Here is a 56,920-nt window from a genome sequence, read left to right as displayed (position 1 = left end):
AGGGCCGGCGCGCACGGATCTGGCTGGTGGGAGTGGGCGCGTTCGCCCTCCTGGCCGCGGGTGCGGGCACGGCCGTGGCGGGCAGCGACCGGCCCGCCGGCGGCAGGACCGCCGAGCCGCAACTGGTCGCCGCCGGCACCACCGCCAAGGTCGACAAGGCGTCCAGGTCTCCGCAGCCGGGACGGAAGCCACGTCCCACCCCTTCGCCGACGTCCAGCCCGACCGCGAGTCCCACGCCGACGCCGACCCCGACCGCCACGACGTCGCCGCCGAGCACCGACGTGAACGTGCAGATCCCGATCCCGGGTTACGTCACCAACTTCCGGTTCGGCGACATCGTCGTGGACGAGGCGCGCGGCCGGGTGTACATCACGGGAGGCAAGGGGACCGACGGTCTGATCGTCACCGACCTGGCCGGCACCGTCCTGCGTACCCTTCCGGGCATCGCGCCGGGGGCCGCCGGGATGACGCTGAGCCCGGACGGCAGGAAGCTCTACATCGCCGCCGGCGACCAGGACTGGCTCCGGATCGTCGACCTGGACACCTGGGAACTGGACGGGCAGTTCGCCGGGAAGACCGACGGGACCATGACGTGCCCGAAGGACATGGCCTTCGCGGCCGGCCAGCTCTGGGTCTCCTGGGGGTGCGAGAACGAGCCCACGGCGGGCATCGGCCGGGTCGACCTCGCGACCGGGAAGTTCGACGTGTACGCCGTCGACGCCATCGACCAGCGGATCAGCTCGGCGATGCTGCTGGCCACCTCGCCCGCACAGCCCGACATGGTGATCGCCGGGGCGACCGGCACCAGCCCGGCCCTGCTGGTCCGCTTCGAGGCCACCGCGACGGGGCTGGTCCAGCGGGCGATCAGCCGGACCGACGGCGGCTCGGTCGCGCAGCTGGCGGTCACCCCGGACGGCACCGAGGTGATCGTCCCCTCGGGCGCGCCGTACTACCACCCGGTCCTGCGCACCTCCGACCTCGTCGAGGTGCACCGGTACCCGACCGTGCCGTACCCGAATGCCGTGGCGGTCCGGCCCGACGGCCTCGTCGTCGCCGGCACCAACGCGTCGTACGACAAGGACGTCTGGGTCTTCGAGCCGGGCGGCACCACGCCGACCGCCACCTACGAGTTCGGGCACCTGCCGAACCAGGAGACCTGGGCGCACAACCTGGTCACCGGGGGGCTGGCCGTGGCCGGCAACAAGATCTACGCGATCACCGACCAGTTGTCCGAGCCGGAGATGGTGACCCTGCGGATCCGTACCCTGCCCTGAGTGGGTGACAGCGGAAGGGCCGGTCCCTGATGGGGCCGGCCCTTCCGTTTGTCCTGCTCAAGAGAGCGGAGGATACGAGATTCGAACTCGTGAGGGTGTTAACCCAACACGCTTTCCAAGCGTGCGCCCTAGGCCTCTAGGCGAATCCTCCGCGAGCCAGGATACAGGTCCCCGACGGGCGGGACACCCCACCACCCCCTGAAGATCCACCCCGGGTCGGGTACGCTTGGCGGCACCCCCCGTGCGGCGTGCATCTCGTGAACCTCCCCAGGGCCGGAAGGCAGCAAGGATAAGCGGGCTCTGACGGGTGCACGGGGGGCCTTTCTGTCTCCGGCTGCCGGTAACGTCCCTGCGGGTCAGGTCACGGGGTGGTGGGTGGTCACCCGGGGCCGACCGGCGCAGAATGGCTCGGTCGAGAGGAGGCGGGACGGGTGGCACTGGCCCTTTACCGCAAGTACCGGCCCCGTACGTTCGCCGAGGTCATCGGCCAGGAGCACGTCACCGAGCCGCTGTCGCAGGCGCTGCGCAGCGGGCGGCTGAACCACGCCTACCTCTTCTCCGGCCCCCGGGGCTGCGGCAAGACCTCCAGCGCCCGCATCCTGGCCCGCTCGCTCAACTGCGAGCAGGGGCCCACGCCCGAGCCGTGCGGGCAGTGTGAGTCGTGTCGCTCGCTGGCCACCGACGGCGCCGGGTCGATCGACGTCATCGAGATCGACGCGGCCAGCCACGGCGGTGTCGACGACGCCCGTGAGCTGCGCGAGAAGGCGTTCTTCGCGCCGGCCCGCAGCCGCTTCAAGATCTACGTCATCGACGAGGCGCACATGGTCTCGTCGGCCGGCTTCAACGCCCTGCTCAAGCTGGTCGAGGAGCCCCCGGAGTACGTCAAGTTCATCTTCGCCACCACCGAGCCGGAGAAGGTCCTCGGCACGATCAAGTCGCGGACCCACCACTACCCGTTCCGGCTGATCCCGCCGAAGGTGCTCCGGCCCTACCTGGAGCAGTTGACCGAGGCCGAGGGCGTGAAGGTCGAGCCGGCGGTGTTCCCGCTGGTGGTGCGCGCCGGTGGCGGCAGCGCCCGGGACAGCCTCTCCGTGCTCGACCAGCTCATGGCCGGCGCCGGCCCGGAGGGCGTCAGCTACGCCCGGGCCGCCGCGCTGCTCGGCGTCACCGACTCCGCGCTCATCGACGAGATGTGCGACGCGCTCGCCGCCGGGGACGGCGCGGCCGCGTACGCCACCGTCGACCGGGTCGCGGAGGCCGGGCACGACCCGCGCCGGTTCGCCTCTGACCTGCTGGAGCGGCTGCGTGACCTGATCGTCATGCAGCAGGTGCCGGACGCCGCCGCCAAGGGCCTGATCGACGGCCCCGACGACCAGATCGAGCGGATGGCCGCCCAGGCCCAGCGGCTCGGCCCGGCCACCCTGTCCCGCTGCGCCGACATCGTGCACAACGGCCTGGTCGAGATGCGCGGCACCACCGCGCCCCGGCTGCTGCTGGAGCTGATCTGCGCCCGGATGCTGCTGCCCGGCGTGGACGACTCGGCCGGCGGCCTGCTCCAGCGCCTGGAGCGGATGGAGCGCCGGCTCACCCTGGGTGGCGCCGAGCCGCCGCCGGCCGCCGCCGGCCCCACGCCGGTCGCCCCGGCCGCGGAGGTACGCCCGGCCACTCCCGCCCCGACCGCGGCTGCCGCCGCGCCCGACCAGGCCACCGCCGGCACGCCGGCGGCTGCCGGTGCCCCGACCGGGGCGGCCGCCGCCCGCGCCGCCGCCGCGGCGGCCGGTGCCCGTTCGGCGCCGGCCCGCCCCGCCGACCCGGCCGCGAGCGGTCCCGCCCAGCCCGGTCCGGGCACCCGTCCCGCCGACCGGGCCGGCCCGGCCCAGCCCGCCTCGGCCGGCTCCCCGGCCGACCGGACGCCCGGCGGCCCGGCGGCCGACGGTCCGGCGTCGGTCGCTCCCGCCCGGCGGCCGGTGCCGGCCTCGGCGGTGCTGCCCGATCCGGCGACCCCCGAGCCGCCGCGCCCCGGCGCGGCCCCGGCCGGCGCGCTGGACGCCGTGGCGGTCCGCCGGGTCTGGCCGGAGGTGGTCGGCAAGGTCAACCGGAGCAACAAGCGGATCGCGGCGCTGATGCGCGACGCGGTGGTCCGTGACCTGGACGGCGACACGCTGGTGCTGACCGTGAAGTCGACGGTGCTGGCGAAGATGATGGCCGACCACGCCGCCGTGCTCACCGACGCGCTCTACGAGGAGCTGGGCGGCCGCTGGCAGATCCGGTGCGAGGTGGCCGGCGAGCGGGGCGCGGCCTCGCTCGGCGGCCCGTCCCGGCCCTCCGGCTCGTCCCGTCCGGCGCCCGAGGCCGACCCCACCCGCTCGGCGGCCGGTCCGGATGCCGCACCGGCCCGTCCAGCGGCGGATCCGGTCCGCCCGGCCGGGCCGTCCGACACAGCGGGAAACCAGGCCGGGGGCCGGCCCGGGGCCACGGCGGTTCCGTCCGACCCTCAGCCGAACCAGGCCGGGGGGCGGCCCGGGGACACCGCCCGACCGTCCGGCCCTCCGGCGAACCGTGCTGGTGGCTCGGCCGGAGGCCGGGGCGGGAACGCCGGCCCGTCCGGTGGCGCCGCCCGCACGTCCGAGCCGTCCGGTGGCCCTGCCGCTCGCGGGACGGCTGCCGGCGGGGACGACGACGAGGAGGACTGGCCGGAACCGGCCCGGCCGGGAGGCGCCGGACTGCCGGCGGGCGACGGCGCTGCCCCGAGGGCTGCCGACACGGAAGACTGGCCCGTACCCGCCCGTCCGGGTGGCGCGGCACCCGTGACCGTGGCTGCTGCCTCGGCCGCCACCACGACGACTGCGCCGACGGCTGCCACCGCGTCGGGCGGGGCCGCGCCCGCCGTACCCAGGCCGGCCGGACCACCGGCCACGGCGCCGGCGGCCGGTGGCACGCCGAAGAACAGCGCGATCGCGGCGGCCCGGGCGGCCGCGGCGGCCGCCGCCGGTGGCGGGCCGAGCAAGGGCCCGCGGGCGGCGCAGGCGACCCGGAAGACCGCGGACGCCGACTGGGCCGGGGAGCCGCCCTACGACCCGGACTACGACGGGCCGGTGGGCGGCCGGTCGGCGGGCGCGGCCCCGGCGGCGCCCGCCTATGAGGGCTTCGACCCGGGCGACGAGCCGCTGGACGACGTGATCGACGAGCGGACCGCGCGGCAGTCCAGCGAGGAGCAGGCCGTGCAGCTGCTGCGCGAGGCGTTCGGAGCCGAGAAGATCGACGAGGTGGATGCGCGCTGAGCGCGCGTCGACCGCCAAGGAGCAGTGCCGTCGCCCGACTAGGCTGGGCGCGGCGGATCAGACGAGTGCGAGAAGGAGCCATCCGTGCGCCCAGGTGGACAGCCGAACATGCAGCAGATGCTGAAGCAGGCGCAGAAGATGCAGCAGCAGATCGCCAAGGCCCAGGCCGAGCTGGCCGAGACCGAGCTGACCGGCACCGCCGGTGGGGGCCTGGTCACCGCCACCGTCGCCGGCACCGGTGAGCTGAAGGCGATCAAGATCGACCCGAAGGCGGTCGACCCGGAGGACGTGGAGACGCTGGAGGACCTGGTCGTCGCCGCCGTGCACAACGCCGCCGAGGCCGCCCGGGAGCTGACCGAGAAGAAGATGGGCCCGGTCGCGGGCGGGATGGGCGGCCTCGGCCTGCCCGGGTTCTGAGCCGGCAGATGTACGAGGGTGCCATCCAGGATCTGATCGACGAGCTGGGCCGGCTGCCGGGCGTGGGCCCGAAGAGCGCCCAGCGGATCGCGTTCCACGTCCTCTCGGCGGATCCCGTCGACGTGAACCGGTTGGCCGGTGCGCTGCGCAAGGTCAAGGAGCTGGTGCGGTTCTGCACCACCTGCTACAACGTGGCCGAGTCGGAGCAGTGCCGGATCTGCCGCGATCCCCGGCGTACGGACGAGGTGCTCTGCGTGGTCGAGGAGCCGAAGGACGTCGTGGCGATCGAGCGGACCGGTGAGTTCCGCGGTCGCTACCACGTGCTCGGCGGCGCGATCAACCCGCTGGAGGGCATCGGCCCGGACAACCTGCGGATCCGGGAGCTGATGACCCGGCTGGGCGGCGGCGCGGTCCGCGAGCTGATCCTCGCCACCGACCCGAACACCGAGGGTGAGGCGACCGCGACCTACCTGGCGTTGATGGTGAAGCCGATGGGCATCGCGGTGACCCGGCTGGCCAGCGGCCTGCCGGTCGGCGGCGACCTGGAGTACGCCGACGAGATCACCCTGGGCCGCGCGTTCGAGGGCCGCCGGGCGATCTGACCCGCGGCCACGACCATGCCGGCCGGTTCCCTTCGGGGGCCGGCCGGCGTCGTCCGCCCATCCGGAATGTGGGAAGAGTGCGATTCGCCACTGGCGCGCCGCCTGGCCGGTGATTGACCTGTTTCGCCCCGATTCATCCGATCCCACTATCTGCTCGCGGCTGTGACAGTCCTGTTTGTCGGGAGATCCGCCGCTGTCAGACCCGGCCACTTGGTGTCGGCTTGGTAGCGATTGCCTAACGGGCGTTCCGCATTCTGTGTGTCGTGTCATAGCCTCCCGCACACGGACTGAGTCACAGCTCGGCGTGAACACATGCGCATGACAGAGGTGAGAGATGCAGGCGAGCAGGCTTAAAGCGGCCGTGGCCCTCGCGGCCGCTGCCGCTCTGGCGGTCGGAGCGTCCGGCTGCGCGAAGAGCGAGCGCGACGAGGACAGCGGTGGGGCGAAGACCGGCGGCACCTTCGTCTTCGCGGGCGCCGGTGACCCGAAGAACTTCGACCCGATCTTCAATGACGACGGTGAGTCCTTCCGGCCGATCCGGCAGATGTACGACACCCTCGTGCAGAACAAGCCCGGCACGGCCGACCTGCAGGGTGCCCTGGCGGAGAGCTGGGAGCACGACGCGGAGGGCAAGGTCTGGACCTTCAAGCTGCGCAAGAACGTGAAGTTCCACGACGGCACCCCCTTCAACGCCGCCGCGGTCTGCTTCAACTTCGACCGCTGGTTCAACATGAAGGGTGCCGCCGCCCAGTCGCAGATGATCTACTACTCGGACGTCTTCGGCGGCTTCGCCAAGAACGAGGCCGAGGGTGTGGGCGACCCGGTCTACAACAAGTGCGAGGCGAAGGACGACTCCACCGCCGTCGTCACGATGAACCAGTACAAGGGCGCCTTCCCGGGTGCCTTCGCGCTGACCGCGTTGTCGATCGCCAGCCCCGAGGCGCTGAAGAAGTACGACGCGGACATCGTGAAGCAGAACGGCGACTCCTTCGAGTACAGCGCGTTCGCCAACGAGCACCCGGTCGGCACCGGCCCGTTCACCTTCGGTGGCTGGGACAAGGCCAAGGGTGAGATCACCCTGAACCGGAACCCCGACTACTGGGGCGAGAAGGCCAAGGTCGACAAGCTCGTCATCAAGGTCATCAAGGACGAGAACACCCGCAAGCAGGAGCTGCGGGCGGGCACCGTCCAGGGCATCGACTTCCCGGCCCCGGCCGACCGCAAGGCGCTCTCCGGTGAGGGCTTCCAGGTCCTCGACCGCCCGGCGTTCAACATCCTCTACCTCGGCTTCAACCAGAAGAACCCGAAGCTGAAGGACCTGCGGGTGCGCCAGGCGATCGCCTACGCCCTCAACCGCCAGCAGCTCGTCCAGACCAAGGGCCCGGGTGGCACCAAGGTCGCCGACGAGTTCATGCCGGACACCGTGCTCGGCTACGCCCAGGACGTGCAGAAGTACGACTACAACGTCGAGAAGGCCAAGCAGCTGCTCAAGGAGGCGGGCGCCGAGAACCTGACGCTCAACTTCTACTACCCGACCGACGTCTCCCGGCCGTACATGCCGAACCCGCAGGAGATCTTCACCGTCCTGGCCAACGACCTGCAGGCCGTCGGCATCAAGGTCAACGGTGTGGCCCGCCCGTGGAACGGTGGCTACAAGGACGACGTGCAGCAGTTCGGCAAGCAGGACCTGCACCTGCTCGGCTGGACCGGTGACTACAACGACCCGGGCAACTTCGTCGGCACCTTCTTCGGCCGCGCCAAGGTCGAGTTCGGCGACCAGGCGATGACCGAGATGTTCGCCGCCATCACCAAGGCCGACGGCACGGTCGACGAGGCCGGCAAGAAGGCCGCCTGGGAGCAGGTCAACCGCGACATCGCTGGCAAGTGGCTGCCGGCCGTGCCGATCTGGCACGCCCCGCCGGCCATCGTGGTCACCAAGGACGTCAAGGGTCTGGTCGCCAGCCCCCTGACCGACGAGCGGTTCAACACCGTCAGCGTCGGCTGAAGCGCCACTGACCGCTGACGCCGTACGCGGAATCGGCCCGGGCCGGGCTCTCTCTCCCGGCCCGGGCCGACCCGCTGTTACCGAGAATCTGGTGTGTGAGAGATGTTGCGAGTCATAGTCCGCCGCCTGCTGCAGCTGGTGGTGACCCTGATAGGGCTGTCCGCGCTGGTCTTCATCTGGCTGCGGAACCTCCCCGGCGGCCCCATCGAGGCGCTGCTCGGTGAGCGGGCCACGCCGGAGCGGCGCGCCCTGCTGGTCAAGGCCCTCGGCTACGACCAGCCGATCCTGGTGCAGTACGCCAAGTTCATGCAGCGGCTGCTCACCGGCGACTTCGGCAACTCGATCCGGAGCGGCGACCCGGTCACCGAGGTGATCGGCCGCGCCTTCCCGGCCACCATCGAGCTGGCCGCGGCCGCCATGATCATCGCCATCGGGCTCGGCGTGCCGCTCGGCTACCTCGCCGCCCGGCACCGCGGCCGGCTGCTCGACAACCTGAGCATCGCCGGCACCCTGCTCGGCATCTCGATCCCGATCTTCTTCCTGGGCTACCTGCTCAAGGACGTCTTCACCCAGAACATGCACTGGTTCCCGCCCTCGGGCCGGATCAGCACCGGGGTGGACAACACCGACATCACCGGCTTCTTCGTCCTCGACGGGCTGCTCACCCGCGAGTTCGACGCCACCGGCGACGCGCTGTGGCACCTGATCCTGCCGGCGTTCACCCTGGCCACCATCCCGCTCGCGGTGATCGTCCGGATCACCCGGGCCAGCGTGCTCGACGTGCTCAACGAGGACTACGTCCGCACCGCCGAGGCGAAGGGCCTGCGCCACAAGACCATCCGGGGCCGGCACATCCTGCGCAACGCCCTGCTGCCGGTGGTCACCACCATCGGCCTCCAGACCGGCGCGCTGCTCTCCGGCGCGGTGCTCACCGAGCGGGTGTACAACTGGGGCGGCCTCGGCACGCTGATCTACGACTCGATCAGCGGCGGCCGCGACTACCCGGTGCTCCAGGCGCTGATCCTCCTGGCCGCGCTGGTCTTCGTGGTGGTCAACCTCCTGGTCGACCTCTCCTACGCCTTCATCGACCCGAGGGTGCGTGTGCGATGAGTGACCCGATCACCCGGCCCGTCGTGGGCACCCCGCGCGAGAGCGTGGACCCCTCCGCCGTCGAGGAGAAGCGCGAGGGCATCCTCCCGCGCGGCATCGACCGGCTGGGCGAGCGCAAGCGCGCCCGGCTGGAACAGCTCGCCCAGGCCACCGCCGACAAGGGCGGCGTGAGCCTGGTCCGGGACGCGTTCCGCCGGCTGCGGCGCAACCCGACGGCGATCATCGGCGCGTCCATCGTGGCGCTCTTCGTCCTGGTCGCGATCTTCGCGCCGCTGCTCGCGCCGCACGACCCCGCGCAGCGCTTCGACGAGCTGACGAAGAACCTCACGGTCGACAGCATCCCGGGCGCCAGCAGCGGGTTCCCGCTCGGTTCCGACCCGCTCGGCCGGGACTTCCTGTCCCGCATGATCCACGGCAGCCGGCAGACCCTCTTCGTCGGCGTGCTCGCCACGCTGATCGGGTTGGCCCTGGGCGTGCTGATCGGCGCGATCGCCGGTGCCTTCGGCGGCTGGGTGGACAACATCCTGATGCGCTTCACCGACGTGATGCTGGCCCTGCCGGCCCTGCTGCTGGCCATCAGCCTCGTGGCCATGGCCAGCCGGTCCAGCCAGTGGACGGTCATCCTGGCGGTGGCCATCGTCAACGTGCCGATCTTCGCCCGGCTGCTGCGCGGTTCGATGCTCGCCCAACGGGAGAGCGACCACGTGCTGGCCGCCCGGGCGCTCGGCGTCAAGCAGGGGTCGATCGTGCTCCGGCACATGCTGCCCAACGCGATGACCGCCGTGATCGTGCAGGCCACGCTGACCCTCTCCACCGCGATCCTGGAGGCGGCGTCGCTGTCCTTCCTCGGTCTCGGTGACCCCGACATCAACCGCGCCGAGTGGGGCCTGATGCTCGGTGTGGACGGGCAGCGCTACTTCGAGGTCCGGCCGGAGCTGGCCTACTACCCGGCCGTCGCGATCATCGTGGTCGCGCTGGGCTTCACCCTGCTGGGTGAGGGCATGCGCGAGGCGATCGACCCGAAGAGCCGGCGGTGACGGCGATGCGGACCAAGGACCTGCACGGTGAGGAAGTGACCCGATGAGCCTGCTCGACGTACGCGATCTGAGCGTGGTGTTCCAGCGTCGCGGTGAGCGGCCGTTCACCGCGGTCGACCAGGTCAGCTTCAGCGTGGAGCCGGGGCAGACCGTGGGCCTGGTCGGCGAGTCCGGCTGCGGCAAGAGCGTGACCAGCCTGGCGATCATGGGCCTGCTGCCCCGGCGGGGCAACAAGGTCACCGGCGAGGTCAACTTCGACGGCGCCGACCTGCTGAAGCTGCGCCCGGACGACATGCGGGACCGGCGCGGCCGGGACATCGGCATGATCTTCCAGGACCCGCTCTCCTCGCTGAACCCGGTCGTGCCGATCGGCACGCAGGTGGCGGAGGTGCTGGAGCGGCACCGCGGGATGGACCGCAAGGTGGCCATGAAGGAGGCCCGGGAGCTGCTCGACGCGGTCGGCATCCCGGACCCGACGCGGCGGCTCAAGGAGTATCCGCACCAGATCTCCGGCGGCATGCGGCAGCGCGCGCTGATCGCCATCGCGCTGGCCTGCAAGCCGCGGCTGCTGATCGCGGACGAGCCGACCACCGCGCTGGACGTGACCATCCAGGCGCAGATCCTCACCCTGCTCAAGCAGCTCGTCGACGAGACCGGCACCGCGCTCATCATGATCACGCACGACCTGGGCGTGGTGGCCGGCCTCTGCGACACCGTCAACGTGCTCTACGGCGGCAAGGTGGTCGAGCGGGCCGAACGGCACGAGCTGTTCGCCCGGCCGCGGCACCCGTACACGCACGGGCTGCTGAACTCGGTGCCGCGGCTGGACTCGCCGCGGGGCGAGCGGCTGCACGCCATCCGCGGCTCGGTGGCCGACAACATCCCGTGGGTCGAGGGCTGCGCGTTCGCCCCCCGCTGCGACAACGTGGTGGACGCCTGCCTGGAGGGCACGCCTCCGCTCGAACCCACCGCGACCGGCGGCGACCTGCGCTGCAACAACCCCGTAACCGAGGAGGTGGCGGTGCCGTGACCGAGTCGACCGAGCGGACCGGACCACTTGTCGAACTGCGCGACGTCAAGGTCCACTTCCCGATCAAGAGCGGTGTGCTCTTCGACCGCACCATCGGCTACGTCTACGCCGTCGACGGCGTCTCGCTCTCCATCAACAAGGGCGAGACGTACGGGCTGGTGGGCGAGTCGGGGTGTGGCAAGTCCACCCTCGGCCGGGGCCTGCTGCGGCTGGTCGAGCCGACCGACGGTGAGATCGTCTTCGACGGCACCGACATCCGCGCGCTCAAGGGCGAGTCGATGCGCCGGATGCGCCGCCGCATCCAGATGATCTTCCAGGACCCGCTGTCCAGCCTCGACCCCCGCCAGTCGGTGGAGTCGCTGCTGGTCGAGGGGCTCAAGGCGCACGGCCTGGCCAAGGACAAGGCGGCCACCGCCAAGCGGCTCCGGGAGGCGCTCGCCGCGGTCGGCCTGCCGGCCTCGGCGCTGAGCAAGTACCCGCACGAGTTCTCCGGCGGGCAGCGGCAGCGCATCGGCATCGCCCGGGCGCTGGTGCTCGACCCGGACCTGATCGTCGCCGACGAGCCGGTCTCCGCGCTCGACGTGTCGATCCAGGCGCAGGTGATCAACCTGCTGGAGGAACTCCAGAACGAGCACGGCCTGACGTACCTGATCATCGCCCACGACCTGGCGGTGGTCCGGCACATCGCCGACACGGTCGGGGTCATGTACCTCGGCGGACTGGTCGAGGAGGCGTCCAGCGACGACCTCTACCGGGAGCCGATGCACCCGTACACGAAGGCGCTCATGTCGGCGGTGCCGGTGCCGGACCCGCAGGTGGAGGACCGCCGCGAGCGGATCCTGCTCGCCGGCGACCTGCCCTCGCCGACGAACCCGCCGGCCGGCTGCCGGTTCCACACCCGCTGCCCGTGGGCCCAGCCGACCCGCTGCGCCGAGGAGCGGCCGGCGCTGCGCCAGGTGCTCGACGGGCACCGGGTGGCCTGCCACTACGCGGAGGACATCGCCGCCGGCCGGATCCGGCCGCACGAGGTGGAGCCGGAGCTGGTCCGGCCGGACGACGGGGCCGCGCCGGGCGACACCGGCGAGCTCATCCCGACCCCGTGACGTGACGACGCGAGGCCCCTTCCCCGGCCGGGGAAGGGGCCTCGTCGCGTTCGGAGCGGGTCAGCCCTCGGGGCGGTTGAGCAGGGCCACCGCGACGGTGTGCACGGCGTCCAGCGCGGCCGGGTCGGCCAGCGGCACCCGGCCGCCGGTCACCGCGTACCACTCGTCGGCGTCCTTGTACTGCACGCGCAGGGTGACCTGGCCGTCGGCGTACTCGGTGCGCAGCGTCAGGTCGCCGGTCACCACGCCTTCCTCGTCGGTCATCACCCCGCCCGGGCCGGCGGTGATGTCGCTGGTCCGCTCCTGCGGCCCGGGCGCCGCCGGGGCGCCGGCGGGTGCGGGCGGGGTGGCGTCGGCGGACATCCCGGCCCCGGAGACGTCGGCGGGGGCCGCCGGCGTGCCGTCGGCCGTCATCCCGGCCGAGGTCGGGCCGGGCGCCGCCGCACCGCGCGGGGTCGTGCCGCCGGCGGCGGTCGTGCCGCCGGTTGCCGCGGCACCGCCGGCCGCCGCCGCGGCGTCCTCACCGGTCGCGTCCGGCGTCCTCTCCGGCGCCGGCCTGTCGCCGGCCCCGGTCACCGCTTGGTCGCCCATGTGCAGCCCTCCAACATGTCGGTGAGAGCGGCCTTCTCGGCACTGGTCACCGTGAGCCGCCAGTAGTGCTTGACCGTGATCCAGTCCGCCGCGTACCGGCACCACACGGCCTTGTTCGGCGGCTTCCACTGGGACGGGTCCTGGTCACCCTTTGCCCGGTTCGAGCGCAGGGAAACCGCCACCAGCTGCGGCCGGGTCAGGTCGTTGGCGAAGTCGCCGCGCTTCGCGTCGTCCCACTCGTCGGCGCCGGAGCGCCAGGCGTTCGCCAGCGGCACGACGTGGTCGATGTCCACGTCGGCCGGATCGGTCAGGTCCAGCCCGTCGTACGGGCTCTCCCAGCGGCCGCCGACCACGTTGCAGCCGGAGAGCTTGATGCTCTCGCCGTCCCGTTGCAGCACGCTGTCCCGCACGTCGCAGTTCTTGCCGGTGTCCCGCCAGTGCGGGAAGCGGGTCCGGCTGTAGCCCTTCATCGACCCGGCGGCGGCGACCGTCAGCTCACCGAGCTGCTGGTCGACGTTGCCGGTGCTGCTGGGCGACGTGTCCGGCTCGTCGACCGGCACGCAACCGGCCACGCCGAGGGCGAGCACCGCGGTGAGCGCGGCGGCCATCCCGGCACGGGCTCCTGATCTGGTACGCACAGACGACACCTCTCCAGCTTGCGTGCTCCGGGCGATCCCGCACAGTACCGGGGCGACGGTTTCTGTGATTCGTGGCGTCGGCAGTGGAGGGCCCGGCAGAGTGGTTACCCATGACCGCACCCGCCCCCGCGCTGCGCATCGGCTCCGCCGCCGGACGCGGCACGCTGCTCGCCGCGATCCTCGCCTCCGGCATGGTCTTCCTGGACAGCACCGTGGTCAACGTGGCGCTGCCCCGGCTCGGCGCCGAGCTGCACGCCACCGTCGCGGGTCTCCAGTGGACCGTCAACGGCTACCTGCTGATGCTGGCCGCCTTCGTGCTGCTGGGCGGCGCGCTCGGCGACCGGTTCGGGCGGCGGCGGGTCTTCCTGCTCGGGGTGGTGTGGTTCGCCGTGGCGTCGGTGCTCTGCGGGCTGGCCCAGGGAACCGGCTGGCTGATCGCCGCCCGGTTCCTCCAGGGCGCCGGCGGGGCGCTGCTCACCCCCGGCTCGCTCTCCGTGCTCCAGGCCAGCTTCCACCCGGACGACCGGGCCCGGGCCATCGGCACCTGGTCCGGGCTCTCCGGGGTGTCCACGGCGCTCGGTCCGCTCCTCGGCGGCTGGCTGATCGACGCGCTCTCCTGGCGGTGGATCTTCTTCGTGAACCTGCCGCTGGCCGTCGGGGTGGTGCTCGCCGCGCTGCGCTGGGTGCCGGAGAGCCGGGACGAGGCGGCCTCGCGTACCGGGGCCGGCCGGCGGTTCGACGTGGCCGGGGCGCTGCTCGGCGCGCTGGCGCTCGGCGGCGTCACGTACGCCCTCATCGACGCCCCGGCCCGCGGCGCCGGCTCCCCGACGGTCCTGGTGGCGGCGGTGCTCGGTGTGCTCGGCGCGGTGGTGTTCGTGCTGGTCGAGCGGCGCCGCGGCGACGCCGCCATGCTGCCCACCGGGCTGTTCGGCAGCCGGCTCTTCTCGGTGCTGAACGTCTTCACCGTGGTGGTGTACGCGGCCCTCGGCGGGTTCACCTTCTTCCTGGCCGTCTACCTCCAGAACGTGGTCGGCTGGTCGGCGCTGCTCACCGGGCTGGCCACCGTGCCCATGACGCTGCTGCTGCTGGTCGGTTCGGCCCGCGCCGGGGCGCTCGCCGCCCGGATCGGCCCCCGGCTGCCGCTCACCGTCGGCCCGGTGGTCGCCGCGGCCGGCCTGCTGCTGCTGCGCCGGGTCGGCCCCGGGGCGTCGTACTGGACGGACGTGCTGCCCGGGGTGGTCCTGTTCGGTGCGGGGCTCACCCTGGTGGTCGCCCCGCTGACCGCGTCCGTGCTGGCCGCCGTGGCGGACCGGTTCGCCGGGGTGGCGAGCGGCTTCAACAACGCCGCCTCCCGGGCCGGCGGCCTGCTCGCGGTGGCGGCGCTGCCGCTGCTGGTCGGCCTCTCCGGCACCGGATACGAGCAGAAGACCGCGCTGGCCGACGCGTTCCGCGGGGCGATGCTCTGGTGCGCCGGCCTGCTGCTGGCCGGGGCGGTGCTGGCCGGGCTGCTGATCCACCGGCCGGCGCGGACCGCACCCGGCGGCCAGCCCTGCCCGTCCCTGCCCGCCTCCACGCCACCGGACCGGCGGTGACCGGCGCCGCTGTTAGCGTCGGGCCATGGGTGATCAGGAGAGTGGGACGCCGGGCCGGCTGCGGTACCGGCTGCTGACCGGGCCGGACGACGCCGACTTCTGCCGGCGGGTCAGCGACCTGCTGGCCGACGGCTACCGGCTGCACGGTTCGCCGGCGGCGACCTTCGACGGGCAGCAGGTGATCGTGGCGCAGGCCGTCGTGCTCGACGACGGCAATCCCGTCGTCGTGCCGGTCTGACCGGGTGGTCGGGCCCCGGCGTGCGGGGCCCGGCCACCCGTCGCTCAGCTCCGGGCGCGGTTGACCGCGCTGGTGACCGCCTTGATCGAGGCGGTCACGATGTTGGCGTCGACCCCCACGCCCCAGACCGTCCGGCCGTCGACCTCGCACTCCACGTACGCGGCGGCCTGCGCGTCCCCGCCGGAGGACAGCGCGTGCTCGTGGTAGTCGAGCACCCGTACGGCCACGCCCACCGACTGGAGCGCGTTGACGTATGCGTCGATCGGGCCGTTGCCGACCGCGGTGAGCGGGCGGACCTCGCCGTCGTAGCCGACCCGGGCCTCGATCTCGACCTTGCCCTCGGCGGTGCCGATGGCGTAGCCGGCCAGCGTGATCGTCGGGTCGACCTGGTGGTCGGCCAGGTAGTTGCGGGCGAAGATCTCCCACATGGTGCCCGGCTCGACCTCGCCGCCGTCGTGGTCGGTGACCTGCTGCACCACGCCGGAGAACTCGATCTGGAGGCGGCGCGGCAGGTCGAGCTGGTGCTCGGACTTCATGATGTACGCGACGCCGCCCTTGCCGGACTGCGAGTTGACCCGGATGACCGCCTCGTAGGTGCGGCCCAGGTCCTTCGGGTCGATCGGCAGGTAGGGCACCGCCCAGGTGAACTCGTCGACGGGCACCCCGGCCGCCGCCGCGTCGACGTGCAGCGCGTCGAAGCCCTTCTTGATCGCGTCCTGGTGTGAGCCGGAGAAGGCCGTGTAGACCAGGTCGCCCGCGTACGGGTGGCGCTCGTGCACCGGCAGCTGGTTGCAGTATTCGACGGCCCGCTTGATCTCGTCGATGTTCGAGAAGTCGATCATCGGGTCGATGCCCTGGGAGAACAGGTTCAGTCCCAGGGTCACCAGGTCGACGTTGCCGGTGCGCTCGCCGTTGCCGAACAGGCAGCCCTCGATGCGGTCGGCGCCGGCCAGCAGGCCCAGCTCGGCGGCGGCCACCCCGGTGCCCCGGTCGTTGTGCGGGTGCAGGCTCAGCACCAGGCTGTCCCGGCGGGGCAGGCGCCGGTGCATCCACTCGATCGAGTCGGCGTAGACGTTCGGCATGGCCATCTCGACGGTGGCCGGCAGGTTGACGATCAGCTTCCGGTCCGGGGTGGGGTCGACCACCTCGATGACCTTGGCGCAGACCTCCAGCGCGTACTCCAGCTCGGTGCCCGTGTACGACTCCGGCGAGTACTCGTAGTGGATGTCGGTGTCCGGGGTGTGGATCTCCGCGTACTTCTGGCAGAGCCGCGCGCCCGTGGTGGCGATGTCGGTGATGCCGTCCCGGTCCAGGCCGAAGACCACCCGGCGCTGGAGCGTCGAGGTCGAGTTGTAGAAGTGCACGATGGCCCGGCGGGCGCCGCGCAGCGACTCGAAGGTCCGGTCGATCAGGTGCTCCCGGCACTGGGTCAGCACCTGGATGGTGACGTCCTCCGGAATGAGGTCCTGCTCGATCAGCTGGCGGACGAAGTCGTAGTCGGTCTGGCTGGCCGAGGGGAAGCCGACCTCGATCTCCTTGTAGCCCATCTGCACCAGCAGCTGGAACATCCGGCGCTTGCGCTCGGGGGACATCGGGTCGATCAGGGCCTGGTTGCCGTCGCGGAGGTCAACGGCGCACCAGCGGGGCGCGGTCCCGACGCGGCGGGCGGGCCAGGCGCGGTCCGGCAGGTCGAACCGGAACTGCTGGTGGTAGGGCAGGTAACGCTGGAACGGCATCCGGCTGGGGCGCTGCCGGGCGATCGGATCGGTCTCAGCGTCGGTGACAGGTTGAGCCATCTCGAAGTGCTCCCTGGGAACATGTGGCGTCAGCAGATCGGAAGGTGTCGGCGGGATGCCGGGCGACGGTGCGCGGCGGTGCCGAGAGGAAGTTCGGATGTGCTGGACGGCGCGGTTCAACTCCGCGACGAGGTGCCGGCCGGTCAGGCCTCGTCGCGGCAGCCAAGGAGAAGGTACGCCCGCCACATGACAAGGTCACCCTACGTGGCGGGACGGGTGGTGGGAAGGCGGGTCCGGACTATGGGACCGGAGTCACGCTTCCGGGGGTCGCCGGAACGGCGTCGCCCAGCCGGGGCGTCCGCTCGGCCCGGGCCACTGCGGGCACGAGCGCCAGCCCGACCAGCGTGAAGATCGCCGCTGCCGGGTACCAGCCCCAGCCGCCCGTGGTCACCCCGAGCGCGGTCAGCCCGGCCGGGGCGATCAGGAACTGCACCTGCGTGCCGAGCCCGAGCGCCCCCACGTACGCGCCGCGCTGGGCGGCGGGCGGCAGGGTGGCGCTGAGCCCCCAGGTGCCCGCCGACTCGACCAGCTCCGCCACGATGAGCAGGGTCGCGGCGGCCACCAGCACCAGCACGGTGAGCGTCCCCCGGGTCGCCCCGGAGACCGGCACGACGAGACAGAAGAGGGCGATCAGCAGGGCGCCGCGCCGGGACGCCCGGGCTGCGCCCGCCGCGGTGTCGGCGCCCCGGCTGGCGCGGACCTGGAGCAGCACGATCAGGACCGTGTTGAACAGCACCAGCCCGGCGATGAGGATCTTCGGCGCGTCGGTGTGCGTGATGATCCAGAGCGGCAGCACCGTCAGGTAGAGCGTCTGGTGCGCGGTGAGCAGCCCGGAGAGCAGGGAGACCGTCATGAACGGGCGGTCCCGCAGCACGGCGAACCGACTCATCGGTTCCGCCGGCCGGGTCACCTCGGGCAGCCGCGGCAGCCGCCGGACGAAGGCCGCGGTCACCAGGAACACCGCCGCGATGAACCAGACCATCCCCCGGTACGCCGCCATGGTGTCCACCGCCAGCACGAGGCCGCTGATCACCGAACCGAGCCCGAACCCGACGTTCAGCAGGGAACGCTGGTAGGCCATCGCGGTGACGCGCTCGGCCGGGGGCAGCGCGTTGATCGAGTACACCTGCCGGGCGGTGCCGGTGGCCGTGCCGACCAGCGCCAGCGCCACCACCACGGCGAGGAAGCCGACGAAGCCACCCACGAACGGGTAGGTGGCGAAGAGCGCCGCGTCCAGCAGCAGCCCGGCCACCCAGACCCGCTGCGGCCCGTACCGGTCGGTGAGCCCGCCCAGGGGCACCGTGCCGAGCAGCGACACCCCCGCCGCCACGGACAGGCCCAGGCCCACCTGGGCGGCGCTCAGCCCGAGCGCCCGGGTGAAGAAGACCGCGCTGCCGGCCTGGAACAGGCCGTTGCCGACGGCGAAGACCATGGCCTGCACGGCCAGGGCGCGGGTCAACCCGGCGGGCGGTACGACGTGCCGGACGGCGGTGCGGATGGTGTCTCTGGCCCCCATGGCCGGTGATTGAACCGTGCCCCCACGGCCTCGGTCGAGCCTTTTAGTCTGAGGCGAATCCTGCGTCCGGGGGTGCGCGTGTCCGAGTTGCGGTTCAGCCTGGCCGACGTCGCGGGAGTGCGGTTCGCCGTCTCGCCGGCCAACGAGACGGTGATGAGCATGTGGGCGCTGGCCGATCCGGTCCGCTACGCCGTGCACCTGCCCTGGATCGACCGGGCCCGGCTGACGTTGCGCCGTCCGGAGGTGGCCGACCGGGTCCGTCCGTTGGTGGAGCTGACCCGGCCGCGCCGCTGGCTGCCCGACTTCCTCACGCCCGCGGCCCAGCCGGGCATGGAGATGACCGAGCAGCTCGACCAGATCGCCGCGACGCCGCCGAACGTGGTGGTCCAGGACCTGCTGGCGACCACCCCACGCGGGCCGCTGAGCCCGTTCGGGCAGGCGCTGCTCGCCGATCCCCGCGGGCTGCTGCCGCTCGTCGACGCGCTGCGGATCTGGTACGACGAGGCGATCGCCCCGGACTGGCCGCGGCGGCGGGTGACGTCGGCCGGAGCGGTCAGGCCAGGAGCAGGTCGGCGAGCGGGCGGCGGCGGCGCAGGTCGGTCTCCCGGTCCCGCAGGTCCTCGGGCAGCGCGAACGGGTCGCCGAGCCGGCCGATCGCGACCACCACGGCGGGCCGGACGCCGGCCGGCAGGTCCAGTTCGGTGGCGAGGCCGGCCCGGTCGAAGCGGGTGAGCTGGTGCGCGTGCAGGCCGAGCGCGGTGGCCTGCACGGTCAGGTGGGCGACGGCCTGGCCCAGGTCGTACGCGGCCCGCTCGGGGTCGCCGCCGGTGTGCGCGCCGAGCAGCAGCGCCGCGGCGTGCCGGGCCCAGCGCTGGTCGCCGTCGGGGAGGCTGACCAGCAGCCGCTTCCAGGTGTCGTCCTCCCGGTGCCCGAGCGCGAACCGCCAGGGCTGGGTGTTGCCGGCCGAGGGGGCCCAGCGGGCGGCCTCCAGCAGCGAGGTGGCCTCGTCGCCGGTGAGCCCGGTGGTCGGGTCGAAGGCGCGCGGGCTCCAGCGGAAGGCGAGCAGCGGGGTGAGGTCGAGCATGCGGAGAAGCATCCCTCATGGGTGTTTTGCACCCTCGACCGGTCCCGGTCAGATGTGGCCAAGAGCACCCGTAACGGACATCAGGGTCACGGCGTTCCCGTGCTCGGGCTGTCGGTCGGCGACGGCGCCTCCCGGCTCACCGGCTCGCCCTCGGTGACCGGCCCGGCCAACTGCACGGTGGCCGGCGCCGCGCCCGGCTCGCCGGCCAGCTTCAGGGTGCCGAAGGCGGCCCGGACCGCGGCCGGGGTGCCGTCCGGCCGGTAGCAGTAGATGCCCACGTCCAGCGGGGCGTTCAGCGAGGCCGAGGTCGACTCGACCGAGTAGCACTCGCCGCTCACCCCGGGCAGCGGGGCGGCCGGCGAGACCGCGAGCGGGGCCCGTCGGTCCGTGAGCACCTCCAGCCAGTCGGTGAACGGGTGCTGCACCCGCGGGTCCAGCCTCCGGGGCACCGCGTCGTCGGCGTCGCCCAGGCGTACGCAGCCCGCCTGCTGCGCCCAGCCGGCCGAGAGCAGGGCGCACTGGAAGAGCCCGTCCGCGTTCGCGGCGAGCGAGACGTCGACGGTGCCGCCCTGCCCCCAACCGGGCACGTCCACCCGCCAGGTGCCGTCGTTCGCGCTGGTCACCGCGACCATCCGGGCCGCGCCTCCGTCCGGCTCGAAGGTGTACGTCGCGGTGAGGTGCCGGTCCTGCGCGGCGGCCGCCAGCGCGGCCAGCTCGTCGCGGGCCGCGTCCACCTCGGCGGGGACCGGATCGGCGGTGCTGGTCGGGGCCGGGCTCGGCGGGTCGGCGGTGCAGGCGGCCAGGAGCGCCGGCAGGGTGAGCGCCAGGGCGCCGGTCAGCCGCCGGGCCGCGCGTCGGTGTGCGTGCACCGGGTCATTCTGCGGTGCCGCTCGGGTGCGCGGAGCCAGCCGTACGGGTGTACCGGTCGGCGTGTCGCGCGGGCGGGCCGGCCCCGGTGAGCCACCCCACGCCGGGCCGGATGGTGGGATCACCCGACCCGGCGCCGTGCGCCGCCCGATACCCTGGGGAGGTCTGACACGCGCCGCCGGACCGAAGAAACCGGCGGCGCCGGCACGCTCAGGGTCGTCGCTGGGAGGGAGTGCACCGTCGTGGCACTCGTGGTGCAGAAGTACGGCGGGTCCTCCGTCGCCAACGCCGAGCGGATCAAGCGCGTGGCCGAGCGCATCGTGGCCGCCCGCAAGGCCGGCGACGACGTGGTCGTGGTGGTCTCCGCCATGGGGGACACCACCGACGAGCTGCTCGACCTGGCCAACCAGGTCAGCCCGCTGCCGCCCGGCCGCGAGCTGGACATGCTGCTCACCGCCGGGGAGCGGATCTCCATGGCGCTGCTCGCCATGGCCATCCACAACCTGGGGTACGAGGCCCGCTCGTTCACCGGCTCGCAGGCCGGCGTGCTCACCACCTCGGTGCACGGCCGGGCCCGGATCATCGACGTCACCCCGGGTCGCCTCAAGGGCGCGCTCGACGAGGGCGCGGTGGTCATCGTGGCCGGCTTCCAGGGCGTCTCCCAGGACACCAAGGACGTCACCACGCTGGGCCGGGGCGGGTCGGACACGACCGCGGTGGCCCTCGCGGCCGCGCTCGACGCGGACGTCTGCGAGATCTACACCGACGTGGACGGCGTCTTCACCGCCGACCCGCGGATCGTGCCGAACGCCCGGCACATCAAGCACATCACCTACGAGGAGATGCTGGAACTGGCCGCCTGCGGCGCCAAGGTGCTGCACCTGCGCAGCGTCGAGTACGCCCGGCGCGCGGGGTTGCCGATCCACGTCCGTTCGTCATACTCGACCAACACCGGCACGATGGTCACCGGATCGATGGAGGACCTCTCTGTGGAACAGGCACTGATCACCGGGGTCGCCCACGACCGCAGCGAGGCGAAGATCACCATCGTCGGGGTTCCCGACGAGCCGGGCGCCGCCGCGCGGATCTTCGACACGGTGGCCGGCGCCGAGATCAACATCGACATGATCGTGCAGAACGTGTCCACCGAGGGCACCGGCCGCACCGACATCTCGTTCACGCTGCCCAAGACCGACGGCCCGACCGCCATGGCCGCGCTCAGCAAGATCCAGGAGCAGGTCAAGTTCAAGGGCCTGCTCTACGACGACCACGTCGGCAAGGTCTCCCTCATCGGCGCCGGCATGCGCTCGCACCCGGGCGTGGCGGCGGGCTTCTTCGCCGCCCTCGGCGCGGCCGGCGTGAACATCGAGATGATCTCCACCTCGGAGATCCGGGTCTCCGTGGTCTGCCGGGACACCGACCTCGACGAGGCGGTCCGGGCCATCCACGACGCCTTCGATCTGGGCGGTGACACCGAAGCCGTCGTCTACGCCGGCACCGGGCGGTAGCGCGGATGTCGTCGCTGCCCACCCTCGCCGTGGTCGGGGCGACCGGCGCCGTCGGCACGGTGATGTGCCAGATCCTCTCCTCCCGCCGGAACGTGTGGGGCGAGATCCGGCTGCTCGCCTCCGAGCGCTCGGCCGGCCGCCAGGTCCAGTGCCGGGGCGAGATGCTGACCGTCCAGGCGCTCACCCCCGAGGCGTTCGACGGCGTGGACGTGGCCATGTTCGACGTCCCGGACGCGGTCTCGGCCGAGTGGGCCCCGGTGGCGGTCGCCCGTGGCGCGGTCGCCGTGGACAACTCCGGCGCGTTCCGGATGGACCGCGACGTCCCGCTGGTCGTTCCCGAGATCAACCCCGAGCAGGTGCGCAACCGGCCGAAGGGGATCATCGCCAACGCCAACTGCACCACCCTCGCGATGATCGTGGCGATCGCCCCGCTGCACCGCGAGTACGGGCTGCGCGAGCTGGTGCTCGCCTCGTACCAGGCGGTCTCCGGGGCCGGGCAGGCCGGCGTGGACGCGCTGCACGCCCAGCTCGGCAAGATCGCCGGGGACCGGGTGCTCGGCTCCCGGCCGGGCGACGTCCGGCAGGCGGTCGGTGACGAGCTGGGCCCGTTCCCGGCGCCGCTCGCGCTCAACGTGGTGCCCTGGGCGGGCTCGCTGGCGGACGGCGGCTGGTCGTCCGAGGAGTTGAAGATGCGCAACGAGTCGCGCAAGATCCTCGGGCTGCCCGACCTCAAGGTCTCCGCGACCTGCGTCCGGGTGCCGGTGGTGACCGGTCACTCGGTCGCCGTGCACGCGGTCTTCGCCACCGAGGTCGACGCCGAGGGCGCCCGCGAGGTGCTGCGCAACGCGCCCGGCGTGATCCTGGTCGACGACCCGGCCGCCGGCGAGTTCCCGATGCCGATCGACGCGGTGGGCACCGACCCGTCCTGGGTGGGCCGGATCCGCCGCGCGGTGGACGACCCCCGCGCGCTGGACCTCTTCGTGACGGGCGACAACCTCCGAAAGGGCGCCGCCCTGAACACCGCCCAGATCGCCGAACTCCTGGCAAAGGAACTGACCCGCTAACCCCCCGCGTCGATCTTGCACTTTGTGCCCGGGCATACCGGGCGGAAAGCGACGCGGTAGGGGCCGAAAGTGCAAGATCGCGTGGGTGGGGGTCACGCGGCGGAGAGGTGTACTCCGTCTCGGCCGTGTTTCTTCACCGCGTAGAGGGCCTGGTCGGCGCGGCTCAGGGTTCGCTCCGGGGTTTCGCCGGGGCGGGGGAGGGCGACGCCGACGCTGATCGTCCGGCCGGCGCGGCGGGCTGCCTCGGTGAGCCGCTCGGCGATCCGCACGGCCTCCTCGGGGCGGCTCACCTCGATCACCGCGACGAACTCGTCACCGCCGGTCCGGTACAGCTCGTCGCCCTGGCGCAGCGCCCCCTCCAGCGCCCGGGCCAGCCCCACCAGCAGCCGGTCGCCGGCCTGGTGACCGTACGTGTCGTTGACGTCCTTGAAGCCGTCCACGTCGATCGCCAGCAGGGCGGTACGCCCCGGCGTGGCCCGCGCGATCCGCTGCCCGAACGGCCCCGTGTGGCGCAGTCCGGTGAGCGGGTCCGAGCTGGCCTGCTCGCGCAGCCGGGCGAGCGTACGCAGCCGGTCGAGGCAGGTCCACGCCTGCCCGGCCAGCAGTTCGATGAGGTTGACCGTGGTCGGGTCGGGGCGCAGCAGCCGCTCGTCGGCGACCAGCAGCACCCCGCCGCCGTCCGGCGGCCCGACCGGCACCGCCACCAGGGTGCGCGCCCCGGCACGGGTCAGCGGCAGGTAGTCCTCGGTGGACGGGTGCCCCGCCTCGCCCAGCGTGTACGCCGAGCCGTGCCGGTGCGCCCGGGCGATCATCCGGCCGAGCGCCGCCGGCCCGGCCTCGGCCAGCTCGGCCCGGATGCGCTCCTCCAGCGGGCCGGGCGTGCCCGTCGGGGCGCCCAGCCGCGGCTCGCGCCGGCCGTCGAGGATCAGCACGGCGGCGGAGAGGGCCGAGACGTCCCGGGCCGCGGCGATCGCCGCGGTCATCAGGTCCCAGTCGGTGGGGGCGGTGGTCATGGCGGTGGCGTGCCGGAGCAGCTTCTCGCTGCGGCTCTCGGCGGGCGGGCCACCGAGCGCCCCGATCCGGGCGCCGAGCCGGTCGGCCAGCCGCTGTGCGGTCGCCCGCCACCGGTCCGTCTCGACCGGGCCGCTCCACTGGAGGTCCAGCACGCCGAGCGGCCGGCCCGACCGGTCCCGCACCGGCACGCAGATCTCGGCCGTGACGTCGGGGCGTACGGGGAGGTAGTCGGGGTCGGCGGTCACGTCGGGGACGATGGCGGGCTCGCCGGAGTCGTACACCCGGGCGACGATCGACGGCTCCGGGTCATGACCCGTGTCGCTCCCGGTCTTCAACGGCACGGTGGAGAAGACCTGCCAGGCGCCGGTGGCCGCGACGCAGCGGAGCCGGTCGTGGACCTGGAGCAGGATCGAGATCGTCGCCGGGGTGTGCCGGGCCAGCGCCGCGACGGTCCACTGGCACGCCTCCAGCACGGTCGACGCCATGGGAAGGCGGACCGTGACGTCCCGGACGACTCGCTCGTGATCCACGTCGTTCCTGCTCGGAGGGGGCGGGGCGCGATCAAGGGTACTCAGGGGAGGGGCCGCTGGCCTTCGTACACATGTGCTATCCACAGGCTGTGGACGGGGCCTGTGGGTGCGGCCGGGACCCGTGGCCGGGCGGGCGGCGATAGCGTGGAGGTCCCGGGCTCGTCAGGAGGCGCCGATGCTCATCGCCCAGCTCAGCGACCCGCATGTGACCACCGGCCCGCTCGCCGCCGAGCAGGCGTCCGGGCTGCACCGGGCGCTCGGCCGGGTGCTCGCCCTGCGTCCCCGGCCCGACTGCGTGGTGATCACCGGTGACCTGGTGAGCAACGGCCGTCCGGACGAGTACCTCGCGCTGCGCGAGATCATCGCGCGCTTCCCGCTGCCGGTCCACCTCGCCGCCGGCAACCACGACGACCGGGAGTCCCTGCTCGACACCTTCGGCGGCACCCCGTACCTGGGTGGCGGTTTCTCGGCCCACTACCACGTGGACCAGCCGGACGGGACGCTCGTGGTGCTCGACTCGCACGCCCCCGGGGACGACGCCGGGCGGCTCGGGGACGATCAGCTCGGCTGGCTGGACGGTGTGCTCGCCGGCCGCACCGAGGTGCCCGCCGTCGTGTGCCTGCACCATCCGCCGGTCGCCGTCGGCGTCCCGGCCATGGACGCCATGGGGCTCACCGACGCGGACGCCCTCGCCGAGGTGATCGGGCGCCACCCCCATGTGGTACGCGTTGCCGCCGGCCACCTGCACCGGCCGGTGACCAGCGCCTTCGCCGGCACGGTGCTGACCACCGCGCCGAGCACCTGGATGCAGGTCAGCCTCGCCATGACGGACGAGGAGGAGATCGGGTGGGTTGCCGAGCCGACCGCGTTCCTGCTGCACCTGGTGTCGGGCGGCGGCTGCGTGACCCACACCGTCCAGGTCAGCCACGCCGCCGGGCGGACCTGCTGGTTCTGACCGAGCGTCTCCTCTGGTGCGTCGCGGTCGCTGGTCCGGCGCCTGGCCGGACAGGCGGTGGCCGGGCCGGGACGCGGCGGAGGCCACCGGGAGCGGTCCCGATGGCCTCCGCCCTCAGCTCCGTGAGGTCGGGGTGGATCAGAGCGCCCCGAGGATGCGGTTGAGCAGGGCGATCAGCCCGTTCAGGGCGCCGCCGGCACCGCCGGTGTTGTCGAGCAGGCCGGCGACGGCGCAGAGCAGGTTGCCGAGCAGGTTGCCCGGGCCCTGCTGCGCGGTGATGTCGAGCACGACCTCGTCCAGGTGCACCTGGAGGCCGAGCAGGTTGAGGTCCAGCGGGCCCAGGTCGAGATTGAGGATGTCGCAGGTGGCACTGGCCTGGACCGGCACGGTGATCTGCTGGCTGATCGTGCCGAGCGAGGTGCCGACGGAGTTGGTGAGGGTGCCGGCCAGCGTGCCGACGGCGGCGAGCTGGCCGTTCTGGTTGACGAACCGGGTGGGCGTGAAGGTGCCGGCGAAGCTGCCGGCTCCGCCCAGCGCGTCGGTGAAGCTGCCGGTGACGGGCGTGCTCACCGCGGAGGCCGAGGGTGCGGCGGCCGGTGCGGCAGCGGGGGCCTGCTGGCTGGCCGGGGCGGCCTGCGCCACACCCGTCGTGGCGAGGACCAGTCCTACGCTCGCGGCCAGGGCGACCGAGGCGGTCCGGAGACGTGCTGCATGCATGAACTCTTCCTTCCTCTGGCTCTCTACGTGCCGTCCATCCGGTACCCCTGATCCACCCGACGATTCCAATAAAATTCTTCACTTTCGATCGGTTTCGGACAGCGCGCCGCAGCTCGCGGCCCCGTTGATCTACCCGCCCGGCGCGCAGCGCCGTGCGGCGCGCGCGTTGGTCGAGATCGGACAGTCGGCCTTTTCGGGCCGGCCGCCGACGGTGATCCGCCGATCGGTCACGATCGGCTCGTCCGGCGATCTATTTCCGGCGGGGAAGGTTGTGCAGGCAAGCGTCTCGGCATGACATGGACGGTGTCCTCGCCAGGGCGGGTCGCCGGAGACCGTGCCTCCGCACCAGGTGCGGCTCCGACTTCGGCCCGTGGACAGCGGGGGCGGGCACACCGCCGGCTGGTCCGCCCGGCGCACGGCGCCGGCTCCCTGGTCCCTGGGAGTCGGCGCCGTGGGCGTGCCGCGAGTGCGGCGGAGAGGTCGCGATCAGCGGCCGAGGCCGAGCAGGGTGTCGCGCAGCGCGGGGGCCAGCACGTCCGGCGGCACCTCGTGGAACCCGCCCGCCAGGCTGAGGTGGGTGGCCCCGGGGATCGCCCCGGCGGTCGCCACGGCCGCGTCCCGCAGCCATGGCGGGCTGCCGGTGCTGTCCAGCACCACGGTGGGAACGGCGATCGACTTGAGCCGGTCGGCGGGCAGGCCGGCGTAGCCGGTGACCGTCGTGTCGTAGGCCAGGGTGTGTGCCAGCCCCACCATCCAGGCCCATTCCGGGGCGCCGCGCATCCCGCCGACCGCCTCGGGGGGCACGCCGACCGCGTCGGTCAGGAAGAGGGCGACGGCGTCGTCGCGCCGGCCGGCCGTGACCAACTCGCTCAACCGCTCGGCCAGCCCCGGCTTCGCGCCGCCGTGCGGGCCGGCCTGGAACGGCGGCTCGAAGAGCGCCAGCCCGCTGACCGGCACCCCCTCGGCCACCGCGTACGCCGCGAGGATCGCGCCGGAGGAGAGGCCGTAGAGGTGGGCGCCGGGGCCCGCCCGGTCGACCAGGGCGGCCACGTCCTCGATCTCGCGCTGCACCGCGTACGGGCCGGTGTCGCCGCTCTCGCCGCGGCCCCGGCGGTCGTAGCCGTAGACGGTGAAGTCGGCGGTGAGCGCGACGGCCAGCGGGCGGGTGGTGCTCCGGTCGTTGAAGGCCCCGCCGACCAGCAGGATCGGCGGCCCGTCGCCGGCCGTCTCGTAGGCGATCGTGGTGCCGTCGGCGGACCGCACCGAGTCCACCGTCCAGTTGGTCCCGCTCGACTCCATGGCTACATTCCTAGCCCATACCTCCGACAGCGGGGCGACGTGAAGGTATTCACCCGCCGGTCATATCGGACTAGTCAGGCGTACCGCCGCAGGTTGCCGTCGATATCCACAGTTGAGATGCACTGCCCCGGTCGACCGATCGCTTGACGGGTGGCAAGCTTGTTTCGGCAGGCGGCGTCCCCCCGACCGCCGTCATCCGCGATCGACCCCTGTCACGGCACGTCCAGGGTCACCGGTGCGAACCATCGCCCGGACAGCCACGCGCCGAGTCTCACGAGGAGTTCCATGTCCGTCCCCGGGATGCGCCGGGCCGCCGTCGGCCTGGCCGCACTCGCCGCGACCGCGTTCACCGCGGTCGCCGTCAACCCCAACCAGGCCGCGGCCGACCCGACGGCGGTCGACGTCAAGCTGCTGGCGATCAACGACTTCCACGGCAACCTCGAGCCGCCGACCGGCTCCAGCGGCACCATCGACGGGAAGACCGCCGGTGGCGCGGAGTACCTGGCCACCCAGCTCAACATGCTGCGGGGCACCACCGCCGAGGAGCGGGAGCACACCGTCACGGTCGCCGCGGGTGACCTGATCGGCGCCTCCCCGCTGCTCTCCGCGGCCTTCCACGACGAGCCGACCATCGAGGAGATGAACCTCGCCGGGCTCGAGTTCACCAGCGTCGGCAACCACGAGTTCGACGAGGGCGCCACCGAGCTGCTGCGTATGCAGAACGGCGGCTGCCACCCGGTCGACGGCTGCGCCGACGGCACCCCGTTCGAGGGCGCCAAGTTCCAGTACCTCTCGGCGAACGCCTTCAAGACCGCCACCGGCAACCCGCTGCTGCCGCCCTACGGCATCAAGAAGATCGACGGCGTCAAGATCGGCTTCATCGGGATGACCCTCGAGGGCACGCCGCAGATCGTCAGCCAGCAGGGCGTCGCCGGCCTGAGCTTCGCCGACGAGGCGGAGACCGCCAACAAGTACGCCCGCATCCTGCGTGAGCAGGAGGGCGTGCGGGCCATCGTCGTGCTGCTGCACGAGGGTGGTGTGCAGAACGGCGGCGGCATCAACGACTGCACTGGGTTCAGCGGCCCGATCGTCGACATCGCCAACCGGATGGACCCGTCCATCGACGTGATCGTCAGCGGGCACACCCACGCCGCGTACAACTGCAACATCAACGGCAAGCTGGTCACCAGCGCCAGCTCCTTCGGCCGCCTGGTCACCGACATCGACCTGAAGATCGACCGGCGGACCAAGGACATCGTCAGCGCCTCCGCGAACAACGTCGTGGTCACCCGGGACGTCCCGAAGGACCCGGCCAGCACCGAGCTGATCAGCCGCTACAAGACCGCCCTTGGCCCGGTGGCCGACAAGGTGGTCGGCGAGACCACCAGCGCGATCACCAAGACGCAGGAGAACCTGTACCAGACCGGGGTCGACGCCAACGGCAAGCCGACGTACCAGACCGGTGAGTCGCCGCTCGGCAACCTGATCGCCGACGCCCAGCTCGCCGCGACCGACAACGAGCAGAACGTGGTCGCCGCGTTCATGAACCCCGGTGGCGTCCGCGCCGACCTCGACGCCGGCCCGGTCACCTACGCCGAGGCGTTCACCGTCCAGCCGTTCGCCAACAACCTGGTGACGCTGGACCTGACCGGCGCCCAGCTCTACTGCATGCTGGAGCAGCAGTTCAGGGTCGGCCGCGTGCTCTACGCGTCCTCGACCGTGCACTACGTGGTCGACGTGAACGGCACCACGGCGCCGGCCGGCACGCCGTGCAGCGGCACCCGCGTGGTCCGGGGCAGCCTCACCATCAACGGCGCCCCGGTCACCGACACCGCGACCTACCGGGTGACGGTGAACAACTTCCTCGCCGGCGGTGGTGACGGCTTCAGCGTCCTCACCGGTGGCACGAACGCCGTCACCGGCATGATCGACCTGGACGCCTTCACCGCGTACCTGACCGAGAAGTCGCCGGTCTCCGCGCCGGCCCTGGACCGGATCCAGACCACCGCGGAGGTCCCCGCCGCCTGACGGCCGACCGCACGACGACGGGCCCCGGAGCAGCTGCTCCGGGGCCCGTCCTCGTCCGCCCCTCCTACCCTGGAAAGCCCGCATGCCGCTGTTTGTCGGAGTACGCAGCCAGCGGCGCGACCTGCATGGACGCATGTAACACCATCGCTCCGCGGACCGCCTTGCCCGGTGACAGTTGCCCCATGACAACCGTCACGGGGGACGGGGCCCAAGGAGGAAATGTGGTCAAACGCCATCTCGCCCGGCTCGTCGTAGCGCTGACCGGGGTGGTCGCCCTGGTCGTCGGCGGACCGACGGCGGCCTTCGCGCAACCGACGAACGACGACTTCACGGCCGCCGTCGCGATGGAGGGCCTGCCCTTCACCACGACTCTCGACACCAGCGACGCCACGTGGGATCCGAGCGACCCCGCCGAATGCTCCACCAACGGCTCGGTGTGGTACTCCTTCACGCCGACATCGAACATGCGCATCCAGGCCGACACCTTCGGCAGCAACTACGACACCGTGCTGTCGGCGTGGACGGGCAGCCAGGGCTCGCTGAGCCTCGTGTACTGCAACGACGACTACAACGGAACCCAGTCCCAGATCAACTTCGCCGCCACCGCCGGCACGACCTACTACTTCCTGCTCGCCCGGTGCTGCGGCAGCGGGGAGAGCGGCGGTGGCTCCCTGGTGTTCTCGGTGCAGGAGATCCAGGCGTCGGTGAACGACGACTTCGCCGATGCGCTCACCGTCGGGTCGCTGCCCTACTCGAACACCCAGGACTACACCGCCGCCACCGCAGAGCCGGGCGAGCCCTCGTCCTGCTTCAACCCGGTCAACACCGTGTGGTACTCGTACACCGCCACGGGCACCGGCCCGATCACGGCCAGCATCCCCTACTACAGCGGCATCGCCGCCTACACGGGCGCCTCGCTCGACAACCTGACCCAGGTGGGGTGCCGCGGCACCTACACCTCGTCGTCGCTGACCTTCGTCGCCCAGGCCGGCACCACGTACCACTTCCAGGTCGAGGCGAACGGGAACGGTCAGATGACGTTCCAGCTCGACGTCTCCCCGGACCCGATCGCCGAGTACAACTACTACCCGTACGAGCCCAGCTCGTACGACATGATCAACTTCAACGGTTACCCGTCCGTCGACCCGGCGGGCGCCGGGATCGCCACCCACGCCTGGGACTTCGGCGACGGGACCACGGGGACGGGCTACAACCCGAGCCACCGGTTCGCCGCCGACGGCGACTACACGGTGAGCCTGACCGTGCGGACCTTCGACGGGCGGACCGACTCGGTGTCCCACGTCGTGCAGATCCGCACCCACGACGTCTCGATCGATCGGCTGAACGTGCCGGCGAACGCGCGGGTGGGGCAGACGATCGGCGTCAACGTCTACGTCAAGAACACCCGCTACCCGGAGAACGTGCGGGTCACCCTCTACAAGAGCGTCCCGTCCGGCTACACCGAGATCGGTTCGTCCACCCAACTGGTGAAGGTGTCGACCACCGGCCAGACCACCCGCTACTCGTTCAACTACAGCGTGACCGGCGACGACCTGACCACCGGGAAGGTCACCTTCAGGGCGCTGGCCACCATCAGCCTGCACCCGGACGCCCTACCGGCGGACAACGAGCTGCTATCGACCCCGGTCAAGGTCAGCAGCTGAGTGAGGTCGCCCGAGCGCCGCGACCCGGGCGGGCTCTCGCGGCCGTGGCCCAGGTGATCGACCTGGCCCACGGCCGCGAGGCCGACCGCGGTCAGCCGGCGACGGGCTCCAGCGCCCGGGCCGGCGCGGGAGCGGCGCGGCCGTCCTGGGCCGCGGTGAGCAGCGGGCGCAGCGACAGGGCCAGCACCGAGGCGGTCAGGCAGCCGCCCACCACGACCGCCACCCAGAGCCGGCCGTGCGCCGCGCCGATCAGCGGGCCCGCGGTGACCGGCCCGATGACCCCGCTGATCCCGAAGATCATCGAGCTCATGGCGTTGTACCGGCCGCGCAGCTCGTCGGTGGCGAGCGCGTTGGTCAGCGCCGGCATCACCGGCGAGAGCATCGTCTCGCCGAACCCGAAGATCGCCGAGCAAACCACCACGCCGAGCGCCGCGAGCAGCGCGTTGCCCGTGCCGATCACGCCGGCCGCGCCGAGGACCAGCCAGGCGGTCGCGAAGACCGCGCCCACCGCGGCGAGCGCGCCCGTCCGGCTGCGCCCCTCCATGCGACGGATCACCAGCAGCTGGGACAGCACGATCATCACGGTGTTGCCGGCGAGCGCCCAGGCCACCACCCGGGGCGACACCTCCACGACCCGCACCGAGTACGCGGCGAAGCCCACCTCGATCTGCGCGTAGCCGCAGGTGGTGAGGACCAGGCCGAAGATGACCAGCCGGCGGAACGGCCGGTCCCGCAGCACGGTGAGGTAGCCCCCGGGTGCCGTTCCGGTGTCCGCCGCCCGGTCCTGGGCCAGCCGGTGCCCCACGTGCGGGAGGCTGAGCAGGATCAGCCCCGGCATCAGGTAGCTCACCGCGTCCAGCACGTAGATGGCCTGGAAGGTGACCGGCCGGGCCACGTCGACCACCGCGCCGGAGATCAGGCCGCCCATGCCGATGCCCAGGTTGAGCAGGGCGAAGTTCAACCCGAACACCCGCTGCCGCTCACCGTCCCCGGTGAGCGAGGCGAGGATGGTGTTCTGACCGGCCCAGATCGCCGAGCTGCCGATGGCGATCAGCGTCATGACGCCGAACGCCGTCGCGGTCGAGTCGACCAGCGCCAGCGAGCCGGTGCCGATCGCCTCGACGGCCAGGCACGGCAGCACCACCCGACGCGCGCCGAACCGGTCGATCAGCGTGCCGCCCAGCGGCGACAGGGCCAGCGTCACGGCGCCGAACCAGCCGATCATCAGGCCGGCCCGGGCGTCGCTCAGGCCGCGCACGTCGGTGAGGTAGATGAAGAGGAAGGGCAGGGTGAGGCCGCGCCCGACGGCCGACAGCAGGGTGCCGATCAGGATCCGACGGGCTTCGGGACGGGCGGGCAGGGCGCGGCGCAGCATGCCTGGATTCTGTTGCCGGGTACGACAGGCGGCGAACGGTTTTCGGGTGGCCCACCTCACCCCGCTGCTCACAGGGTGAGGTGGGTCTCAGCCGACCGGCGTCGGTGTCGGCATCTCCGACCCCTCGACCGTGGCGGCCGACGGGGACTCCTGGATCGTGGTGGCCGACGGTGACCCCTCGGCCGGGGTGGCCGACGGAGTCGTACCCGACGGGGTGGGCACCGGTGAGGTGGACGCGGAGTCCGCGGACGACGGGGTGTCGGCCGCCGGTGCGGTGGAGCCGGCGGGCGCCGACGGCGTGACGGACGGCGTGTCGGTGGGGCTCGGGGTCATGCCGGCGGCCGGCAGCGGGGTCGTAGCGGTCGGGGAGGGCGTGCCGCCGGCCGTCGCCGCGACCGCCGGGTCCTGCCCGATGATCTCCACGATCTGTGCCTTGAACCCCTCCAGGCGGACCTGGATCTCCTGCGGACCGAGCCCCCGGATGTGCTGGCCGAACCGCTCGATCTCCCGCCACAGCGCGGTGATGCGGTCCTTCGTGTCGTCGCTCAGCCCCTCGGGCAGGGTGAACACGAGTTGCGAGGCCACCGCGTACGTCAGGCAGTCCCGGCAGGAGTAGTTCACGGCCGCCGACACGTTCTCCGGCACGATCACGTCGGCGGGCCCGACGACGAGCACCACCTGAAATGAGACCGCCACCGTGCGGCAGTCCCGGCAGCTCGCCAGGGCGTACGCCTCGTTGCGGTTGTCGACGTCGCCCTCGTCCCCGTCGGCCCACACGAGGGCGAACGCCACGTCGTAGACGGTGGAGCCGTCCCGGGTGTTGACCGCCAGGGCCTGGTTGTCACCCGGACCCGGTGCCTCCGGCGGGTTGAACGGGAAGACCCAGGTCGATCGCGGGTGGCCGCCAGCCGCGGGCGAGGCGGGCTCCCGGGGCACCAGGACGAGCGCCAGTCGCTGCTCGCCGGGGCTGGGTGGCGTGGTGGCGCCGGACCAGACGGTGGTCACCGTGCGCCGCTCCCCGACCCGGAGCGTCGGCTTGACCGCCGGCACGGCGGAATGCCGCTGCCCCGTGGGCAGCACGTCGGCGACAGCGCCGCGTTCGTGCTCCTGCACCGGCCGGTACTTCGCCGGGTCCGGCCACCAGGCCCAGACCAGCGCCGCCACCAGCGCGCCGCCGGCCACCACCGCGCCGACGCGATGCAGCCGCCGGCCCGCCGTGGCGCGCCAGACCGAGCGGACGGTCCGCCGCACCAGCCGGACCAGGAGGTACGCCGTGCCGAGCAGGGGCAGGCAGATGGCGAGCACGGACAGCAGCCGGACGCCGATGCTGGGGACGTCCCCGTCCACCCAGTTCGCGACCAGGAGCATGGACTGCCGCTGCAGGCCCTGCCAGGCGGTCGCCATGACCCGGGGCAGGGCCGTCACCATGAGCACCAGTGTGATCAGGAGCAGGGGCACCACGACCAGCACCCACAGGGTCACCACCAACCGGGCCCACGGCTTCAGCACCTTGGATTCCGGGCGGTTCCACCGGGTCGGGAGCAGGCCGAGCAGCGTCGGCTTGATGCGGGCGTAGAGGTCTGGCACCCCCGTCAGGTCCGCCAGGATGTGATAGCCGTCGAAGCGGACGAACGGCGCCAGTTGCCGGAGCATCTGCAGCACCTGGGCCACGATGACGAGCAGCAGCGCGTCCCACCGGGTGACCGCCCAGGTGGCGAAGATCGCCACCGCGACGATCGCGTTGAAGTACAGGCCGCCGAGGTCGACGCGGATCCGGCCCGCCCGTCCCAGGCGGTAGCTGTCGTCGACGTTGGTGTAGAAGGCGGGCCAGACCAGGTACAGGCCCACGCCCATGGTGCCGGGGGTGGCGCCGCCGTACCGGCAGGCCGCGGCGTGCCCGAACTCGTGGAAGCCGGCCGAGACGATGGTGATCGCGAAGACCAGCAGCAGCAGCCCCGGCTTGTCGAACACCTGGTGGGTCGCGGAGGCGAGCCCCTTCTCGAACAGCACCCATCCGGTGGACAGCAGGAAGGCGACCAGGACGAGGGCGACGACCGGTGGGCGGAACAGGGCCGCGAACGGCCGGGTGATCCGTCGGGTCACCCGAGGGTTGGAGACCACGAGACGGAACCGCAGCGCCAGCAGGGGATTGGCCTTTCGCGCCGTCGGCGCGGAGCCGTCGGACCGTGCGATGAGGCCGAGCGGGCGCAGCTTCTGCTCGGTCAGCATGCGGATGTTGTCCGCGGTGACCAGACGGTCGATCCTCCGGCTGACCAGCGCCGCGATCTCCGGGTAGCCGCGCCGGCCGTCCATCGCCTCGAGAACGAGATACAACAGCCGGGTGAGCTGGCAGGTCTGGCCGTCGTCACGCCGTACCAGCCCGGGTGGTTGGCGATACCCGGAGCCCGGCAGTTCGCCCAGCAGTTCCAGTCCCGGCGCGTGGGCCGGCACGACCTCCCGCGGGCCGGACCCGGTGGCCTCGGCGGTGTCCGGCTCCGGTCGGGGACCCCCCGCAGGGCGGAGCACCGTGTCGACGGTGCCCCGCCCCGAAGAGGTGATCGGGTGGGACGGCGAGATGACACTCATCGCGCTACTGGGTGATCTCGGCCTGCTGGTCGGCCGTAGCCCGCGCCGTCACGTCGTCGAGGTGCTGGGTGATGATCGCGTCCTGCTGGGAGATGGCGGTGGCGCTGGAGTCCACCGACGCGACGTTCGCGGAGACGGCGGCGTCGATCGGCGCCGCGACGTTGGCGTTGGCGGCGACCGCGCCGGCGACCGGCGCGGCGAGGTCGGCGTCGAGGGCCACGTTGACGTCGACGTTCAGCAGGTCGCCGTCGAGCATCGACGCCGGGTCGGTCGGGACGGTGACGTCTCCGTCGGTCGTGCCACCGGTGCCGGGGTCGGTGGTGCCGGGGTCGGTGGTGCCCGGGTCCGTGGTGCCCGGGTCGGTCGTGCCGCCGTCGATCACGTCGTTGGACTGGTCTATCGCGCTGTCCTGGGGAGCGGTGGCGATCGCGTGACCGGAGATGGCCTGGTCGATGAGCACGCCCTGGTCGGACAGGGCGGCCGCGGTCGAGCCCGTGGAGAGGATGTTGGCGCCCACAGCGGCGTCGATCGGGGCGGCGACGTTGGCGTTGGCGGCCACCGCGAGGTCGATCGGCGCCGCGAGATCCAGCCCGAGGTCGAGGTCCACGTTGAGGTCGAGGAGAGAGATCACCTCCTTCGTGGGCAGTGCGGTCGCCGCCTCTGCGGCCAACTCGTCCAGGGACAACGGAGTGAGTTCCGGTGTGCTCACGGCCAGCTCCATTTCCGGTACGCGCGTCGCGTGCCACGGTCCTGTCATGACGTACGACCGAGCGCTTCCGGCCTGTCGGGCGCCGCGTGCCGCTCGATCAACGATGCGGATCTCGTTGCCCCGGATATTTGAGCTCAAAACACTCCGGCCGGCCCGGCGACCTGTCGGTGCGGTCTGCCATGCTGGCCCGGTGACCACGACCTGGCGCCACCTCCCCGCATCGGCCCGGGAGATCGCCGAGGCCGCCACGGAGGCCGTGACCGCCGCCGCCGAGCAGGACGATGAGACCTACGGGCCGGCGGTGGAACGGCTCACCTCCGCCGACCGGGCCGGGCTGGTGCTCGGCGGCGTGGTCCGGTTGCTGCTGGAGGAGGGCCACCCGGACGGGCTGGACGGCGACGACGTCCGCCAGGTGCTGGAGCGCTGCGTCCGGTCGAATGCGGCCTGGCGGCCCGACGTCGACCCGCACGTGCTGCTGGTGCTGCTGGCGGGCGCGCTCGGCGTCTACGACCCGGGCGACGACGACGCGCCGCCCGATCCGGCCGCGATCGCCCGGCACGCCCCGCTGCTCGTCGCCGACCTGCTGGCGGCCACCGGACGGCCCCTGGCCGACTACCTGTCGGCGGCGTTCGCCGAGGTCGCCCGCACCGAACTGCACGACTGACCACCGGCGGGGACGGTCACGGGCTGGCGGCCAGGAAGACGAACGCGGCGAGCAGCACCAGGTGCACCCCGCCCTGGAGCACGGTGGCGCGACCCGGCACCACGGTCAGCACGCCGGTCACCGCGGTCAGCGCGAGCAGCGTCATCTGGGTGCCACCGAGGCCCAGCAGCAACGGGCCCTCCAGCCAGATCGAGGCCAGCGCAATGGCCGGGATGGTCAGGCCGATGCTGGCCATGGCCGAACCGAGCGCCAGGTTGAGGCTGATCTGCACCCGGTCCCGGCGGGCCGCCCGGGCGGCGGCGAGGGTCTCCGGCAGCAGCACCAGCAGGGCGATGACCACGCCGACGAACGCCTGCGGCAGGTTCGCCGCCTCGACGCCCGCCTCGATCGCCGGGGAGACGGTCTTCGCGTCGCCGACCACCGCGACCAGCGCCACGACCAGCAGCGCCAGACTGGCCAGGGCGGTACGCGTGGACGGCGGGTCGGCGTGCCCGTCGCCGTCGGCGTCCTCGGGAATGATGCTGCCCTCCTGCGTCACCGGCAGGAAGTAGTCGCGGTGCCGACCGGTCTGCACCATCACGAACAGGCCGTACAGGGCGAGCGAGGCGACCGCCGCGAAGGCGAGCTGTGCGGGGGAGAACTGCGGGCCGGGCCGGCTGGTGAAGGTCGGGACCACCATGCTGAGGGTGGCGAGCGTGGCCACGGTCGCCAGCGCCCCACCCGTACCCTCCGGGTTGAACACCGCCACCCGGCGGCGCAGCGCGCCGAGCAGCAGGGACAGGCCGAGTATCCCGTTGCAGGTGATCATCACGGCGGCGAAGACCGTGTCCCGGGCCAGCGCCTGCGTCTTGTCGCCGCCGCTGATCATCAGCGTGACGATCAGACCGACCTCGATCACGGTGACCGCCACCGCGAGCACCAGCGAGCCGAGCGGCTCGCCCACCTTGTGCGCCACCACCTCGGCGTGGTGCACGGCCGCCAGCACGGCCCCCGCGAGCAGGGCGGCCACCACCAGGATCAGCGGACCGGGCAGGTGCCGGCCCCAGGTGGCCGCGAGCACGAGGACCGCGATCACGGGTAGGACGGTGGTCCAGTCGGTCAGGCGGGATCGGATCTTGGCGGCCATGCCATCAACCTTGCCAGGCGATCGGACCGATCGCCCGTGGCCGGCCGGAGGTGCCGCGGAGCCCTGACCGCAACGGCCCGGGCCTCCGCATCTCCACAGGTCAGCTCACCTCACCGACCGCGCACTTCACCCCACCCGGCGCGTCGAGAATCAACATCGTGCCGCCGCGGGCCGTCTGCCCGCCACCGCCTGATGCCGAGGGCGCGCTCGCGAGTCACTGGCGGCGGACGTACATGCCGAGGACGACGGCGAGGCCCACCATGGCGACGAGGCCGGCCAGGACGATGAGGAGCACCCCGACCAGCAGAAGCGGCGAGAAGAAGGTGTTCCTCACCACCGCCGCGGTGTTGGCGTCGGTGTCGTCGGTGGAGGTGTTGCCGATTCCGGCGGCGGTGGCGCTCGGCGCGCTGGTCGGCGTGGCGCTGGGTCTGCTGGTCGGCGTGGCACTGTGCCTGCCGGTCGGCGTGGCCTTGGGCTTGGTTCCGGCGTTCGGGCTGGTGGTCGCGGCCCGCGGCCTGGTGGTGGCGGGCTTGGGCGCCGCCCCGGACGGGGGTGGCCGGTTCGAGATGTGGACCTCACCACGCGCCGCCGGAGTCCCTCCCTCACAGTGCTGTTCGAACGTGGCGTCGAACGCCTGCACATAGCCCTGGGGGCCGAAGACGGCTTTGCTGATGGTGAAGGAACCGGTCAGCTCGTTGCATCCCCGGCCTTCGCCGCTCAGGTCCAGGCCTGGGCCGGTCCCGTTGAACGGGTGCCGGTGCGCGGCGGTATAGGTGCGCGGGACGAGAACCTGCGTGCCGGGTGCGTCGAAGGTGAGGGTCCACCAGTCGCCGTTGTAGGCGTTCACCGAGATGCTGACCGTGCTGCCGGTCGAGCTGGAGACGGTCAACCCGTCGCCCTTGCCGGTGGAGTACGAGTACGACTTACCTTGGCTGATGTAGTCACCACTGTCCCCCCTGAAACTCAGGGACCCGGTGGAAACCGTCTGCGCCTGGGCCGTGCCGGCCACGAGCAGGCCGCCGACGGCCGCCGTGAGCGACAGGGCAGCGGCCAGGGCACGCCGCCGCCAGAGCACCTTCATGGTCTGTCTCCCCACCGAGCCAACCGGCGCTGCGCACGGTCCAGCCGTCCGAACATGGTCCAAACCAGCACTAGATCAGACTCTCCAGCGAGACCCGGTGTCAAGGGCTCGTGTGAGGTCTTTCGCGTGCCCGCGAGAGCGTTGATCTCCCGGAACGAATCAAGGCCCCTCCGAGGAGGGGCCTTGACCTGCTGTTACCTCTGGTCGGGGTGGCCGGATTCGAACCGACGACCTCTTCGTCCCGAACGAAGCGCGCTACCAAGCTGCGCCACACCCCGAGGCGTGCCGACAAATAGTAGCCCACCCGACCCGATGGTCAAACTCGGTACCCCCCGCGCCGACCGGCGAGGTCAGCGGGGGATCAGGGTGAGGACGCTCGCCTCCGGGGGGCAGGCGAAGCGCACCGGCGCGGTGGGGTGGGTGCCCAGACCGGCCGAGACGTGCAGCCAGGAATCCGAGCCGGGCCAGCGGTGCAGTCCGCGCGCCATCGACCGAGGCAGCCCGCAGTTGGTGACCAGCGCGCCGTAGCCGGGCACGCAGACCTGCCCACCGTGGGTGTGGCCGGCGAGCAGCAGCCCGAAGCCGTCGGCGGCCATCCGGTCCAGCACGGCGGGCTCCGGGGAGTGGGCCAGCGCGATGGAGAGCGCCACGCCCGGGTTGACCGGCCCGGCCACGGCCGGGTAGTCGTCCCGCTCGATGTGCGGGTCGTCCACGCCGACCAGCTCGATCTCCCGGCCGCCGGCCTTGAGGGTGGTCCGCGCGTTGTTGAGGTCCACCCAGCCGGCGCCCGTGAAGACGTCGCGCAGCTCCTCGTACGGCAGCGGCACGCCCTCGGTGTACTCCCGGTCGGGCAGGAAGTAGGTGAACGGGTTCTTCAGGACCGGCCCGGTGTAGTCGTTGGAGCCGAAGACGAAGGCGCCGGGCAGGTCGAGCAGCGGTTGCAGGGCGCGCAGCACGCCCGGCACGGCGTCCGGGTGGGCCATGTTGTCCCCGGTCACCACCACCAGGTCGGGGTCGAGGGCGGCCAGCGAGGCCACCCAGTCCTGCTTGCGCCGCTGGTCGGGCATCATGTGCAGGTCCGACAGGTGCAGCACGCGCAGCGGCTCGGCGTCGGTCGGGAGCACCGGCACGTCGTACCGGCGCAGGGTGAACATGTTGCGCTCGATGAGCGACGCGTAGGCCAGGGTGGCCGCCCCAGCGGCGACGGTCCCGGCCGCGAGCCGGAATAGTGTGCGCTTTCGCATGGCGTTCAGGGTAGTTTGACCGTCCATGAGCACGCTGAAGGACCGTCTCACCGCCGACATGCGCGCCGCTCTCAAGGCGCGCGACGAGCTGACCACCTCCACCCTGCGGATGGCCCTCGCGGCCGTCGGCACCGCCGAGGTCGCCGGGAAGGAGAAGCGCGAGCTCAGCGACGACGAGGTGCTCGCCGTGCTGACCAAGGAGGCGAAGAAGCGGCGCGAGGCGGCCACCGCCTTCGCCGACGCGGGTCGCACCGAGCAGGCCGGCAAGGAGACCGCCGAGGGTGAGGTGCTGGAGCGCTACCTGCCGAAGCAGCTCTCCGACGACGAGCTGGCCGAGCTGGTCTCGGGGGCGCTGGCCGCGGGCGGCTTCACCGGCAAGGCTCAGATGGGCCCGGCCATGAAGGCGGCCCAGGCTGCGGTGGCGGGTCGGGCCGAGGGCGGCCGGGTCGCCGCGGAGGTACGCCGGCAGCTCGGTCTCTGACCGCCCGGGTACGACGAAGCGGGCGGGCACCCACCAGGGGTGCCCGCCCGCTGTCGTCTGTTCGGGTCAGCCGCGTGGCCGGCCCGGTTTGGTGGGACCGGCCGGCGGCGGAACCACGGGGCCCGTGCCGGTGCCGGGCTTCGGCTGGCCGCCGCCGGCGCTGACCTCGATGGTCACCACGCCGCCCTTGATGGTGCGCCCGTCCGGGCTGGTGCCCGCCGCCATGCCGGCCTCGCACTCTGACGGGACCTTCTGGCTGGCCACAACCGGCTCGAAGCCGGCGCCGCGCAGCCGCGACTTGGCGGTCTCGATGGACTCGCACTTCACCCCTGGAATCGCGCGCTGGTCACCCTCGATGATCTTCCCGCTCGGCGGGGTGAAGTTGATCCGCTCCTTGCCGATCATGGCGTCGCGCAGCGTCTGGTAGACCGCCGGGTTGATGCCCCACGGCACCTCGTTGTGCTTCATCTTCTGGGTGGTCTGCGGCCAGTCCGGGTCGGCCTCGATGCCGGCCACCGCGTACTGCTTGGTCATGGCGACCAGCGCGGAGGTCTTGTCCCCGTCGGTGGTGCCGGACTTGCCGGCCACCGGCGCGTTGACGATCCCGCGGACGTTGCCCGCGGTGCCGTTCTTGCACTTCGAGGTCGACGAGTGGTCACCCAACGGGCAGCGAGCCGCATCCACGGCGGCCCGGGCCACCTCGGTGCTGATCCGCTGCTCGCAGTGCGGGTTGGCGATGTCCAGCTTGTCGCCGTCCGGGCCGCGGATCTCCTGCACCGGGATCGGCTCGCACCACTTGCCGTCCGCGGCCAGGGTGGCGTACGCGTTGGCCAGTTCCAGCGGGGTCGTCTGCGAGACGCCCAGCGTGAACGCGCCCCACTGGTGTGCGGCGTCCTTGTTGGCGGCGTAGCTGGCATCATTCGAGGCCCGGAAGGTGATGCCGAGCTTCTGCGCGGCCTTCACCACGTTCTCCGCGCCGACCCGCTGCTGGAGCTCCACGAAGAAGGTGTTGACCGAAGCGCCGAAGGCGCTCCACATGTTGTGCACGCCGGCCATCGACTTCGCGGCGTTCTGCGGGCAGTAGAAGTGCGTACCCGGGCAGGCGGCCGGATTGCCGGTGTCGATGATGTACTCCGACTTGAACTGCGGCTGCGCGTTGATGGTGTAGCTGAGCGGGTAGCCCTTCTCCAGAGCCGCCACCAGCGTGAAGATCTTGAAGGTCGAGCCGGCCTGGTAGCCGGTGATGCCGGCGCCGCCGCTGATCAGGGGGTTCACCGTGTTCGGCCGGTTGCCCCGGATGTTCTTCTTGGCCTTCTTCGGGTCGCTGGAGATCTTGTTCTGCGGGTGGTTGGGGTCGTCGAGCTTGAAGTTCCGGTTGACCGCGATGGCGCGGACCCGCCCGCTGCCCGGTTCGATGGCGGCCACCATCCGGGCGGCCGTCGCGTCCTCGCTCAGTTGGTTGCGGACGGCCTTGTCGGCGCCCCTCTGCGCCTGCACGTCGAGGGTGGTGGTGATGGTGTAGCCGCCGCTCTTCAGCCGCCGCTCCCGGTCGTAGGAGGTGGAGCCGAAGGTCTCCTGCTGGAGCCACCAGCGGTAGAAGTAGTCGCAGAAGAAGCCCCAGGAGCGGGTGTTGGTGGCGACGCAGCCGTTCGGGGTGCGCTTCTTCGCCACCTTGAGCTTGATCTTCTTGGCCTGGTCGGCCTGCTCCTGGGTGATGGCGCCGATCTGCACCATGTTGTTGATGACGTAGTCGCGCCGGTCGACCGCCTGGGGGTAGCCGATCGGGGTGGTGGGGTCGAACGCGGTGGGCGCCTTCACCATGCCGGCCAGCAGGGCCGACTCCTGGATGTCGAGCTTGCTCGGCGGCTTGTTGAAGTAGACCTGGCTGGCGGCGTAGATGCCGTACGCGCCGTTGCCGAAGGCGGCGATGTTCAGGTAGCGCCGCAGGATCTCGTCCTTGGAGAGTTCCTTGTCGATCTGGAGCGCGTAGCGCATCTCGCGGAGCTTGCGGGCGCTGGTGTCCTCGGTCGCGGCGACCACGTCGGCCGGGTGGGTGGCCGAGTAGGAGATGGCCAGCCGGACGTACTGCATGGTGAGCGTCGACGCGCCCTGCCGCTGGGCGCCGGCCTGGTTGTTGACGAACGCCCGGGCCACGCCGTTGAGGTCCACGCCGTTGTGCTTGTAGAAGTCGTGGTCCTCGGCCGCGATGATGGCCTTCTGCATGATCGGCGAGATGTCCTTGAGTTCCACGTCGCGCCGGTTCTCGTCGTACATCGTGGCCAGCGGGGTCTTGCCGTCGGAGGCCAGCAGGTAGGTGATCTGCGGGGCCCGGGCCACCGTCAGTTCCTTGGGCAGCGCGCCGAAGGTCTCGGCTCCCGCCTTGGCGGCAAGTCCGGACATCGCCACCGCGGGGAAGGCCGCCGCCGCGACCACCACGCCGGCCAACAGGCCACAGATGAGTAGCGATGCGGCGTTGGTCAGCACGTTGTGGTCACGTTTCCGCATCCAGGTCACCTCGACAGGGTACGCGAGTAGGGAACGAGGGGCGCGCGGGGAACTTTCCCCATTTCCTGCGCGCGCCGACCTCGTTGTGCTAAACGCACGAACCCCGGTGCGTGGTTGCGTAAAACCTGGCAGAAGTCTCCTCCGAACGGGGGAGTGCCGCAGCGTTTTCCCGTACTCGGGCCGGGTAGACGGCGGGCGAAAGCCCGGGAAGCCGGGAGTGTCCGGAATGATGGATTTCGCCGACAACGTTGCGTAATCAGGCGACTACACAGCATGATGGTGGCGGCGACAGCAGCCACACGTCGTCCGTGCCGCCCTGGGGAGGCCGGCCCGGACGACCGGGGGGAATTCGACGGCTGGTCGCGCGAAGTCGGTAGGTACTGCAAGGGGGGACGTGTACAGATGGGCATGATCACTGACTGGCCGTCACTGGCGGCGTGTCAGAACGGGGACCCGGACGCGTTGTTCGTACAGGGCGCCGAACAGAACGTGGCGAAAAGGATCTGCCGGAGCTGCCCAGTTCGGTACGAGTGCCTGGCCGACGCGCTCGACAACCGGATCGAGTTCGGCGTGTGGGGTGGCATGACCGAACGCGAGCGCCGGGCGCTGCTGCGCCGTCACCCGCAGGTGACCAGCTGGCGCAAGATGTTCGAGGCGGCCATGAAGAAGAACGCCAAGGAGAAGGCCGGTCGGGACAAGGTCCTCGTGACCACGGCCAACTGACCGGCGCGCCGGCCGGCGGTGCTCACCGCCGGCTGATCGCCTCGCCGATCGTCCGCAGCCCGTCGACGTCGTGCACGTCGGCGGGCTGCGCCGTCACCGACACCGCCGGCACCTCCGGGAACGCCTCGGTGAACCGGGCCGCCACCCGCTGCTCGCGTGCCGCCTGCTCGGCCAGCGCGGCGTGCGCCCGCAGCACCTCGGCGGTGCTCTCGTGCCCGCCCGCGCCGGCCAGCCGCTCCGCGGCGGCCAGGCTGTCCGCCGCGGACAGGTCCGGCACGGCCGGCCGGTGCACCCGGTTGAGCACCAGGCCGGCCAGCGGCATCCGCTCGGAGCGCAGCCGGCCGGCGAAGTAGGCCGCCTCCCGGACCGCGTCCGGCTCCGGCGCCGCGACCAGCAGGAACGCCGTCTCCCGGGCCTGGAGGATGCGGTACGTCTGCTCGGCCCGCTGCCGGAAACCGCCGAACATCGAGTCCAGGGCGGCGACGAAGCCGGACAGGTCGGTGAGCAGCTGCGCGCCGAGCACCTTCTGCACCACCTTCGAGAACATCCCGAAGCTGGCCGTCACGAAGCTGAACATGCTCCGCCCGCCGCTGCGGGCGGGGGCGAGCAGGAGCCGCAGCATCCGGCCGTCGAGGAAGCGGGAGAGCCGGGCCGGCGCGTCCAGGAAGTCCAGCGCCGAACGGGACGGGGGGGTGTCCACCACGATGAGGTCCCACTCGCCCCGGGCGTGCAACTGGCCGAGCTTCTCCATCGCCATGTACTCCTGCGTGCCGGCGAAGGTCGAGCTCATGGCCTGGTAGAAGGGGTTCGAGAAGATCTCCGCGGCCTTCGCCGGATCGGTGTGCTGGAGCACCACGTCGTCGAAGGTGCGCTTCATGTCGAGCATCATGGCGTGCAACTGGCCGCCGCTGTCCTCGACGTCGATCCCCTTGACCTGACGCGGGGTGTTGTCCAGCTCGGTCAGGCCGAGCGACTGGGCCAGCCGGCGGGCCGGGTCGATGGTGAGCACCACCGTGCGCCGGCCGTGCCGCTCGGCCGCCCGCAGCGCCAGCGCCGCCGCGGTGGTCGTCTTGCCCACTCCGCCCGCCCCGCAGCAGACCACGATCCGCACGCCGGGATCGGCGAGGATCTGGTCGAGGTCCAGCGGTGGCGCCGCGTCTTCGGAAGGCACCAATCGAGCGTATCGGTCTCGAGGGTCTCTCTGCTCCGTGCCGGCCGCAGGTGTGAGTCAATCCGCCCGGACGAGCGTCTCCGCCAGCGTCTCGAGCCCCGCCCGGTCGACCCCGGCGGGCAGCAGCGGCACCTCGGTCAGGGGCAGGCCCAGCTCCACCAGGTCGGCGCGGAGCGAATCCTCCAGCTCCCGGCGGACGTGCTGGTCGCGGGCCTCGGCGGCGAGGCCGGACACGGTCCGGGCGTCGGTCGGCAGGCCCGCGGCGGCCAGCCCGCGCTTCAGCTCGGCGGCGGTCACCGGCCCGCCGGTCGGCACCGGGGGACGGGCCCCGTTGACGATCACCCGGCCGATCGGGAAGCCCAGCTTGGTCAGCTCGGCGATCGCGTCGACGGTCTCCTGGACCGGCATCTCCTCCAGCAGCGTGACCACGTGCACGGCGGTCATCGGCGAACGGAGCAGCGCGGAAACCCCCTCGCTCTGGGTCTTGATGGGGCCCACCTTGGCCAGCCGCGCGGTCTCCGCGGTGACGTTGAGGAAGCGGCCGATCCGCCCGGTCGGCGGCGCGTCCAGCACCACGGCGTCGTACACCCGGCGCTGTCCGCTGGTCCGGGTGGTCGCCTCCTTGACCTTGCCGGTGAGCAGCACGTCCCGCAGGCCCGGGGCGATGGTGGTGGCGAAGTCGATGGCGCCCAGCTTGCGCAACGCCCGCCCGGCGGCGCCGAGCTTGTAGAACATGTCCAGGTACTCGAGGAGCGCCTCCTCGGCGTCGACCGCCAGGGCGCGCACCTCGCCGCCGCCCGGCGCGTCGGCCAGGTGCCGTTCCTCGTAGGGCAGCGGGTCGGTGCCGAAGAGCTGGGCGATGCCCTGCCGCCCCTCCACCTCGACCAGCAGGGTGCGCCGGCCGCCGGCGGCCAGCCCGAGGGCCAGCGCCGCCGCCACGCTGGTCTTGCCCGTGCCGCCCTTGCCGGTCACCACGTGCAGGCGGGCCGGCCATCTGCCGGCGGATTCGGCCGGCTGCTCAGTCGCTGCCACCCGTCGAGCCTATCCAGCCGCCGGGATCAGGCGACCTCGCAGACCCACCAACCCGTCTTCCGCACCACGGTGAAGCGCAGCTCCTGGTCGGCCACCTTCTCGTCGGCGGTGGTCATGGTGACCTTCGTGCTGACCGTGGCCCGGTCCCCGGTCTGGTTGTCCACCTTCGGGGTGGTCCACCGGAACCGCGGGTTCTGGTACTGCCCGGCGTACTTCCGCACCTCGTCGACCTTGGCGGCGATCTTGCCGTCGTCGCGGGACGCGGAGCAGACGAAGGTGGCCGCCTTGCGGGCGTCCCGGTCCTGGTAGACCGCGGTGAGGAAGCCGTCCACCGCGACCGTCGGCTCCTTGGCGCCCTGGCCGTCCTCGGCCTGGCGCAGGGTGAGGAACGCGGCCGTGCCGCCGCCACCGCAGAGCAGGATCGCCGCGCCCAGCACGATCGAGGCGATCAACAGGCCGCGCCGCTTCTTCGGGGCCGCCGGCTGCGGGTACGGCGGGTAGCCGGGTGCCGGCGGAGGCAGGGCCCCGGGGGCCGGGGTGGCGCCGGCGGGCGGCTCCTGGTGGGCGGGACCTCCGGGCGAGCCGGCGGCGCCACCGATGGGCGGTTGGGTCATGTGTTCCCCCGGAGTGCGGCGCCGTCGCCGCCCCAGGCGACGGACACGTGATCGAGCGTGGCGGGCGAACGCGGGCGCTCGTCCAGACCGGAAGGGTAGCGGTCGGCGGGCGGCTTGCCAGCCCCACGTCCGCCGCGCCACGCCACATCGGACGTGAAGCCGCCGTCGCATTCCGGAGCAGCAATGTGTCGCATATGTGACTGGAGGTGACCGGCCGTGCGCGTCCCGTTGCTGGGACTCCGCGCAGGTCCTACGTTCGTCGCGACGCGGGGGCCGGACCGGGCAGGGGTTCCGAGCCGGATGGTGGTGACTGTGAACAGGTACGAGGCCCGGAGGCAGCGGATGCGCGACGCGGAGAACATTCCCCGAGCCCAGTTCTCCCCCGGTGAGCGGGCGGGACGGCCCGGCGAAGCCGAGGTGCCCGGCACGGGAGTGCCGTTCAACGAGCGGTCCTACCGGCCGCCGGCCGAGGTCCTCCGCAGCCTGGTCCGGCGGGGCGGGCGGGGTCGGGACGAGGACGAGCCCGGCTACGTCATCCACCTGCCGGTGCGGGTCCCCGACCTGACGGCGGCCACCGCGCTCGCCGGCACCGTGGCCACCTCGCTCGGCTTCCTCAGCGAACTCGACGCCGGCGAGACGACGGTCTCCACGGCCGACGACCAGAACAACCGGCACCGGGTCTTCTGCGACCTGCTGCTGCCCGACCGCACCCGGTGCCCCCAGCGGTACGACCACGAGGGCCCCTGCGGCGAGCCGTCCGGTACGCCCGAGCAGCGTCCCGGGTCCCCGTAGCAGCGCCGGACCGTAGGCTGTGCCTGACCGCAGTCCATGCCAGGCAAGGGAGCCTTGACTCGATGCAGAAGTGGGAATACGCCACGGTCCCGTTGCTGGTCCACGCGACCAAGCAGATCCTCGACAACTGGGGCGAGGACGGCTGGGAGCTGGTCTCCGTGGTTCCCGGCCCGAACCCGGAGCAGCTCGTCGCCTACCTGAAGCGCCCGAAGGGTGCCGGCGCATGAGCAACGGACCGCACGCGAAGCTCGCGGAACTCGGCCTGACCCTGCCCGAGGTGACGGCGCCGCTGGCCAGCTACGTGCCGGCCGTCCAGTCCGGGCAGCACGTCTACGTCTCCGGCCAGCTCCCGCTCGCCGAGGGCAAGCTGCTCGCCACCGGCAAGGTCGGCAACGGCGTCTCCGCCGAGCAGGCGAAGGACCTGGCGCAGCGCTGCGCGCTCAACGCGCTCGCCGCCGTCGACTCGCTGGTCGGCCTGGAGAACGTCGTCAAGATCGTGAAGCTGACCGGTTTCGTGGCGAGCGCGCCCGGCTTCACCGGCCAGCCCGGTGTGGTCAACGGCGCCTCCGAGCTGTTCGGCGCCGTCTTCGGCGAGGCCGGCCGGCACGCCCGCAGCGCGGTGGGCGTGGCCGAACTGCCCCTCGACGCCCCCGTCGAGGTCGAGGTCATCGTCGAGGTGGCCTGACGCTCCGTACCCGCGATCTTGCGGACGCCGTACGGGCAGACAGCCCGCAGGGGGACATAACGCCTGACGGAGCCGCAAGATCGCGGGGAGTGGCGGGCGGGGTCGTACGATCGCTGCCATGGGTGGGCGTGTGACCGGAGCCGCAGCGGCGCTCGCGGACGAGCTGCCGGAGTGGGTGACGCTGGTGCGTGCCCCCAACCCGGGGCCGATGACGCTCGACGGCACGAACAGCTGGGTGCTGCGCGCACCGGGCGCGTCGCACGCCGTGGTGGTCGACCCCGGCCCGGCCGACGAGGAGCACCTGGCCGCACTCACCGCGCACGGCCCGGTCGGCTTCGTGCTGATCACCCACGGGCACGCCGACCACACCGAGGGCGCGCCCCGGCTCAGCGCGCTGCTGGGCGGCGCGCCGGTCCTCGCCGTCGACCCGGCGCACACCGTGGGCGGCGCGCCGCTGACCCCGGACACCGCGCTCGACGCCGGCCTGGAGATCCGCCCGCTGGCCACCCCCGGGCACACCGCCGACTCGGTCTGCTTCCTGGTCGGACACGGCGACGAGCGGGTCGTGCTCACCGGCGACACCATCCTGGGGCGGGGCACCACGGTGGTCGCCCACCCGGACGGGCACCTCGGCGACTACCTGTCGAGCCTGGAGCTGCTCACCACGTACCGGGGGATCCCGGCGCTGCCGGGGCACGGCCCGGCGCTGGCCGACTGCGGCGCGGCGGCCGAGTTCTACCTGGCCCACCGGCGCGCCCGGCTCGACCAGGTCCGGGCGGCGGTCGCCGCCGGCGCGACCACCGCGCCCGAGGTGGTCGAGCGGGTCTACGCGGACGTCGACCGGTCGCTGTGGTGGGCGGCCGAATGGTCGGTCCGGGCCCAGCTGGAGTACCTCGGCGTGACCGCCCGGGAATCCGGCGCCGGGGGTGCGGAGTTGGAGCAACCGTGACCTGCCCGGTGTGTGGCACCGTCGCCGTACCCGGCGCGCGGTTCTGCCACAACTGCGGGGCCGCGCTGCCGGCCGCCGCCACGCTGCCCGCCGCCGAGCGGCGGGTGGTCACCGTGCTCTTCGGCGACCTCTCCGACTTCACCTCCTGGTCCGAGGACCTCGACCCGGAACGGGTCGGCGCGGTCACCGACCGGGTGCTGGCCGCCCTGGCCGGCGCGGTCAAGACCTTCGGCGGGCACGTCGACAAGCTCACCGGCGACGGGATCATGGCGGTCTTCGGCGCGCCCGTGGCGCACGAGGACGACGCCGAGCGGGCCGTCCGGGCCGCGCTCTCCATGCAGCGGGCGGTCCGCCGGGTGCTCGACGACGAGCGGGGCGGCGGCGCGCCGCTCGGCCTGCGGGTCGGGCTGAACACCGGCGACGTGATCGCCGGCATCCAGGCCGCCATCGAATACACGGTCATCGGCGACACGGTGAACACCGCCGCCCGGCTGGCCGACGCCGCGGCCGTGGGCGCGGTCTACGCCGGGGCGCGCACCTCCGCCGCCACCCGGCACGTCGCCTCCTGGCGGGCGCTGCGCCCGCTGCGGCTCAAGGGCAAGCGCGAGCCGGTCGAGGCGTACGAGCTGCTCGGCCTGCTGGACGCGCCGGGCACCCGGTCCGGCCTCGGCGACGAGGCGCCCTTCGTGGGCCGGGAGACCGAGATCGGCCGGGTCGCCGGCCGGCTCGCCGAGGTGATCGACCGGAGCGAGCCGCGGGTGCTGCTGATGACCGCCGAGGCGGGGATCGGCAAGTCCCGGTTCGCCGCCGAGGTGGAGCGCCTCGCCGCGGGCTACGACGTCGGCGCCGGCCGGTACGCCGCGCACACCGGCGCCCGGGTCCTCTCCGTCCGCTGCGCCGCGTTCGGCGAGCGGCGGCGGCTCGCCCCCCTCGCCGACCTCGTCCGGGCGGCGGTCGGCCTGCCCAACGACGCTGCCACCGCGCTCACCCGGCCGGCCGTCGAGGAGCGGCTGCGCCGCCTCGGGCAGCGCCTCGGCCGGCTCCCCGGCGACACGCCCCCGCTCGCCGTGGAGCAGCTCCTGGCCCTGCTCGGGTACGCCGAGCTCCCCGCCGCCGCCGAGAACGGCGAGTGGAACGCCGCCTCCCCGCCGCCGGACGCCGAGGCGGTGCCCAACGCGGTCGCCGAGCTGCTCAGCGCGCTCGCCCGGGAGGCGCCGCTGGTGATCGTGGTGGACGACCTGCACGACGCCACCGCCGAGACGATCAAGGCGCTCGCGCTGACCCTCAACCGGCTCAGCGGTCCGGTGCTGGTGCTGCTGCTCGGCCGGCCGGAGCTGGTGCGGACCGCCGGCGCGCTGACCCGGGTCGCGGACGCCGAGGTGCACGGGCTGCCCCCGCTGCGCGGCGCCGACGCCTCCCGCCTGCTCACCAGCTATCTGAGCGGCGGCAAGCTGTCGCCGGCCGACGCGGACCGGCTGCTCGCCACCGCCCAGGGCAACCCGTTCTACCTGGCCGAGCTGGTCACCCTGCTCATGGAGCGCGGAGCCCTGACCGCCGGCCCGGGGCGGGACGCCAACGTCGGCTGGCGGCTGGCACCCGGCTCGCTGGGCAGCCGGCTGCTCTCCCGGGACCTGGCGGCCGTGCTCGCCGCGCGTATCGACGCGCTGCCGCCGGACGCCCGCTCGGTGCTGCGGGACGCCGCGGTGGTCGGCGACACGGTGCCGGGCGGCACGCTGGAGGCGCTGCGCGAGCAGCGCGTCGGGCGGGACGGCCGGCCCGCCGCGGTGGCCGCGGTCGAGCTGGACCGGGCCGTGGAGGAACTGCTGCAACGCCGGATGCTGCACCGCACCCGCACCGGGTTCGCCTTCGCCACCCCGCTCATGCGGGAGGCCGCGTACGCCGGGGTGAGCAAGGCCGAGCTGGCCGACCGGCACGCCGCGCTGGCCCGCTGGGCCGCCCCCGAGAGCGCCGACGGCAACGGCAACCCGCCGGGCGGGTTCACCGAGGCCGCCCGGGACGACTTCGTCGCCGAGCACGTCGAGCGGGCCGCCGCGCTCGCCGACGCGGTCAAGCTCCGCCCGGACGCGCCGGCCCGGGCCGTGGTCCCGCTGGGCGTGGCCGCGCTGGGCCGGGCCGCCCGCCGCGCGCTGCGGTCAGGGGAGCCGGCGCTGGCCGTCGAGTACGCCGAACGCGCCGCCGAACTGGCCCGCGACGGGATGCCGCTGGCCGACCGGGTGGTGCACGCCCGGGCGCTGCTCCAGATCGGCCGCCCGACCGACGCGCTCGCCTTCGCCGAGAAGATCGCCGCCAACGCCGGGGACGCGGCGGCCACCCGCACCAGCGCCCTGCTGCTGGCCGGCCAGGCCCACCAGACGCTGGGCGACGCCGACCGGGCCGAGCGCAGCTGGCAGGAGGCGTTGCAGGTGGCCACCGCCGCCAACCTGCCCACCATGCGCGCCTCGGCCATGCGCCGGCTCGGCATGGCCGACTTCATCGCCGGCCGGCTGGGCCAGGCGAGCAGCCGGCTGGCCGCCTCCTACCAGGTCAGCCTCGCCGCCAAGGATCCGCGCGGGCAGGCCTGGTCGTTGCAGAACCTGGCCTGGGTGACGACCACCCGGGGCGACTTCGCCGGCACCGACGCGGTGCTCGGCCGGGCCGCCCGGCTCTTCGCCGAGCTGAAGGACCCGTACGGGCGGGCCTGGCTGCGCGGGACCACCGCGTTCGCCCGGCTGCTCGCCGGCCGGCTCCGCGAGGCGTGCCGGATGGCGCAGGTGTTCCTGCCGTTCGGCGAGCGGGTCGGCGAGGCGTGGGCCGTGGGCACGCTCCGCGCCGTCGAGGCGTACGCCACCGCCGAGCTGGGTGAGCTGGGCGAGGCGGACCGGGCGGCACGCCGGGCGTACCGGGAGTTCGCCGAGGTCGGCGACGACTGGGGGCAGGGCTTCGCGCTGGTCGTGCGCGGGGTGGTGGCGCGCGGGCTGGGCGAGCCGGAGCACGCCGCCGACCTGCTCACCGACGCCCTCGCATACGCCGATCGCACCGCGCACCCGCTGCTCACCGGGATGGCCGGCACGCTGCGCGGCTTCGTGGCGCTGGACATGGGCGACGCCGGGACCGCCGAGCGGGAGGCCCGGTCGGTGCTGACCAGTGTGGAGCCGCACAATCCGCAGGCCCCGGCCCAGGTGGCGCCGCGGGTGCTGCTCGCCTTGGCCCGGCTTGCCGCCGGCGACCCGGCGACCGCCGTGGGGCTGCTCGCTCCGGTCGCCACCGCCGCCGCCAACACCCCGTCGCTGCTCTTCTCCCGCCGGCAGACCATGGCCCGGTACGCGTCCGCGCTGCTCGCTCACGGCCAGCGGGAGCAGGCGCTGGACTGGGCGCAGCGGGCGGTGTCCGCCCCGGCCGAGGACGTGCGCAGCCAGGTCGTCGCGCGGATGGTGCTGGCCGAGGCGCTCTCCGCGTGCGGCCGCCCGGCCGAGGCGCTGGCCAGCGCCGAGGAGGCGGTGCGGCTGGCGTACGCCACCGAGCAGCGCAGTGAACGGGCCTTCGCCGACGCGCTCCGCGATCGCCTCGCCGGGCACTGATCCGCCCCCAGTTCTGCCGGTTCCGGGGATGTTTCCGGCGGAGGAGGCGGTTAGCGTGGGGGCGACGGCCGTCCGCGTCGACGGCCGCGGGTTGGGGAGGAACGGATGAGGCTGCCGCGCTCCGGCGCCGGCTGGACGATCGCGGTCTTCGGGATCCTGGCGCTGCTGCTCGGCGCCCTGGGGCTGATCTGGCCGGAGACGCAGCTGCGCCTGCTCGGCTTCGAGGTGCCGGCCGAACGCGCGCCCGGCGACTACACCGGCACGTTCCTCACCGCGTCCTCGATGGCCTCGTTCAACATGGGGGTCTACTACCTGCTCGCGGTGGCCACCGAGTGGCGGCCGTTCTACCGGTTCACCGTCTGGTTCCGCCTGGTCACCTTCACCGTCTTCAGCATCGCGGTGCTCTCCGACGTCGCGCCGGACCGGTTCCTCGGGGTGGCCGCCTGGGAGGGCCTGGGCGCTGTCGCGACCGCCGTGGGCCTGTGGTGGGATGCCCGCCGGGCGGCCACCGGACCGGCCGGGCCGGGTGCGGCGGACGACAGCGCCCCGGGCGCGGTGCCGGCGACCGACGCGGTGCACTGAGCGACCGGAACAGTTGGGTATTTTCGAGCCGTGACCGAGACCCCGCCCGGCGCCCTGCGGCTGCCCATCGTGCCCGGTCTGACCGACCTGGAGGTCTTCGCCCGGGGTGGCTACGCCACCGTCTACCGGGCCACGCAGATCTCGGTGGGGCGCGAGGTCGCCGTCAAGGTGGAGAACCGGACGCTGGCCAGCGAGCGGGACCAGGCGCGCTTCCTGCGTGAGGCGCGGGCCGCCGGCAAGATGTCCTCCCATCCGCACGTGGTGGACCTCTTCGACGTCGGGGTCACCGTCGACCAGCACCCCTACCTGATCATGGAGCTCTGCGACGGCTCGTACGCGGAGCGGATGCGCCGGCGCCCGTTGGGCGCGGTGGAGGCCCGCGACCTCGGCGTGAAGATCGCCGACGCGCTGGCCCACTCGCACGCGGCCGGGGTGCTGCACCGGGACGTCAAGCCGGCGAACATCCTCTACTCGCACTTCAACCCGGCGGTGCTGGCCGACTTCGGGCTGGCCGTGCTGGCCGAGGTGCGCGACGCCTCGGTCACCCTGGAGGTGCTCACCCCGGCGTACGCGCCGCCGGAGATGTTCAGCCACAGCCCGCCCAGCCCGGCCGTCGACGTCTACGCGCTCTGCGCCACCCTCTACGCGGTGATGCACGGCCGCCCGCCGCGCTGGCAGTCCGAGCGCAACCCGAGCCTGGTCACCGTGCTGGAGATGTTCCAGCAGCCGATTCCCGGCCTGCCGGGCGTGCCCGACGAGCTGATCGACGTGCTGCGGCTCGGCATGGCGAACGACCCGGGCGAGCGCCCCTCCGCCGTCGAGCTGCGCGGCCTGCTCGCGTCGCTCCCGCTGGGCCCGGGCGCCGCACCGGTGAGTGGCGCGCCCTACCCGGGGGCCCCGGTCAGCGGCGGTCCGACCACCGGCGGCCACCCGCTGCCCCGCAGCGGCCAGCCGAGCCCGCGCCCGCCGTCGGAGGACACCCACCCGACCGTGCCGACCCGCGGCCGGCGCTGGCCCCGGCGCTGGTTCCTCGGCGGTGCGGGGGTGCTCGCGCTCGCCGCCTCGGCCAGCGCCGGGGCCTGGCTCGCCGGCGGTGCGCCGCCCGTGGTGTCGCCGACGCCGGTGGCCAGCGGTGCCGCCGAGTCGTCCGGGGCGAAGGTGCTGCCCGGCTGCGCAACGGGCGACGTCCGGCTGCCGGCGGGCGTCCACTGCGCGTCCGAACTGGAGTGTTACGGCCCGGTCCGGCTGCGCCGCGACCGGGCCGAGGCGACCCGGGTCCCATGCGACGGCCGGCACACCTGGGAGACCTACGCGGAGGGCGACCTGCCGGCCGCGCTGGCGGGTGCGGGCCACGACGCGGTGGTGGCCGACCCGGCCGTCCAGCAGGTCTGCAACGTCAGCACGTTCCGGCTGGTCAGCGGCATCCGGCAGGCGACCGGCTGGAACCTGGAGGTGCTGCCGCCGGCCGGCACGGCGCTGGACCGCACCTACCGGTGCCTGGCGGGCCGGGGCGTGGACGCGCTCGCCGTGCCCACCCTCACCGGTCGCTGACGCCGTTCGCCGCCCGCTGTTCCCGCACGGCCCGGGGATCGAGCGTGGCCAGGGTGTCGGCGTCCATCGGGTAGGCGCCGCCGGACGCCCGCAGGTCGCGGACCGCCCGCGGATCGAGCGTTTCCAGGGTGTCGGCGTCGCCCGCGTAGCCGCCGGTGGGCGTGCGGAGTTGCCGCACGGCCCGGGGGTCGATCGCCTCGAGGGTGTCGGCGTCCACTCCGTACCCGGCGGGGGCCGGCCACTCCTCGGTCGGGGCGTGGGCGCGGGGAGGGGCCTGGCGGGCGGCGGTCACCGTCACCCCGGCGACCATGCCGAGCAGGACACAGATCAGGGCCAGCACCACCGACAGGATGCCGGCGGGGCGCCACACCACCAACGTGACCAGCGCCGCGACCGCCGCCAGCGATGCGACGGCGGCCTTGACCCGCGCATCGGGCTTCGGGAACGAACTCACCCGACAAGCATGGCCCAGCGCGTCGACCTGTCAACCGCCGGGCTGGGATGGCTTCCCGTCAGAAGTGTTTCCTCCCTGGTCACCCTCCCACCTGGAGGGCAGAAAGCGTCGATCAAGAAAAATTCGTTACATCAATCGGCAATCTGTCGCTTCTGCCCGCGTTTGACGGGCGGCTTTGGTTGGCCTTGATCCCTAAAGTGACGGGGGTCGAGGTCTCCTCGACGGACCCCGTTCCCCACCGGAAGGCAGCCACATGCCACGTGCAACCCGGTCCCTCACCGCAACAGGGATCGCCGGCCTCGTCCTCGCCGGATCGGCGTTCGCGCCCGCCGCGGCCGCGGCCCGCACGCCGCAGCCACCGACGCACGACCGGACCAGCGCCGCCGAGGCGCGCCGGGTCGACCGCGTGCCGACGCCGAAGCTCGACTGGTACGCCTGCTACGACTACGCCGAGTGCGCCACGGTCCGGCTCCCGCTGGACTACGACAACCCCAAGGGCGCCACCACCGAGGTGGCGGTGCTCCGGGTCAAGGCCCGCGACCAGCAGCACAAGGTCGGCAGCCTGTTCCTCAACCCGGGCGGCCCGGGCGGCTCCGGCACCAGCATCGCGCTCGCCGCGCCCTATTTCCTCGGCGACGACCTGCTCGACCGCTTCGACATCGTCGGCGTCGACCCGCGCGGCGTCGCCGCCAGCGACAACGTGAAGTGCTTCCCGTCGGTGAAGGAGCAGACCCGGGCGTACGCCGGGCTGAACGTCGCCTTCCCGTACACGAAGGCCGAGGAGAAGGCGTACGTCGCGGCGTCCAAGGCGGTCGGCAGGGGCTGTTCGACCACGGGCCGGCCGCTGACCGGTGCGGCGTCCACCGCCGAGGTGGCCCGCGACATGGACGTGCTGCGCCGCGCGGTCGGCGACAAGAAGCTCAGCTACCTGGGCTTCAGCTACGGCACCGCGCTGGGGCAGTACTACGCCAACATGTTCCCGGACCGGTTCCGCGCCCTCGTGGTCGACGGCGTGCTCAACCCGAACGCCTGGGTCGGCCAGGGCGGGGCCCGCAACCAGCTCCAGGAGACCCGGCTGCGCAGCGCCGACGGCGCGTACCGCGCGCTGCACGAGATCCTGGTGCGGTGCGCCAAGGCCGGTGCCGAGAAGTGCGCGCTGGCGTCCGGCGGCGACCCGGTCGCCGCGTACGAGACGGTGGCGCAGCGGCTGCGCAAGAAGCCGCTCGTGGTGGACGACCCGGACCTCGGGCAGTTCACCGTGAGCTACGCCGACTTCGTCAGCGCCACCCTCGGCAACCTGTACGACCCGAACGGCTGGCAGTACATCGTGGAGCTCACCGGTGAGCTGCTGGTGCTGACCGACCCGGCCGCGGCCGCGCCGGCCCGGGCGCAGGCGCGCACCGAGGTGGCCCGCCGGGCTGCCCAGGCCCGCCAGCAGCGCGGGTACGACTTCCCGTACGACAACGGGCTGGAGACGTTCCTGACGGTGGACTGCACCGACGCGTACCACCCGAAGAGCGCGGACGCCTGGCCGGCGCTGTCGGCCAGGGAGGACAAGCGGGCGCCGTACTTCGGCCGGGCCTGGGCCTGGGGCGCCGCGCCCTGTGCCCGCAACACGTGGACGGTGCGCGACGAGGACGCCTGGACCGGCCCGTTCGACCGGACCACCGCCGCGCCCGTGCTGGTGGTCGGCAACTACTGGGACCCGGCGACCAACTACCAGGGCGCGGTCAGCTCGGCCCGGCTGCTGCCGAACAGCCGGCTGCTGAGCAGCGACAGCTGGGGGCACACCGCCTACGGCACGTCGGCCTGCGTGACCGGCGCGGTCGACGCGTACCTGCTCAGGGGGACGCTGCCGGCCAGGGGCACGCTCTGCACCGGTGACGCCCAGCCGTTCCAGGACGAGCCGGCGGCCACCCGGGCGGCGGCGTCGAAGAGTGACCTGGCCCGGGCCGGTGAGCCCGGCCGTGGCGAGCCGAAGCGGCTGCCGCCGGTGGTCGCGCCGCTGCCGGCGGTCGGCACGCTGACCGTCCGCTGAGGGACCCCCGGGGTACGGCG

47 protein-coding genes, 2 tRNA genes, 1 other RNA gene and 1 pseudogene (1 of these 51 cut by a window edge) are annotated in these 56,920 nt (G+C 72.9%); 29 read left to right on the top strand and 22 right to left on the bottom strand.

From position 1 onward, the window contains the following. Window positions 1-1,274: the 3' portion of a WD40 repeat domain-containing protein gene (locus FXF50_RS26985; RefSeq protein ID WP_187399838.1), read on the top strand. 19 nt of this gene lie to the left of the window's left edge; only the last 1,274 of its 1,293 coding nucleotides appear in the window; its start codon lies off the left edge, out of view; it ends in the stop codon at window positions 1,272-1,274. A 66-nt stretch (window positions 1,275-1,340) separates the two neighbouring features. On the opposite strand, the gene FXF50_RS26980 is transcribed toward FXF50_RS26985, so the two are convergent. Continuing rightward, a tRNA-Ser gene (locus FXF50_RS26980) sits at window positions 1,341-1,425 on the bottom strand. 82 nt (window positions 1,426-1,507) lie between these two features. On the opposite strand from FXF50_RS26980, the gene ffs reads away from it, so the two are divergent. The 9 genes from ffs (at window position 1,508) to FXF50_RS26935 (ending at window position 11,859) form a co-directional block, all read left to right on the top strand. Continuing rightward, an RNA gene (gene ffs, locus FXF50_RS26975) (signal recognition particle sRNA small type) lies at window positions 1,508-1,598 on the top strand. Window positions 1,599-1,705: 107 nt separating this feature from the next. Further along, window positions 1,706-4,555, top strand: a complete 2,850-nt coding sequence (locus tag FXF50_RS26970; RefSeq protein WP_148431740.1) for a DNA polymerase III subunit gamma and tau — start codon at window positions 1,706-1,708, stop codon at window positions 4,553-4,555. Window positions 4,556-4,663: 108 nt separating this feature from the next. Continuing rightward, window positions 4,664-4,972, top strand: a complete 309-nt coding sequence (locus tag FXF50_RS26965) for a YbaB/EbfC family nucleoid-associated protein (RefSeq protein ID WP_222866112.1) — start codon at window positions 4,664-4,666, stop codon at window positions 4,970-4,972. Window positions 4,973-4,980: 8 nt separating this feature from the next. Next, window positions 4,981-5,574, top strand: a complete 594-nt coding sequence (gene recR, locus FXF50_RS26960; RefSeq protein ID WP_148431739.1) for a recombination mediator RecR — start codon at window positions 4,981-4,983, stop codon at window positions 5,572-5,574. Window positions 5,575-5,908: 334 nt separating this feature from the next. Further along, entirely contained in the window at window positions 5,909-7,579 is a 1,671-nt protein-coding gene (locus tag FXF50_RS26955; protein WP_148431738.1) for an ABC transporter substrate-binding protein, read from the top strand. 102 nt (window positions 7,580-7,681) lie between these two features. Beyond that, window positions 7,682-8,689 (top strand): ABC transporter permease, encoded by a 1,008-nt coding sequence (locus tag FXF50_RS26950; RefSeq protein WP_148431737.1) that lies wholly within the window; start codon window positions 7,682-7,684, stop codon window positions 8,687-8,689. Then, entirely contained in the window at window positions 8,686-9,726 is a 1,041-nt protein-coding gene (locus tag FXF50_RS26945; protein WP_148431736.1) for an ABC transporter permease, read from the top strand. Before FXF50_RS26950 ends, FXF50_RS26945 begins: the two co-directional genes overlap by 4 nt. Before the next feature lie 43 nt (window positions 9,727-9,769). Then, a complete protein-coding gene (locus FXF50_RS26940; protein ID WP_148431735.1) occupies window positions 9,770-10,756 on the top strand; it encodes an ABC transporter ATP-binding protein in 987 nt (328 codons plus the stop codon). Next, window positions 10,753-11,859, top strand: a complete 1,107-nt coding sequence (locus tag FXF50_RS26935) for an ABC transporter ATP-binding protein (protein ID WP_148431734.1) — start codon at window positions 10,753-10,755, stop codon at window positions 11,857-11,859. The genes FXF50_RS26940 and FXF50_RS26935 overlap by 4 nt, the downstream gene beginning before the upstream one ends. Before the next feature lie 60 nt (window positions 11,860-11,919). Here the strand turns inward: FXF50_RS26935 and FXF50_RS26930 are convergent, their stop codons facing one another. Then, complete coding sequence (locus FXF50_RS26930) at window positions 11,920-12,450, bottom strand: hypothetical protein (protein ID WP_148431733.1); 531 nt, start codon at window positions 12,448-12,450, stop codon at window positions 11,920-11,922. Then, a complete protein-coding gene (locus FXF50_RS26925) occupies window positions 12,432-13,058 on the bottom strand; it encodes an HNH endonuclease family protein (RefSeq protein ID WP_187399842.1) in 627 nt (208 codons plus the stop codon). Before FXF50_RS26925 ends, FXF50_RS26930 begins: the two co-directional genes overlap by 19 nt. A 140-nt stretch (window positions 13,059-13,198) precedes the next feature. Here FXF50_RS26925 and FXF50_RS26920 point away from each other — a divergent pair, with 140 nt between their 5' ends. Together FXF50_RS26920 and FXF50_RS26915 are read left to right on the top strand one after the other, a co-directional pair. Continuing rightward, window positions 13,199-14,680, top strand: a complete 1,482-nt coding sequence (locus FXF50_RS26920; RefSeq protein ID WP_148431731.1) for an MFS transporter — start codon at window positions 13,199-13,201, stop codon at window positions 14,678-14,680. Between the two features lie 25 nt (window positions 14,681-14,705). Then, window positions 14,706-14,918: a DUF1737 domain-containing protein gene (locus FXF50_RS26915; RefSeq protein ID WP_148431730.1), complete on the top strand. Its 213-nt coding sequence runs from the start codon at window positions 14,706-14,708 to the stop codon at window positions 14,916-14,918. Window positions 14,919-14,962: 44 nt separating this feature from the next. On the opposite strand, the gene leuA is transcribed toward FXF50_RS26915, so the two are convergent. From leuA to FXF50_RS26895, 4 genes are all read right to left on the bottom strand, one after another. Next, window positions 14,963-16,714, bottom strand: a complete 1,752-nt coding sequence (gene leuA, locus FXF50_RS26910; RefSeq protein ID WP_148431729.1) for a 2-isopropylmalate synthase — start codon at window positions 16,712-16,714, stop codon at window positions 14,963-14,965. Between the two features lie 238 nt (window positions 16,715-16,952). Further along, the gene (locus FXF50_RS26905; RefSeq protein WP_148431728.1) at window positions 16,953-18,230 is read right to left on the bottom strand and encodes an MFS transporter; all 1,278 of its coding nucleotides are present in this window, start codon (window positions 18,228-18,230) and stop codon (window positions 16,953-16,955) included. Window positions 18,231-18,783: 553 nt separating this feature from the next. Next, window positions 18,784-19,314 carry a nitroreductase family protein gene (locus FXF50_RS26900; RefSeq protein ID WP_148431761.1) on the bottom strand — a complete coding sequence of 177 codons (531 nt, stop codon included), beginning with the start codon at window positions 19,312-19,314 and terminating at the stop codon, window positions 18,784-18,786. An 86-nt stretch (window positions 19,315-19,400) separates the two neighbouring features. Then, complete coding sequence (locus FXF50_RS26895; RefSeq protein ID WP_255510208.1) at window positions 19,401-20,183, bottom strand: hypothetical protein; 783 nt, start codon at window positions 20,181-20,183, stop codon at window positions 19,401-19,403. A 240-nt stretch (window positions 20,184-20,423) separates the two neighbouring features. On the opposite strand from FXF50_RS26895, the gene FXF50_RS26890 reads away from it, so the two are divergent. Together FXF50_RS26890 and FXF50_RS26885 are read left to right on the top strand one after the other, a co-directional pair. Then, complete coding sequence (locus tag FXF50_RS26890; protein ID WP_148431727.1) at window positions 20,424-21,689, top strand: aspartate kinase; 1,266 nt, start codon at window positions 20,424-20,426, stop codon at window positions 21,687-21,689. A 5-nt stretch (window positions 21,690-21,694) separates the two neighbouring features. Next, a complete protein-coding gene (locus tag FXF50_RS26885) occupies window positions 21,695-22,753 on the top strand; it encodes an aspartate-semialdehyde dehydrogenase (protein WP_148431726.1) in 1,059 nt (352 codons plus the stop codon). Between the two features lie 92 nt (window positions 22,754-22,845). Here FXF50_RS26885 and FXF50_RS26880 read toward each other — a convergent pair whose 3' ends face one another. Beyond that, window positions 22,846-24,297 (bottom strand): diguanylate cyclase, encoded by a 1,452-nt coding sequence (locus FXF50_RS26880; RefSeq protein WP_148431725.1) that lies wholly within the window; start codon window positions 24,295-24,297, stop codon window positions 22,846-22,848. Between the two features lie 175 nt (window positions 24,298-24,472). On the opposite strand from FXF50_RS26880, the gene FXF50_RS26875 reads away from it, so the two are divergent. Then, on the top strand, window positions 24,473-25,252 hold the full coding sequence (locus tag FXF50_RS26875) for a phosphodiesterase (protein ID WP_148431724.1): 780 nt from the start codon (window positions 24,473-24,475) through the stop codon (window positions 25,250-25,252). A gap of 138 nt (window positions 25,253-25,390) precedes the next feature. Here FXF50_RS26875 and FXF50_RS26870 read toward each other — a convergent pair whose 3' ends face one another. Then, on the bottom strand, window positions 25,391-25,969 hold the full coding sequence (locus FXF50_RS26870; protein WP_148431723.1) for a hypothetical protein: 579 nt from the start codon (window positions 25,967-25,969) through the stop codon (window positions 25,391-25,393). Here FXF50_RS26870 and FXF50_RS26865 point away from each other — a divergent pair. Then, the gene (locus FXF50_RS26865) at window positions 25,968-26,264 is read left to right on the top strand and encodes a hypothetical protein (RefSeq protein WP_148431722.1); all 297 of its coding nucleotides are present in this window, start codon (window positions 25,968-25,970) and stop codon (window positions 26,262-26,264) included. The two genes, FXF50_RS26870 and FXF50_RS26865, sit on opposite strands and share 2 nt — an antisense overlap. 191 nt (window positions 26,265-26,455) lie before the next feature. Here FXF50_RS26865 and FXF50_RS26860 read toward each other — a convergent pair whose 3' ends face one another. After that, a complete protein-coding gene (locus FXF50_RS26860; protein WP_148431721.1) occupies window positions 26,456-27,268 on the bottom strand; it encodes an alpha/beta fold hydrolase in 813 nt (270 codons plus the stop codon). A gap of 285 nt (window positions 27,269-27,553) precedes the next feature. Here FXF50_RS26860 and FXF50_RS26855 point away from each other — a divergent pair, with 285 nt between their 5' ends. After that, window positions 27,554-29,296: a bifunctional UDP-sugar hydrolase/5'-nucleotidase gene (locus FXF50_RS26855; protein WP_148431720.1), complete on the top strand. Its 1,743-nt coding sequence runs from the start codon at window positions 27,554-27,556 to the stop codon at window positions 29,294-29,296. A 221-nt stretch (window positions 29,297-29,517) separates the two neighbouring features. Then, window positions 29,518-30,960 carry a PKD domain-containing protein gene (locus tag FXF50_RS26850; protein WP_222866110.1) on the top strand — a complete coding sequence of 481 codons (1,443 nt, stop codon included), beginning with the start codon at window positions 29,518-29,520 and terminating at the stop codon, window positions 30,958-30,960. A gap of 91 nt (window positions 30,961-31,051) precedes the next feature. Here the strand turns inward: FXF50_RS26850 and FXF50_RS26845 are convergent, their stop codons facing one another. The 3 genes from FXF50_RS26845 to FXF50_RS26835 form a co-directional block, all read right to left on the bottom strand. Next, window positions 31,052-32,335: an MFS transporter gene (locus tag FXF50_RS26845; protein ID WP_148431718.1), complete on the bottom strand. Its 1,284-nt coding sequence runs from the start codon at window positions 32,333-32,335 to the stop codon at window positions 31,052-31,054. Between the two features lie 87 nt (window positions 32,336-32,422). Further along, the gene (locus tag FXF50_RS29475) at window positions 32,423-34,861 is read right to left on the bottom strand and encodes a hypothetical protein (protein WP_222866109.1); all 2,439 of its coding nucleotides are present in this window, start codon (window positions 34,859-34,861) and stop codon (window positions 32,423-32,425) included. A gap of 64 nt (window positions 34,862-34,925) precedes the next feature. Then, window positions 34,926-35,630, bottom strand: a complete 705-nt coding sequence (locus FXF50_RS26835) for a hypothetical protein (protein WP_222866108.1) — start codon at window positions 35,628-35,630, stop codon at window positions 34,926-34,928. Between the two features lie 190 nt (window positions 35,631-35,820). Between FXF50_RS26835 and FXF50_RS26830 the strand changes: the two genes are divergently transcribed. Next, window positions 35,821-36,294, top strand: coding sequence for a hypothetical protein (locus FXF50_RS26830; RefSeq protein WP_187399837.1), 474 nt, complete (start codon window positions 35,821-35,823; stop codon window positions 36,292-36,294). A gap of 16 nt (window positions 36,295-36,310) precedes the next feature. Here FXF50_RS26830 and FXF50_RS26825 read toward each other — a convergent pair whose 3' ends face one another. The 4 genes from FXF50_RS26825 to FXF50_RS26810 form a co-directional block, all read right to left on the bottom strand. Further along, window positions 36,311-37,420, bottom strand: a complete 1,110-nt coding sequence (locus tag FXF50_RS26825) for a calcium:proton antiporter (protein WP_148431716.1) — start codon at window positions 37,418-37,420, stop codon at window positions 36,311-36,313. Between the two features lie 214 nt (window positions 37,421-37,634). Next, window positions 37,635-38,501, bottom strand: coding sequence for a hypothetical protein (locus tag FXF50_RS26820; protein WP_148431715.1), 867 nt, complete (start codon window positions 38,499-38,501; stop codon window positions 37,635-37,637). Window positions 38,502-38,702: 201 nt separating this feature from the next. Further along, window positions 38,703-38,779 (bottom strand) — tRNA-Pro (locus tag FXF50_RS26815). 72 nt (window positions 38,780-38,851) lie between these two features. Beyond that, on the bottom strand, window positions 38,852-39,745 hold the full coding sequence (locus tag FXF50_RS26810; RefSeq protein WP_148431714.1) for a metallophosphoesterase: 894 nt from the start codon (window positions 39,743-39,745) through the stop codon (window positions 38,852-38,854). Between the two features lie 25 nt (window positions 39,746-39,770). Here FXF50_RS26810 and FXF50_RS26805 point away from each other — a divergent pair, with 25 nt between their 5' ends. Then, a complete protein-coding gene (locus FXF50_RS26805) occupies window positions 39,771-40,226 on the top strand; it encodes a GatB/YqeY domain-containing protein (RefSeq protein ID WP_148431713.1) in 456 nt (151 codons plus the stop codon). A gap of 66 nt (window positions 40,227-40,292) precedes the next feature. Here the strand turns inward: FXF50_RS26805 and FXF50_RS26800 are convergent, their stop codons facing one another. Then, window positions 40,293-42,731, bottom strand: coding sequence for a transglycosylase domain-containing protein (locus FXF50_RS26800; RefSeq protein ID WP_148431712.1), 2,439 nt, complete (start codon window positions 42,729-42,731; stop codon window positions 40,293-40,295). Between the two features lie 402 nt (window positions 42,732-43,133). On the opposite strand from FXF50_RS26800, the gene FXF50_RS26795 reads away from it, so the two are divergent. Continuing rightward, window positions 43,134-43,454: a WhiB family transcriptional regulator gene (locus tag FXF50_RS26795; RefSeq protein WP_091266889.1), complete on the top strand. Its 321-nt coding sequence runs from the start codon at window positions 43,134-43,136 to the stop codon at window positions 43,452-43,454. Between the two features lie 22 nt (window positions 43,455-43,476). On the opposite strand, the gene FXF50_RS26790 is transcribed toward FXF50_RS26795, so the two are convergent. From FXF50_RS26790 to FXF50_RS26780, 3 genes are read right to left on the bottom strand one after another with little or no spacing between them, the layout of a single operon-like run. After that, window positions 43,477-44,628, bottom strand: coding sequence for an ArsA-related P-loop ATPase (locus FXF50_RS26790; protein WP_187399836.1), 1,152 nt, complete (start codon window positions 44,626-44,628; stop codon window positions 43,477-43,479). 54 nt (window positions 44,629-44,682) lie between these two features. After that, window positions 44,683-45,657 (bottom strand): ArsA-related P-loop ATPase, encoded by a 975-nt coding sequence (locus FXF50_RS26785; protein WP_148431710.1) that lies wholly within the window; start codon window positions 45,655-45,657, stop codon window positions 44,683-44,685. Window positions 45,658-45,683: 26 nt separating this feature from the next. Then, window positions 45,684-46,271, bottom strand: a complete 588-nt coding sequence (locus tag FXF50_RS26780; protein WP_148431709.1) for a hypothetical protein — start codon at window positions 46,269-46,271, stop codon at window positions 45,684-45,686. 342 nt (window positions 46,272-46,613) lie between these two features. Here FXF50_RS26780 and FXF50_RS26775 point away from each other — a divergent pair. The 7 genes and pseudogenes from FXF50_RS26775 (at window position 46,614) to FXF50_RS26745 (ending at window position 54,408) form a co-directional block, all read left to right on the top strand. Next, window positions 46,614-47,079, top strand: a pseudogene (locus FXF50_RS26775) (hypothetical protein). A 46-nt stretch (window positions 47,080-47,125) separates the two neighbouring features. Then, the gene (locus FXF50_RS26770; RefSeq protein WP_091316921.1) at window positions 47,126-47,290 is read left to right on the top strand and encodes a DUF4177 domain-containing protein; all 165 of its coding nucleotides are present in this window, start codon (window positions 47,126-47,128) and stop codon (window positions 47,288-47,290) included. Next, complete coding sequence (locus FXF50_RS26765) at window positions 47,287-47,748, top strand: RidA family protein (RefSeq protein ID WP_148431708.1); 462 nt, start codon at window positions 47,287-47,289, stop codon at window positions 47,746-47,748. The genes FXF50_RS26770 and FXF50_RS26765 overlap by 4 nt, the downstream gene beginning before the upstream one ends. 118 nt (window positions 47,749-47,866) lie before the next feature. Next, complete coding sequence (locus FXF50_RS26760; protein WP_148431707.1) at window positions 47,867-48,697, top strand: MBL fold metallo-hydrolase; 831 nt, start codon at window positions 47,867-47,869, stop codon at window positions 48,695-48,697. Then, window positions 48,694-52,275, top strand: a complete 3,582-nt coding sequence (locus tag FXF50_RS26755) for an adenylate/guanylate cyclase domain-containing protein (protein WP_148431706.1) — start codon at window positions 48,694-48,696, stop codon at window positions 52,273-52,275. Before FXF50_RS26760 ends, FXF50_RS26755 begins: the two co-directional genes overlap by 4 nt. A gap of 105 nt (window positions 52,276-52,380) precedes the next feature. Next, complete coding sequence (locus FXF50_RS26750; protein WP_148431705.1) at window positions 52,381-52,857, top strand: hypothetical protein; 477 nt, start codon at window positions 52,381-52,383, stop codon at window positions 52,855-52,857. A 30-nt stretch (window positions 52,858-52,887) separates the two neighbouring features. Further along, a complete protein-coding gene (locus FXF50_RS26745) occupies window positions 52,888-54,408 on the top strand; it encodes a serine/threonine-protein kinase (RefSeq protein ID WP_148431704.1) in 1,521 nt (506 codons plus the stop codon). Here the strand turns inward: FXF50_RS26745 and FXF50_RS26740 are convergent. Beyond that, window positions 54,395-54,862: a hypothetical protein gene (locus tag FXF50_RS26740; protein ID WP_148431703.1), complete on the bottom strand. Its 468-nt coding sequence runs from the start codon at window positions 54,860-54,862 to the stop codon at window positions 54,395-54,397. The two genes, FXF50_RS26745 and FXF50_RS26740, sit on opposite strands and share 14 nt — an antisense overlap. 253 nt (window positions 54,863-55,115) lie before the next feature. Here FXF50_RS26740 and FXF50_RS26735 point away from each other — a divergent pair, with 253 nt between their 5' ends. Then, window positions 55,116-56,900, top strand: coding sequence for an alpha/beta hydrolase (locus FXF50_RS26735; RefSeq protein ID WP_148431702.1), 1,785 nt, complete (start codon window positions 55,116-55,118; stop codon window positions 56,898-56,900). The last annotated feature ends 20 nt before the right edge of the window (window positions 56,901-56,920 follow it).

Source organism: Micromonospora sp. AP08, assembly GCF_008085935.1.
Classification (GTDB): Bacteria; Actinomycetota; Actinomycetes; order Mycobacteriales; family Micromonosporaceae; genus Micromonospora; species Micromonospora chersina.
Note: the sequence above shows the minus strand (reverse complement) of the source record. Positions and strands in the feature narration are given on the sequence as shown.

Bases quoted from the DNA above. Each gene is read 5' to 3' on its own strand.
- FXF50_RS26780 (WP_148431709.1), bottom strand. From the start codon at position 46,271: ATGACCCAACCGCCCATCGGTGGCGCCGCCGGCTCGCCCGGAGGTCCC.
- FXF50_RS26860 (WP_148431721.1), bottom strand. From the start codon at position 27,268: ATGGAGTCGAGCGGGACCAACTGGACGGTGGACTCGGTGCGGTCCGCC.
- FXF50_RS26865 (WP_148431722.1), top strand. From the start codon at position 25,968: ATGAACTCTTCCTTCCTCTGGCTCTCTACGTGCCGTCCATCCGGTACC.
- FXF50_RS26955 (WP_148431738.1), top strand. From the start codon at position 5,909: ATGCAGGCGAGCAGGCTTAAAGCGGCCGTGGCCCTCGCGGCCGCTGCC.
- FXF50_RS26765 (WP_148431708.1), top strand. From the start codon at position 47,287: ATGAGCAACGGACCGCACGCGAAGCTCGCGGAACTCGGCCTGACCCTG.
- FXF50_RS26870 (WP_148431723.1), bottom strand. From the start codon at position 25,969: ATGCATGCAGCACGTCTCCGGACCGCCTCGGTCGCCCTGGCCGCGAGC.
- FXF50_RS26800 (WP_148431712.1), bottom strand. From the start codon at position 42,731: ATGCGGAAACGTGACCACAACGTGCTGACCAACGCCGCATCGCTACTC.
- FXF50_RS26855 (WP_148431720.1), top strand. From the start codon at position 27,554: ATGTCCGTCCCCGGGATGCGCCGGGCCGCCGTCGGCCTGGCCGCACTC.
- FXF50_RS26750 (WP_148431705.1), top strand. From the start codon at position 52,381: ATGAGGCTGCCGCGCTCCGGCGCCGGCTGGACGATCGCGGTCTTCGGG.
- FXF50_RS26950 (WP_148431737.1), top strand. From the start codon at position 7,682: ATGTTGCGAGTCATAGTCCGCCGCCTGCTGCAGCTGGTGGTGACCCTG.
- FXF50_RS26915 (WP_148431730.1), top strand. From the start codon at position 14,706: ATGGGTGATCAGGAGAGTGGGACGCCGGGCCGGCTGCGGTACCGGCTG.
- FXF50_RS26905 (WP_148431728.1), bottom strand. From the start codon at position 18,230: ATGGGGGCCAGAGACACCATCCGCACCGCCGTCCGGCACGTCGTACCG.
- FXF50_RS26735 (WP_148431702.1), top strand. From the start codon at position 55,116: ATGCCACGTGCAACCCGGTCCCTCACCGCAACAGGGATCGCCGGCCTC.
- FXF50_RS26885 (WP_148431726.1), top strand. From the start codon at position 21,695: ATGTCGTCGCTGCCCACCCTCGCCGTGGTCGGGGCGACCGGCGCCGTC.
- FXF50_RS26875 (WP_148431724.1), top strand. From the start codon at position 24,473: ATGCTCATCGCCCAGCTCAGCGACCCGCATGTGACCACCGGCCCGCTC.
- FXF50_RS26820 (WP_148431715.1), bottom strand. From the start codon at position 38,501: ATGAAGGTGCTCTGGCGGCGGCGTGCCCTGGCCGCTGCCCTGTCGCTC.
- FXF50_RS26930 (WP_148431733.1), bottom strand. From the start codon at position 12,450: ATGGGCGACCAAGCGGTGACCGGGGCCGGCGACAGGCCGGCGCCGGAG.
- FXF50_RS26900 (WP_148431761.1), bottom strand. From the start codon at position 19,314: ATGCTCGACCTCACCCCGCTGCTCGCCTTCCGCTGGAGCCCGCGCGCC.
- FXF50_RS26845 (WP_148431718.1), bottom strand. From the start codon at position 32,335: ATGCTGCGCCGCGCCCTGCCCGCCCGTCCCGAAGCCCGTCGGATCCTG.
- FXF50_RS26945 (WP_148431736.1), top strand. From the start codon at position 8,686: ATGAGTGACCCGATCACCCGGCCCGTCGTGGGCACCCCGCGCGAGAGC.
- FXF50_RS26805 (WP_148431713.1), top strand. From the start codon at position 39,771: ATGAGCACGCTGAAGGACCGTCTCACCGCCGACATGCGCGCCGCTCTC.
- FXF50_RS26965 (WP_222866112.1), top strand. From the start codon at position 4,664: ATGCAGCAGATGCTGAAGCAGGCGCAGAAGATGCAGCAGCAGATCGCC.
- FXF50_RS26795 (WP_091266889.1), top strand. From the start codon at position 43,134: ATGGGCATGATCACTGACTGGCCGTCACTGGCGGCGTGTCAGAACGGG.
- FXF50_RS26770 (WP_091316921.1), top strand. From the start codon at position 47,126: ATGCAGAAGTGGGAATACGCCACGGTCCCGTTGCTGGTCCACGCGACC.
- FXF50_RS26760 (WP_148431707.1), top strand. From the start codon at position 47,867: ATGGGTGGGCGTGTGACCGGAGCCGCAGCGGCGCTCGCGGACGAGCTG.
- FXF50_RS26825 (WP_148431716.1), bottom strand. From the start codon at position 37,420: ATGGCCGCCAAGATCCGATCCCGCCTGACCGACTGGACCACCGTCCTA.
- leuA (WP_148431729.1), bottom strand. From the start codon at position 16,714: ATGGCTCAACCTGTCACCGACGCTGAGACCGATCCGATCGCCCGGCAG.
- FXF50_RS26920 (WP_148431731.1), top strand. From the start codon at position 13,199: ATGACCGCACCCGCCCCCGCGCTGCGCATCGGCTCCGCCGCCGGACGC.
- FXF50_RS26810 (WP_148431714.1), bottom strand. From the start codon at position 39,745: ATGCGAAAGCGCACACTATTCCGGCTCGCGGCCGGGACCGTCGCCGCT.
- FXF50_RS26940 (WP_148431735.1), top strand. From the start codon at position 9,770: ATGAGCCTGCTCGACGTACGCGATCTGAGCGTGGTGTTCCAGCGTCGC.
- FXF50_RS26925 (WP_187399842.1), bottom strand. From the start codon at position 13,058: ATGGCCGCCGCGCTCACCGCGGTGCTCGCCCTCGGCGTGGCCGGTTGC.
- recR (WP_148431739.1), top strand. From the start codon at position 4,981: ATGTACGAGGGTGCCATCCAGGATCTGATCGACGAGCTGGGCCGGCTG.